Annotated in this window: 48 protein-coding genes, 1 tRNA gene and 1 pseudogene (1 of these 50 cut by a window edge); 26 read left to right on the top strand and 24 right to left on the bottom strand. The window is 44.7% G+C overall.

The window, feature by feature from the left end; translation table 11 throughout:
• Positions 1-569: the 5' portion of a DUF4118 domain-containing protein gene (locus CLOSA_RS14750; protein ID WP_157669027.1), read on the bottom strand. The gene continues 955 nt to the left of window position 1, outside the view; 569 of the gene's 1,524 nt are visible here — the first part of the coding sequence; its start codon is at positions 567-569; its stop codon lies beyond the left edge, outside the window.
• A 425-nt stretch (positions 570-994) separates the two neighbouring features.
• Here CLOSA_RS14750 and CLOSA_RS14745 point away from each other — a divergent pair, with 425 nt between their 5' ends.
• Positions 995-1,510: a ClbS/DfsB family four-helix bundle protein gene (locus tag CLOSA_RS14745; RefSeq protein ID WP_013273561.1), complete on the top strand. Its 516-nt coding sequence runs from the start codon at positions 995-997 to the stop codon at positions 1,508-1,510.
• 68 nt (positions 1,511-1,578) lie between these two features.
• Here the strand turns inward: CLOSA_RS14745 and CLOSA_RS14740 are convergent, their stop codons facing one another.
• On the bottom strand, positions 1,579-2,466 hold the full coding sequence (locus CLOSA_RS14740) for a DMT family transporter (RefSeq protein WP_013273560.1): 888 nt from the start codon (positions 2,464-2,466) through the stop codon (positions 1,579-1,581).
• A 253-nt stretch (positions 2,467-2,719) separates the two neighbouring features.
• Between CLOSA_RS14740 and recQ the strand changes: the two genes are divergently transcribed.
• The 11 genes from recQ (at position 2,720) to CLOSA_RS14685 (ending at position 17,566) form a co-directional block, all read left to right on the top strand.
• Positions 2,720-4,552 carry a DNA helicase RecQ gene (recQ, locus tag CLOSA_RS14735; RefSeq protein ID WP_013273559.1) on the top strand — a complete coding sequence of 611 codons (1,833 nt, stop codon included), beginning with the start codon at positions 2,720-2,722 and terminating at the stop codon, positions 4,550-4,552.
• A 54-nt stretch (positions 4,553-4,606) separates the two neighbouring features.
• The gene (locus tag CLOSA_RS14730) at positions 4,607-5,776 is read left to right on the top strand and encodes an exonuclease SbcCD subunit D (RefSeq protein ID WP_013273558.1); all 1,170 of its coding nucleotides are present in this window, start codon (positions 4,607-4,609) and stop codon (positions 5,774-5,776) included.
• Positions 5,773-8,922, top strand: coding sequence for an SbcC/MukB-like Walker B domain-containing protein (locus tag CLOSA_RS14725; RefSeq protein ID WP_013273557.1), 3,150 nt, complete (start codon positions 5,773-5,775; stop codon positions 8,920-8,922). The genes CLOSA_RS14730 and CLOSA_RS14725 overlap by 4 nt, the downstream gene beginning before the upstream one ends.
• 88 nt (positions 8,923-9,010) lie before the next feature.
• Positions 9,011-9,634: a hypothetical protein gene (locus CLOSA_RS14720; protein WP_013273556.1), complete on the top strand. Its 624-nt coding sequence runs from the start codon at positions 9,011-9,013 to the stop codon at positions 9,632-9,634.
• A 57-nt stretch (positions 9,635-9,691) separates the two neighbouring features.
• The gene (locus tag CLOSA_RS14715; protein ID WP_408643010.1) at positions 9,692-10,147 is read left to right on the top strand and encodes a dihydrofolate reductase; all 456 of its coding nucleotides are present in this window, start codon (positions 9,692-9,694) and stop codon (positions 10,145-10,147) included.
• A 257-nt stretch (positions 10,148-10,404) separates the two neighbouring features.
• Positions 10,405-11,295 carry a sulfide/dihydroorotate dehydrogenase-like FAD/NAD-binding protein gene (locus tag CLOSA_RS14710; protein WP_013273554.1) on the top strand — a complete coding sequence of 297 codons (891 nt, stop codon included), beginning with the start codon at positions 10,405-10,407 and terminating at the stop codon, positions 11,293-11,295.
• Complete coding sequence (gene gltA, locus CLOSA_RS14705; RefSeq protein WP_013273553.1) at positions 11,295-12,683, top strand: NADPH-dependent glutamate synthase; 1,389 nt, start codon at positions 11,295-11,297, stop codon at positions 12,681-12,683. Before CLOSA_RS14710 ends, gltA begins: the two co-directional genes overlap by 1 nt.
• Positions 12,684-12,843: 160 nt before the next feature.
• Positions 12,844-14,223, top strand: a complete 1,380-nt coding sequence (locus CLOSA_RS14700; protein ID WP_013273552.1) for an MATE family efflux transporter — start codon at positions 12,844-12,846, stop codon at positions 14,221-14,223.
• 155 nt (positions 14,224-14,378) lie between these two features.
• Positions 14,379-15,629, top strand: coding sequence for a C40 family peptidase (locus tag CLOSA_RS14695; RefSeq protein ID WP_013273551.1), 1,251 nt, complete (start codon positions 14,379-14,381; stop codon positions 15,627-15,629).
• 158 nt (positions 15,630-15,787) lie between these two features.
• Positions 15,788-16,480 (top strand): iron-sulfur cluster assembly scaffold protein, encoded by a 693-nt coding sequence (locus CLOSA_RS14690; protein ID WP_013273550.1) that lies wholly within the window; start codon positions 15,788-15,790, stop codon positions 16,478-16,480.
• 75 nt (positions 16,481-16,555) lie between these two features.
• A complete protein-coding gene (locus CLOSA_RS14685) occupies positions 16,556-17,566 on the top strand; it encodes a GGGtGRT protein (RefSeq protein WP_013273549.1) in 1,011 nt (336 codons plus the stop codon).
• 213 nt (positions 17,567-17,779) lie between these two features.
• On the opposite strand, the gene CLOSA_RS14680 is transcribed toward CLOSA_RS14685, so the two are convergent.
• A complete protein-coding gene (locus CLOSA_RS14680; RefSeq protein ID WP_013273548.1) occupies positions 17,780-18,415 on the bottom strand; it encodes a superoxide dismutase in 636 nt (211 codons plus the stop codon).
• 223 nt (positions 18,416-18,638) lie between these two features.
• Between CLOSA_RS14680 and CLOSA_RS14675 the strand changes: the two genes are divergently transcribed.
• Positions 18,639-19,946 carry an O-acetylhomoserine aminocarboxypropyltransferase/cysteine synthase family protein gene (locus tag CLOSA_RS14675; protein WP_013273547.1) on the top strand — a complete coding sequence of 436 codons (1,308 nt, stop codon included), beginning with the start codon at positions 18,639-18,641 and terminating at the stop codon, positions 19,944-19,946.
• An 85-nt stretch (positions 19,947-20,031) separates the two neighbouring features.
• The gene (locus CLOSA_RS14670; RefSeq protein WP_013273546.1) at positions 20,032-20,940 is read left to right on the top strand and encodes a LysR family transcriptional regulator; all 909 of its coding nucleotides are present in this window, start codon (positions 20,032-20,034) and stop codon (positions 20,938-20,940) included.
• Positions 20,941-20,944: 4 nt separating this feature from the next.
• Here CLOSA_RS14670 and CLOSA_RS14665 read toward each other — a convergent pair whose 3' ends face one another.
• Entirely contained in the window at positions 20,945-21,376 is a 432-nt protein-coding gene (locus tag CLOSA_RS14665) for an RrF2 family transcriptional regulator (protein WP_013273545.1), read from the bottom strand.
• 211 nt (positions 21,377-21,587) lie between these two features.
• On the opposite strand from CLOSA_RS14665, the gene CLOSA_RS14660 reads away from it, so the two are divergent.
• Both CLOSA_RS14660 and CLOSA_RS14655 read left to right on the top strand, forming a co-directional pair.
• Positions 21,588-22,742: a trans-sulfuration enzyme family protein gene (locus tag CLOSA_RS14660; protein WP_013273544.1), complete on the top strand. Its 1,155-nt coding sequence runs from the start codon at positions 21,588-21,590 to the stop codon at positions 22,740-22,742.
• Entirely contained in the window at positions 22,735-23,919 is a 1,185-nt protein-coding gene (locus tag CLOSA_RS14655; protein ID WP_013273543.1) for a MalY/PatB family protein, read from the top strand. The genes CLOSA_RS14660 and CLOSA_RS14655 overlap by 8 nt, the downstream gene beginning before the upstream one ends.
• 124 nt (positions 23,920-24,043) lie before the next feature.
• Here the strand turns inward: CLOSA_RS14655 and rbr are convergent, their stop codons facing one another.
• Positions 24,044-24,637, bottom strand: a complete 594-nt coding sequence (rbr, locus tag CLOSA_RS14650; RefSeq protein WP_013273542.1) for a rubrerythrin — start codon at positions 24,635-24,637, stop codon at positions 24,044-24,046.
• A 473-nt stretch (positions 24,638-25,110) separates the two neighbouring features.
• Here rbr and cysK point away from each other — a divergent pair, with 473 nt between their 5' ends.
• On the top strand, positions 25,111-26,043 hold the full coding sequence (gene cysK, locus CLOSA_RS14645) for a cysteine synthase A (RefSeq protein ID WP_013273541.1): 933 nt from the start codon (positions 25,111-25,113) through the stop codon (positions 26,041-26,043).
• A gap of 182 nt (positions 26,044-26,225) precedes the next feature.
• A complete protein-coding gene (locus CLOSA_RS14640) occupies positions 26,226-27,368 on the top strand; it encodes a M20/M25/M40 family metallo-hydrolase (RefSeq protein ID WP_013273540.1) in 1,143 nt (380 codons plus the stop codon).
• Between the two features lie 10 nt (positions 27,369-27,378).
• Here CLOSA_RS14640 and CLOSA_RS14635 read toward each other — a convergent pair whose 3' ends face one another.
• The 14 genes from CLOSA_RS14635 to CLOSA_RS14570 all read right to left on the bottom strand — a co-directional run bounded on the left by CLOSA_RS14635 (position 27,379) and on the right by CLOSA_RS14570 (position 37,758).
• The gene (locus CLOSA_RS14635; protein ID WP_013273539.1) at positions 27,379-28,092 is read right to left on the bottom strand and encodes an acylneuraminate cytidylyltransferase family protein; all 714 of its coding nucleotides are present in this window, start codon (positions 28,090-28,092) and stop codon (positions 27,379-27,381) included.
• Positions 28,092-29,255, bottom strand: coding sequence for a UDP-N-acetylglucosamine 2-epimerase (gene neuC, locus CLOSA_RS14630; RefSeq protein ID WP_013273538.1), 1,164 nt, complete (start codon positions 29,253-29,255; stop codon positions 28,092-28,094). Before neuC ends, CLOSA_RS14635 begins: the two co-directional genes overlap by 1 nt.
• Entirely contained in the window at positions 29,252-30,247 is a 996-nt protein-coding gene (neuB, locus tag CLOSA_RS14625; RefSeq protein ID WP_013273537.1) for an N-acetylneuraminate synthase, read from the bottom strand. Before neuB ends, neuC begins: the two co-directional genes overlap by 4 nt.
• The gene (locus CLOSA_RS14620; protein ID WP_013273536.1) at positions 30,240-30,887 is read right to left on the bottom strand and encodes an acetyltransferase; all 648 of its coding nucleotides are present in this window, start codon (positions 30,885-30,887) and stop codon (positions 30,240-30,242) included. Before CLOSA_RS14620 ends, neuB begins: the two co-directional genes overlap by 8 nt.
• Positions 30,884-31,930, bottom strand: a complete 1,047-nt coding sequence (locus tag CLOSA_RS14615) for a nucleotidyltransferase family protein (protein ID WP_013273535.1) — start codon at positions 31,928-31,930, stop codon at positions 30,884-30,886. Before CLOSA_RS14615 ends, CLOSA_RS14620 begins: the two co-directional genes overlap by 4 nt.
• Before the next feature lie 21 nt (positions 31,931-31,951).
• Positions 31,952-33,100: a LegC family aminotransferase gene (locus CLOSA_RS14610; RefSeq protein WP_013273534.1), complete on the bottom strand. Its 1,149-nt coding sequence runs from the start codon at positions 33,098-33,100 to the stop codon at positions 31,952-31,954.
• 24 nt (positions 33,101-33,124) lie between these two features.
• On the bottom strand, positions 33,125-34,105 hold the full coding sequence (locus CLOSA_RS14605) for an NAD-dependent 4,6-dehydratase LegB (RefSeq protein WP_013273533.1): 981 nt from the start codon (positions 34,103-34,105) through the stop codon (positions 33,125-33,127).
• Positions 34,106-34,115: 10 nt separating this feature from the next.
• On the bottom strand, positions 34,116-34,382 hold the full coding sequence (locus CLOSA_RS14600) for a hypothetical protein (protein ID WP_157669026.1): 267 nt from the start codon (positions 34,380-34,382) through the stop codon (positions 34,116-34,118).
• A gap of 9 nt (positions 34,383-34,391) precedes the next feature.
• Positions 34,392-34,691, bottom strand: a complete 300-nt coding sequence (locus CLOSA_RS14595; protein ID WP_013273531.1) for a hypothetical protein — start codon at positions 34,689-34,691, stop codon at positions 34,392-34,394.
• Positions 34,688-35,014, bottom strand: coding sequence for a carboxypeptidase-like regulatory domain-containing protein (locus CLOSA_RS14590; RefSeq protein ID WP_013273530.1), 327 nt, complete (start codon positions 35,012-35,014; stop codon positions 34,688-34,690). Before CLOSA_RS14590 ends, CLOSA_RS14595 begins: the two co-directional genes overlap by 4 nt.
• Positions 34,971-35,219 (bottom strand): hypothetical protein, encoded by a 249-nt coding sequence (locus CLOSA_RS14585; protein ID WP_013273529.1) that lies wholly within the window; start codon positions 35,217-35,219, stop codon positions 34,971-34,973. Before CLOSA_RS14585 ends, CLOSA_RS14590 begins: the two co-directional genes overlap by 44 nt.
• Before the next feature lie 43 nt (positions 35,220-35,262).
• A complete protein-coding gene (locus CLOSA_RS14580) occupies positions 35,263-36,978 on the bottom strand; it encodes a motility associated factor glycosyltransferase family protein (protein ID WP_013273528.1) in 1,716 nt (571 codons plus the stop codon).
• A 39-nt stretch (positions 36,979-37,017) separates the two neighbouring features.
• On the bottom strand, positions 37,018-37,308 hold the full coding sequence (locus CLOSA_RS14575; RefSeq protein ID WP_013273527.1) for a carboxypeptidase-like regulatory domain-containing protein: 291 nt from the start codon (positions 37,306-37,308) through the stop codon (positions 37,018-37,020).
• 165 nt (positions 37,309-37,473) lie between these two features.
• Positions 37,474-37,758: a hypothetical protein gene (locus tag CLOSA_RS14570; protein WP_013273526.1), complete on the bottom strand. Its 285-nt coding sequence runs from the start codon at positions 37,756-37,758 to the stop codon at positions 37,474-37,476.
• 794 nt (positions 37,759-38,552) lie between these two features.
• On the opposite strand from CLOSA_RS14570, the gene CLOSA_RS14560 reads away from it, so the two are divergent.
• Positions 38,553-39,116 (top strand): DUF3793 family protein, encoded by a 564-nt coding sequence (locus tag CLOSA_RS14560; protein WP_013273525.1) that lies wholly within the window; start codon positions 38,553-38,555, stop codon positions 39,114-39,116.
• Positions 39,117-39,276: 160 nt separating this feature from the next.
• Here the strand turns inward: CLOSA_RS14560 and CLOSA_RS14555 are convergent, their stop codons facing one another.
• The gene (locus CLOSA_RS14555) at positions 39,277-39,984 is read right to left on the bottom strand and encodes a Crp/Fnr family transcriptional regulator (protein ID WP_013273524.1); all 708 of its coding nucleotides are present in this window, start codon (positions 39,982-39,984) and stop codon (positions 39,277-39,279) included.
• 193 nt (positions 39,985-40,177) lie between these two features.
• Between CLOSA_RS14555 and CLOSA_RS14550 the strand changes: the two genes are divergently transcribed.
• Complete coding sequence (locus tag CLOSA_RS14550) at positions 40,178-41,038, top strand: DUF3100 domain-containing protein (RefSeq protein WP_013273523.1); 861 nt, start codon at positions 40,178-40,180, stop codon at positions 41,036-41,038.
• A gap of 145 nt (positions 41,039-41,183) precedes the next feature.
• Here CLOSA_RS14550 and CLOSA_RS14545 read toward each other — a convergent pair.
• A pseudogene (locus CLOSA_RS14545) lies at positions 41,184-41,690 on the bottom strand (TSUP family transporter); the annotation flags it as partial.
• 444 nt (positions 41,691-42,134) lie between these two features.
• On the opposite strand from CLOSA_RS14545, the gene CLOSA_RS14540 reads away from it, so the two are divergent.
• Positions 42,135-42,725 (top strand): 50S ribosomal protein L25, encoded by a 591-nt coding sequence (locus tag CLOSA_RS14540; RefSeq protein WP_013273521.1) that lies wholly within the window; start codon positions 42,135-42,137, stop codon positions 42,723-42,725.
• A gap of 473 nt (positions 42,726-43,198) precedes the next feature.
• On the opposite strand, the gene CLOSA_RS14535 is transcribed toward CLOSA_RS14540, so the two are convergent.
• Positions 43,199-43,270: transfer RNA gene (locus CLOSA_RS14535), tRNA-Glu, on the bottom strand.
• Positions 43,271-43,416: 146 nt separating this feature from the next.
• Between CLOSA_RS14535 and CLOSA_RS14530 the strand changes: the two genes are divergently transcribed.
• Together CLOSA_RS14530 and CLOSA_RS14525 are read left to right on the top strand one after the other, a co-directional pair.
• A complete protein-coding gene (locus CLOSA_RS14530) occupies positions 43,417-44,487 on the top strand; it encodes an acyltransferase (protein WP_013273520.1) in 1,071 nt (356 codons plus the stop codon).
• Positions 44,488-44,670, top strand: coding sequence for a DUF6472 family protein (locus CLOSA_RS14525; RefSeq protein ID WP_013273519.1), 183 nt, complete (start codon positions 44,488-44,490; stop codon positions 44,668-44,670).
• Between the two features lie 206 nt (positions 44,671-44,876).
• On the opposite strand, the gene CLOSA_RS14520 is transcribed toward CLOSA_RS14525, so the two are convergent.
• The gene (locus CLOSA_RS14520) at positions 44,877-46,337 is read right to left on the bottom strand and encodes a nicotinate phosphoribosyltransferase (RefSeq protein WP_013273518.1); all 1,461 of its coding nucleotides are present in this window, start codon (positions 46,335-46,337) and stop codon (positions 44,877-44,879) included.
• Between the two features lie 1,129 nt (positions 46,338-47,466).
• Here CLOSA_RS14520 and ileS point away from each other — a divergent pair.
• From ileS to CLOSA_RS14505, 3 genes are all read left to right on the top strand, one after another.
• Positions 47,467-50,580, top strand: a complete 3,114-nt coding sequence (ileS, locus tag CLOSA_RS14515; RefSeq protein ID WP_013273517.1) for an isoleucine--tRNA ligase — start codon at positions 47,467-47,469, stop codon at positions 50,578-50,580.
• A gap of 21 nt (positions 50,581-50,601) precedes the next feature.
• Entirely contained in the window at positions 50,602-53,067 is a 2,466-nt protein-coding gene (locus CLOSA_RS14510) for a glycogen/starch/alpha-glucan phosphorylase (protein ID WP_013273516.1), read from the top strand.
• Between the two features lie 133 nt (positions 53,068-53,200).
• A complete protein-coding gene (locus CLOSA_RS14505) occupies positions 53,201-54,121 on the top strand; it encodes a SpoIID/LytB domain-containing protein (protein WP_013273515.1) in 921 nt (306 codons plus the stop codon).
• A 263-nt stretch (positions 54,122-54,384) separates the two neighbouring features.
• Here CLOSA_RS14505 and CLOSA_RS14500 read toward each other — a convergent pair whose 3' ends face one another.
• Positions 54,385-57,507 (bottom strand): 5'-nucleotidase C-terminal domain-containing protein, encoded by a 3,123-nt coding sequence (locus CLOSA_RS14500; RefSeq protein WP_166431302.1) that lies wholly within the window; start codon positions 57,505-57,507, stop codon positions 54,385-54,387.
• Positions 57,508-57,671 lie beyond the last annotated feature (164 nt).

Below are 57,671 nucleotides of genomic sequence, written 5' to 3'. Positions count from 1 at the left end.
ACATTCCGCCGGGTTTGCTCCTTCGCATTTTTCTGTTGAATAAAGCATTGTTCCGGCTGGCCGCTTTCATCAAAGCAAAGGCATGCAGCACGGCAGTTTAAGATATCGCTGATGGTCTTTATGGTGATGGCTGCTATGTCGGAAATATCTGCCGCATCGGTCAGATGGCTTGTAAGCTGGTACAGGGCGCTGGCCTCTGCCTCTTTTTCACGTGCCTCCAGTGCATTTTGTTTTACTTTAGTAGTCAAGGCGCTGGTGATAATGGAAGTAACGGTCATGATCCCAAAGGTGACAAAATAGGTTGGATCATTGACGGAAAGGGTATAATACGGCTCGGTAAAAAAATAATTGAACGTGCAGATTGCGATAACAGTGGCAGCTATGCCGTAGATATACCCTTTTGTAAAACGTGCAGTCAGCAATACGGACAAAATATAAACAACTACAAGATTCGTTTCAGGAAAGTGCAAAAGTCGGAACAGCCAGCAAATGCCCGTAGCTGCCGCTATAAAAAAAATAACAGTAAGAACATAACTGCGATGCTCCATCCAATTCCTTTCTGCCATCATTGCCTACTCCTTTCCATGTGTGCCTGCCAACAGGCTTTTCTTCGTTTCTTGGAATCCCATGCTTCCCTTATCAGCGGTTTATGGGCAGATATATGTTTCATCACACATTCCATCCTTCCCATAACAGATTCATATAATTATAAATGGATGAACAAATAAAATCAACAGCCAAACCATACGGCCTTTACCGGCAGTTAATCAAACAAGAGAGCGGAGGATAGCAGCTGGAACCTTGCCGATTCGTGAGGATAATAGTATAATGCATTTATGAGAAAATCTGTTTTTCGTCTGCTGCTGAGTTTGAGAAAGCTGTGGTTATCTAAAAAACAGAAAAATTGAGGAAGAAGATTGATTGTACTGATTTTCATAAGCCGATACCGTATGGCGGCAGCAATAGAAGATAGGAAAAGGAAAGGAAGAGTTCTATGACGGAATATAAGGATAAGAAGGAATTGATGGATGAGATCTTAAATCGGGCGGAGCTGTTTATTGATGAATTTTCCCACATCCGGGAAATTGACAAGGATAAAACAATGGACGGCGTGGACAGGACACCGGCGCAGATGGTGGCCTATCAGTTAGGATGGCTGAACCTCCTTCTCCAATGGGAAGAGCAGGAGCAGCAGGGAATTACAGTTATCACTCCTCATCCTGATTACAAATGGAACAATTTAGGCGGATTGTATGAAAGCTTTTACCGGCAATATGAAACATACAGCTTACAGGAATTATGCGGCATGTTTCGGAAGACAGTGGAGAAAATCCTGGATTTGACGGAAGGTTACACAGATGCCCAGCTTTTTCAGGCCGGAGGCAGAAAATGGGCGGCATCGACTCCCTCTAACTGGCCGGTCTGGAAATGGATCCACATCAATACGGTTGCTCCCTTTAAATCCTTTCGAACAAAGATCAGAAAATGGAAGAAGTTAAACTGCAGCTGATGGCTGCTTTCCCGTTGGTACCCCAGCGGTCCGGTTTTTCTTCTTCCATTTCAAAAGTAATTTTTCTGTCACCGGTCTTTATATTTAGGCGGACTGAGGAAAAAGATCACCAGTCCTGACAAAATTGTTGCTATCCCCAGCCCCTGCTGAAGGGTGATCGCCTCATTTAAAATAAAATAGGCCAGGATACATGTGCCGATGGTTTCCCCTAAGATGCTCATGGATATCACGGTTGCAGGAATCCACCTTAACAGCCAGTTGAATATAAATTGTCCAAAAACAGTTGATATCAGCGCCAATCCCCCAAAGGCCAACCAGGTAGCTGCAGGGTAACCGGCAAATGAGCTGCGCTCCAGCATGGCATAGCCTCCCAGAAAAACAGAACTGCTTAAATAGCTTATAACGGAATATGAAACTGCGGATAACTCCTTTCGGATTGCCTGGCCTACAAAAAAGTAGATGCTGATAAAACCTGCCGCCAGAAATGCCAGCAGATCCCCAAACAAGGCCTGGGAGCTTATTTGAAAATCTCCCCATCCGATCATAAAGCATCCGGCAATGGCGACCATGCATCCTCCGATTGCAAGCTTATGGAATCGTTCCTTAAGAAAAAAGAATCCGATGGCAATGGAGAAAAGAGGCTGTAATGTTACAATGACCGTGGAACTTGCCACCGAAGTATGCCGCAGAGATTCAAACCACAGCATATAATGGGCGGATAAAAGCAGTCCGGACAAGATCCCCAGAGCCCATTGCTTTTTCGATAAGGACAGCAGCTGCCGCTTTTTTTCCTTGCTTGCCAGCAGAAAGGGCAAAAGGACCAGTGCGGCAAAAAATAACCGGAAAAATGCTGTTATGGCGGAAGGGGCATTTGCCAGGCGCACAAAAACAGCAGAAGTGGAAAGGGAAAAGACGCCGAAAAGCAGAGTTAAGTACAATCCGATATTTGTTTTCAAAGTGATTCTCCTATGATGTAAAATAGAATGCATGATGCATTCAAATGCATAGTAATTATAGTATGATCGTTTGGGAAAAGCCAGCTTTATTTCACATTTCCGGCAAGTTTCCGGAATCTGCCCAAAAAACAATCTGAAGATGGAGGGCTTCAAACAAAAAACGGTGCTGCAATGAAAGAATGCCGGTGGTAAAACTGGAGTATAAATGGTATAATGGAAAAAACAAAGGATAAGGAGCAGAAACAAAAGTTATATGGATAAATTTCAGGCATTAAAGCACTATTTCGGTTACGACCATTTCCGGGAAGGGCAGGAACTGCTGATTGACAGCATTTTGGCTGGCAGGGATGCCCTGGGAATCATGCCTACCGGTTCCGGAAAATCCCTGTGCTTCCAGATCCCAGCCCTTATGATGGAAGGAATCACACTGGTCATCTCCCCTTTGATCTCTCTTATGAAAGATCAGGTAACAACTCTCAATCAGGCAGGCATTCACGCCGCGTATCTTAACAGTTCTTTGACTGCAAGTCAGTATTATAAGGCCCTGTCCTATGCACGGGAAGGGCGGTATCCCATTATTTATGTAGCACCGGAACGTCTTGTGACGGATGAATTTCTGGATTTTGCACTAAACACGAATATTTCCATGGTAGCAGTGGATGAGGCTCACTGTGTATCCCAGTGGGGACAGGATTTTAGACCAAGCTATCTGAAAATTGTGGATTTTATTAACAAGCTTCCCAAACGTCCGGTTATCAGTGCATTTACGGCTACTGCTACAAAAGAAGTCCGTGAGGATGTCATTGATATTCTCATGCTTCAGGAACCTGCTGTGGTTTCTACCGGATATGACAGGCCTAATCTCTATTTGGGCGTCCAGTCTCCCAAGGATAAGTATGCCACTTTAAAGAATTATGTGGAGCGCCACCCGGATCAGTGCGGGATCATTTACTGTCTGACAAGAAAGCTGGTGGAAGAGGTATGTGACCGGCTGAATCAGGAAGGATTTTCGGCCACAAGGTATCATGCAGGGTTAAGGGATGAGGAGCGTAGGAAGAATCAGGATGATTTCATCTATGACAGAAGCCGGATCATGGTGGCAACCAATGCCTTCGGCATGGGGATTGACAAATCCAATGTGCGATTTGTCCTTCATTACAATATGCCGAAGAACCTGGAATCCTACTATCAGGAGGTAGGCCGGTGCTCCAGGGACGGGGAACCGGGAGAATGCATCCTGCTTTACAGCGGCCAGGACGTGGTGACCAACCAGATGTTTATAGACAACAACCAGGACAATCAGGAACTGGATCCCGTCACCAGCCGGATGGTTACGGAAAGGGACCGGGAACGGCTTAGGAAGATGACCTTCTACGCCTTTACCAATGAGTGTCTGAGGGATTATATCCTGCGGTATTTTGGGGAATATGGAGAGAATTATTGCGGAAACTGTTCCAACTGCTTAAGCCGCTTTGAAACGGTGGATGTGACGGATATTGCCAATAAATTGCTTGAATGCGTGAAGACCAGCAAACAGAGGTATGGGACTGCTGTCATCATTGATACGGTTCATGGAGCTAACACGGCAAAGATCAGAAACTACCGGATGAATGAAAATCCCCATTATGGGTGTCTGGCAAAGGTTCCTGCCTATAAACTGCGGCAGGTGATGAACCATCTTTTCTTAAATGACTGGATGGCTGTAACCAATGATGAATACGCCATTGTAAAGCTGACGGATAAATCCGGGGAGATACTGGAAGAAGGAGCGTCTGTGATCATGAAAATGGCCCGGGAACAGGAGCCTGCGGAAAAAGAAAAGAGGGGGAAGAAGATGAAGAAGCCCAATGCCTCTGCTATGGATTTAACAGAAGGGGAGGCGGCTTTGTTCGAGACCTTAAGGGAGTTGAGGCTGGAGATTGCCAAAGAAGAAAAGGTGCCGCCTTATATCGTATTTTCCGACAAAACCCTGGTACATATGTCCGTGAGAAAGCCGAAGACAAAGGAAGAGATGCTGACAGTTTCAGGCGTTGGGGATTATAAGTATGAAAAGTATGGGGAAAGGTTCTTGAAGGTGTTTCTGTAATTGGTTTTATATTTCATTCAAGATTTAAGATAACATAGAGTTTCAGGAGGTTATATGAAGATTTTTCATCTGTCTGATCTGCATATCGGAAAGCAGTTAAATGGTTACAGCTTAAAGGAAAACCAGGAAGCGGTCTTAAACCAGATCGTGGATTATGCAGCATCCCATCATCCGGATGCAGTGCTGATCTGCGGCGACATCTATGATAAAACAGCTCCATCGGGGGAGGCCTATACCATGTTCGGCAATTTCCTGGAAGGTCTCTCCAGAATACGGCCCCGGATTTCAGTTTTGATCATCGCCGGAAACCATGATTCGCCGGAACGCCTGTCCTATGCAGGGGCTTTCCTGGAGCAGCACTGCATCTATTTATCCACGTTTCCCCCCAGGACTCCTGAGGAATATTTAAAAAAGGTGGTGCTGCAGGATGAAAACGGCCCTGTGAATTTCTACCTCCTGCCCTTCTTAAAACCAGGGTATGTAAGGCAGCTTTTTCCGGACAACCAGCCGGAAGGGTATGAGAGTGCCCTGCAGGCTGTTCTGGAAAGGGAAACCATTCAAAGAGAAGAGCGGAATATCCTTTTATCCCATCAATTTTATGCGGCAGGCAATAAGGATCCGGAAACCTGCGAATCGGAACAGGCAGTCATCCTGGCGGGAGGTCTGGACCGGGTGGATATCTCTGTTCTTTCCGCCTTTGATTATGTGGCACTGGGCCATCTTCACGGTTCCCAAAAGGTGGGCAGGACCTGGATCCGGTACAGCGGTTCTCCCTATAAATATTCTGTTAGTGAAGAAAACCATGTAAAATCAATGACAATGGTACATCTGGGGAAAAAGGGTGAGGAACCGGAACTGGAATTTCTCCCCCTTTACGGAATCCAGGATGTGAGGCGGGAAAGGGGAAGCTTATCCGAGGTTCTTTCAAAAGCCGGGGCAAGCAGCCGACATGATTATATCAGTGTTACGATTACTGATGAAGAGGAGCCTTACCGGGTCAGGGAACGTTTGGAAGAGGTATTCGATCATTTGCTTGAGCTTCGGGTGGATAATGAACGGTCCAGGCAAAAACGGCTGGAGGAAGGAGCGGCTGTGCCGGTTCTTAGACCCATGGAGGCATTCCGGCAGTTTTACAAAACAGTCCGAGGCAAAGATATGAGCCTGGAGGAAGAGAACGCTATGGAACGGATCGTGCAGGAAGCTAAGGAGGAAGAGGGATTATGAAGCCATTGCAGTTAACCATGTCCGCCTTTGGATCCTATGGAGGAAAGGAAACCGTGGACTTTGAGAAAATCGGTCATGGCATCTTCCTTATAACCGGAGATACAGGAGCAGGTAAAACCACCATTTTTGACGGAGTGACATATGCCCTGTTCGGAGAAACCAGCGGACAGAAAAGAGAGCCTTTCATGATGCGCAGCCAGTACGCGGCAGAAGATCAGGAAACCGTTGTTTCATTAAAATTTTCCCAGGGGGGAGAAAGGTATGAAATAACCAGAAGTCCTGCCTATACAAGAATCAGCAAGCGGAAAAATAAAAACGGGGAATATACAGCCGTTCCCGTTCCGGCAAAGGCATCCCTTCTTTTGCCTGACGGATCGGAATATGCGGGCAGCCTTCGGGATATTAACTTAAAGATCCAGGAGATTGTGGGAGTGGATCAGAACCAGTTCTTCCAGATCGCCATGATCGCCCAGGGGGATTATTTAAGGCTTCTTCATGCATCATCCAAAGAACGGAAGGAGATATTTTCAAGGATTTTCAACACCGGAATCTACAGCCGCATCCAGATGAAATTAAAGGACCGGAACAGCCTGCTTTTTAACAGCCTGGAAGATAACCGGAAAATGTGCAGCCACGAGCTTGGGAATGTGGAGCTTTTGGAGGAAAGTCTTTATGGGGACTCGTGGCGGGAGCTGTTGGATTTTAAAGAAACAAGGGTGGAGGAGATACAAAGCCTGCTAGGTGCGATCCTGGAAGAAATTAAGGAGGAAGGGGAGAAGCTTTCAGAGGAAAGGGAGCTTAAGGGAAAACTTCTTAACCAGGTGGAAGGGCAGTTGAGTATGGCCCAGGAGGTAAACCGCCTTTTTGACGGCCTTGAGCAGGCAAAGGCCCGCCTGGAGCTCCTGGAAGGCAGAAAGGAACAATGGCTTATGCTGACGGAGCGCAGAAAGGAAGCGGTCCGGGCAGAAAAAGCGAATGGCCCGGAGGCCCAGTTCATTGATAAAAGGAAGGAGTATGAAGGGGCTGTAAGGAGAACCGTCCAGCTGGAAAAGGAGCTGGAGGACATAGCCATAAGCTATGCTTCCGCGGAAAAAGAAGCAAAGGAACGAAGAGAGGCTTCCGCAGAAGTGCCTGGGCTTACCCTTCTCATTGCCAGGCTGCAGGAAGCCATGCCTTTATATACCCGCTGGAAGGCCATCGAAAAGTCCTCCGCTGAAAAGAAAAGGGAGACAGAGGCGGCGGAGAGAAGGCTTCAGACCATAGAAGCAGAGCTGACCCGGTTAAAGGAACGGCTGTCTGCAAACGAAGCCAGACAGGAGCAGGCAGAGATCCTGGCGGGGAAGCTGCCGGAAGTGAGGGCTAAAAAGGCGGGACTGCTGGAACGGCAGCAGGCTTTGGAGACCCTTGAAAAGGCGGCCATGGAGGAAGCTGCGGCAGAGATAAAAAAAGAAAAATGCCAGGAAGCTGTTTTGCAGGCCCAGAGGGAGTATGAACAGGAAGAAAGCCATTACAATATTAAGTTTCAGGAATTTCTGGCAGTGCAGGCCGGAATTATGGCCAGGGATCTGGAAGAAGGGAAGGCCTGTCCCGTATGCGGCTCCACCCACCATCCCATAAAAGCGGACCTGAAAGAGGGGGCAGTCACCCAGGAAGAGGTGGAACAGGCAAAAAGGGCAAGAAACCAGGCGGAAGAAAAGCGTTCCAAAGCCACCCAGGCCGCCGTCCGGGTAGTGGAAGCCTTCCAGCTCCTAAGGGGGCTTCTGGAAGAAGAGGAAGTAAAATGGCTGGGAGCATCTTATCCTCAGGAACAGCTTAAGCTTCGCCTGTATCATGAAAAAAAGGAGATCAGTTCCCTTCTTAAAGAAGCAGAGAAGGAAGAGGAGGAGGCCTTGGCTGCGGACCATCTTTTAAAGAAGATTCTTGAGGAACGAAAAGCGGACAGAAGCAGGCGTGAGGAGCTGGAGCTTGAAAAAGAAAAGAGCAGGGAGGACTGGCAGCAGAAACAGGTAAGCATGGCGGCCCTCCTGGCAGAGACGGATCATGTAAAGAAGCGTCTGCCATATCCGGAAGAAGAAAAGGCTGCGGGAGAACTGGAGCAGTTTGAGAAACGAAAGGAAGCGCTTTTAAGGGCAGAGGAGCAGGCGGATCACCGGTTTAGGGATATCCAGGAAAAGGAAAGGGAAGGAAAAGGACGCTTAACCTCGGAAAAGGAAAACCGGGAGAGGTGCAGGCTTGCAATGGAACAGGCGCATCATGCCTTTCAGGCGGCCTTAGGGACTCTGGGATTTTCCGGAGAAGAGGAGTACCAAAGAGCAAAGCAGACACCTGAAATTATGAGGCAGTGGGAGCAGGAGACCGGGAATTATGAAAAAGAGGTGTTAAAAGCCCGCACCGTCTGCAGCCAGTATGAGGAACAGACAAAGGGGCGCGGAAGAATAGAAACAGAGCAGTGGAAAGTGCAGGCAAAGGCACTGAAGGAGGAGCAGAGACAGCTGCAGACGAAAGAGGCAAGGATCACAGCTATTGGAAGCCGGGCTTTTCAGGCGGCGGAAAATTTAAGGCGGTTGTGGAAGGAGAGAGAGCAGCTGGAAGAAACATACCGGCTGTATCATACTCTATTCCAGACTGCCAATGGGAAAATGACCGGATCTGCCAGCCTGGATTTTCAGACCTATGTCCAGAGACAGTATTTTAACCAGATGATCCATGCTGCGAACAAGCGTCTGGATGTTATGACAGACGGCCGGTTCCTGCTTCAGTGCAGGGATTTGGAGACCCTTGGAAAGCAGGGAGAGGTAGGTCTGGATCTGGACGTTTACACCATGGCAACTGATAAGGTAAGGGATGTGAAGACCCTTTCCGGCGGAGAATCCTTTATGGCCGCTCTGGCCATGGCCCTTGGTATGGCGGATATCATCCAAAGCACAGCAGGGAATGTATCTATGGATGCTCTTTTTATTGACGAGGGCTTCGGTTCCCTGGATGAGGAATCCAGGCTTAAGGCTGTCCAAATCCTTCAGGAGCTGGCCGGAGAACGGAGACTGATCGGGATCATTTCCCATGTGACAGAATTAAAGGAACAAATGGGAAAGAAGCTGCAGGTGATCAAGACGGAAAAAGGAAGCAGGATTCTGTGGGATCTTTGAGAAATAAATCAATGGATGAAACAGTTGTTTTGCTCTATAATTATATAGGACCATAAAGGCAGAATCATCAAACAGAAAGGAAGATACCATGTTAAACTGTGAAAGAGTCAGTGTTATGAACATAGAAAATGCCATCAGAGGCGCAAGAAACCCTATGAACAGCTGGGACCGGATGGACAGCAGCTATAACGAAGAAGGAGAATACATCCTTGGCCCCAACGATCTTGGCCTTGCAAAACGCTTAAGAAAGGCCGGAAGTGACCACCGCAAATACATCCGTCAGATACTGGTGTCTGTGGATATTACGGCACCTATGTATTGGTGGAAAGAATACGATACCTACAAAGTTGCTACCGTGGCCAATTCCACCAGCACCATGCATAAGATCCACAGCAAGCCTTTTGAGCTTCAGGATTTCAGCCATGACCATATGACAGAGGGAACGCTGGCCTTTATGGAAACAGTGGTGGCTGAATTGGAAAGAATCCGTCTCCGTTACGTCGGGACAAAGAAAAAGGAGGACTGGTATGATTTAATCCAGCTCCTTCCCTCCAGCTACAACCAGATGAGGACATGCACCTTAAATTACGAAACCCTGATCAACATTTACTTTGCAAGGCGGAGCCACAAACTGGAAGAGTGGCATACCTTCTGCCGGTGGATTGAAACCCTTCCCTATGCAAAAGAGCTGATCATCGGGGAAGAAGAATAAAAGGAAAGGAGGGGGTGACTTGTGAACATTATCGTTGCAGTGGATAAAAACTGGTCCATCGGCAATCAGGGCCAGCTTCTTGTTTCCATTCCTGAGGATAAAAAGCTGTTCCGGGACGAAACCATGGGAAAGGTGATCGTCATGGGACGAAAGACCCTGGAGAGCCTTCCCGGAAAACAGCCGCTCTATGGAAGGACCAACATCGTATTGACGAAGAATCCGGATTACAAAGTAAAGGGAGCGGTGGTCTGCCACAGCCTTACAGAGGCGATGGAAGAGCTTGGCAAATATCCTGAGGAGGATTGCTTTATCATAGGCGGACAAAGCGTCTATGAGCAGTTCCTTCCATATTGTAATACGGCTCATGTGACTTATATTGACTATAGGTACAGCGCTGACACCTATTTTCCCAATCTGGATCAGGATTTGTCATGGGAAATGGTGGCGGAGAGCGATGAACAGACTTATTTTGATTTATGCTATACCTTCCGCATGTACCAGAGGAAAGCTTGAAAAAAGGCGTTTTCAATCCCAGCCTTCCGATAAACAGGATATTCAGGCATATCCGCTGGGTTTATAAATATGCAGAATTTGGGAAAAAATAGCGGAAAATCCCCTGTATCCATAAAATTTCAATGATATTTTTCAATAAATGTTGTCAGTGCCCCTTAAAAATGGTAATATGATACGAGTACTATTCACCTGATCGTTGGGGAAGGCTTTCAGGAACGGTGTACAGGTATATTCACGAAGACATTAGGAGGATAAAGATGTATAAGATTTTAAAAGCAGAGATGTTAGCTGACAAGATCTATCTGATGGATGTGGAAGCCCCTCGGATTGCCAAAGCCTGCCAGCCTGGAGAATTTGTTATCGTCAAGATGGATGACAGAGGAGAAAGAATTCCGCTTACCATCTGTGATTATGATCGTGAGAAGGGGAGCATTACCATCGTATTTCAGACGGTGGGCGCCAGCACAGAAAAGATGGCTGAATTAAAGACAGGCGGCAGCTTTGCAGATGTGGTGGGTCCTTTGGGCAATGCGTCGGAATTCGTACACGAGGATATAGAAGAACTGAAGAATAAGAAATATTTATTTGTAGCCGGAGGTGTGGGAACGGCTCCTGTTTATCCTCAGGTGAAATGGATGAGAGAACACGGTATTGATGTTGATGTCATCATGGGAGCAAAGACCAAGGATCTGTTGATTCTGGAAGATGCCATGAGAGAGCAGGCCGGAAATTTATATGTGACAACAGATGACGGTTCCTATGAAAGAAAGGGCCTGGTTACGGAAGTGATCAAGGACCTGGTTCAGAATCAGGGCAAAAAATACGATGTGTGTGTAGCCATCGGACCTATGATCATGATGAAGTTTACCTGCCTTGTAACCAAGGAACTGGGCATTCCTACGGTTGTCAGCTTAAACCCGGTCATGGTAGACGGAACCGGCATGTGCGGCGCCTGCCGTGTCACAGTTGGCGGGGAAGTGAAATTTGCCTGTGTGGATGGACCGGAATTTGACGGACATCTGGTTAATTTTGACGAAGCCATGAAGCGCCAGATGATGTATAAATCAGAAGAAGGGCGCGCGGTTTTAAAAGAGCGTGAAGGCGATACGCATCACGGCGGCTGCGGATTGTGTGGAGGTAACGAGTAATGGATGTATTAAAGAAAGTACCAGTAAGAGAACAGGACCCAAAGGTAAGAGCGACAAACTTTGAAGAGGTTTGTCTTGGATATAATGAAGAAGAGGCAAAGGAAGAAGCCAGCCGCTGCATACAGTGCAAGAATCCGAAATGTGTGGCAGGCTGTCCGGTATCCATCAATATTCCAGGCTTTATTAAGGAAGTGGAAAATGGAAATCACGAGGAAGCTGCTAAGATTATTGCCCAGTCCTCCGCTCTTCCGGCAGTCTGTGGCCGTGTGTGTCCGCAGGAGAGCCAGTGCGAAGGCAAGTGCATCCGCGGAATCAAGGGAGAACCTATTTCCATCGGAAAGCTGGAGCGTTTTGTGGCAGACTGGTCCAGAGAGCACGGCTTTGTACCGGAAGCCCCGGAAAAGACCAATGGCAAGAAGGTTGCTGTCATCGGTTCCGGTCCTTCCGGACTGACCTGTGCCGGGGACCTGGCAAAATTAGGTTATGAGGTCACTATTTTTGAAGCCCTTCATGAGCCGGGCGGTGTATTGACCTACGGCATTCCGGAATTCCGGCTTCCAAAGGAAGGGGTAGTTCAGCCGGAAATCGACAACGTAAGAAAGCTTGGCGTTAAGATCGAGACCAATGTGATTGTAGGAAAGTCCGTGACCATTGATGAGCTTTTGGATGAAGAAGGCTTCCAGGCTGTGTTTATCGGCTCAGGAGCAGGTCTTCCCATGTTTATGGGAATTCCGGGAGAGAATGCCAACGGTGTATTCTCGGCCAACGAATATTTAACCAGAAGCAATTTAATGAAGGCATTCCGCAGTGATTATGATACCCCAATCGTGGCAGGAAAGAAGGTAGCCGTTGTAGGCGGCGGAAACGTTGCTATGGATGCGGCAAGGACAGCCCTTCGTCTTGGCGCAGAAGTACACGTTGTGTACCGAAGAAGCGAGGCAGAGCTTCCTGCAAGAGTGGAAGAGGTTCATCATGCAAAAGAAGAAGGAATCATTTTTAACCTTTTAACCAACCCGGTTGAGATTCTCACCGATGAAAAAGGCTGGGTAAATGGAATGAAATGTGTGAGGATGGAGCTTGGCGAACCGGATGCTTCCGGCAGAAGAAGACCTGTGGAGGTAGAGGGATCGGAATTCGTCATTGATGTGGACACTGTTATCATGTCATTGGGAACTTCACCTAACCCGCTTATTTCCAACACGACAAAGGGACTTGATATTAACAAGCGCAAATGTATCATTGCGGAGGAATCCACAGGAAAAACCAGCAAGGAAGGCGTTTATGCCGGAGGAGATGCAGTGACAGGAGCTGCAACCGTGATTCTGGCTATGGAAGCCGGACGGGCTGGAGCAAGAGGAATTCACGAATACCTGTCTGCAAACGAATAATAAAGATCGTCAAATATCTGTGGTTGATTGAGAGTATTTGACCCTTGCAGCATTTGCCGGATACAGGAATGCAAGCATTATTGTACCTGGCTCATTGCTTGCAGAATGAAAGGGCTGCCATTTTACTGGCGGCCCTTTTGAAAGGTTGTGGCTATTAATTATGAATAAGAAAATTGATTTGTTAAAAGGAAATATATTCACCTCCCTCACCGGTCTGGCCCTTCCCATTATGGCAACGGCTCTTGTCCAAATGGCCTATAACCTGACGGATATGGCCTGGATCGGTCTGGTTGGCTCCCCGGCGGTTGCAGCGGTGGGAGCAGGGGGGATGTATGTCTGGCTTTCCCAGGGCGTTGTTGCGCTGGCAAAAATGGGAGGACAGGTAAAGGTGGCCCATTCTCTGGGAAGAGGCGATAAGGAAGACGCGGCAGTCTATGCTTCCGGAGCCCTCCAGATGGGGCTTTTGTTTGCTTTTCTGTATGGAGCCGGAACATTTTTCGGAGCGGAGCCTCTGATCGGCTTTTTCGGGCTGAACGATGCTTCCATTGTACATAATGCCCAGGTATATTTAAAGATCACCTGCGGCTTGATCGTATTTTCCTTTCTGAATTCGATTATTACCGGGATCATGACAGCCATGGGAGACAGCAGGACGCCGCTGTTTGCGAACGTTATCGGCCTGGTTTTGAATATGGTTCTGGATCCTGTCCTGATCTTTGGACTGGGTCCCATAAAGGGCGCCGGAGTGGCAGGGGCTGCCATTGCCACGGTCATGGCTCAGGCAGTTGTTACCATGGTATTTATTGCAGCTATGAAAAAGGACCGGCTGCTGTTTCATAGGGTAAAGGTATTCCATAAGGTTTCCTGGGATCATAGGAAAGCCATAATAAAAATCGGATTTCCCGCTTCCGTGCAAAATCTTATCTATACCAGTATTTCCATGGTTCTGACCAGGTTTGTGACCGGATTTGGGGATACCGCCGTAGCTGTTTTACGGGTAGGCGGGCAGATCGAGTCCATATCATGGATGACGGCAGACGGATTTGCTGCTGCCATTAATTCCTTTGTGGGGCAAAACTACGGAGCCGGGCAATACGGAAGAGTGAAAAAAGGCTATTTTACAGCAGCCGGGGTCATGTTTGTCTGGGGATTGTTCTGTTCAGTCCTGTTGATTGCCTTTCCGGAGTATATCTTCGGTCTGTTCATTCACGAAGCAGAGGTCATTCCCATGGGAGTGCGTTATCTGGTGATTCTTGGCTTTTGCCAGATGTTCATGTGCATGGAGCTGACAACCATAGGGGCTCTTTCCGGCCTTGGAAAGACTCTGCTCTGCTCAGTCATCAGTGTTGTGTTTACATCCGCCAGGATCCCTTTTGCCATGGTTTTCAGCAGTACGGCGCTTGGTCTTGACGGGGTATGGTGGGCGTTTACCATCTCAAGTATCATCAAAGGAATTTTATTTTTTCTCTGCTTCCTTGTGGTGTCAGGAAAATTACCTGAGGATAAATGCCAGACTCTGATGGAAGAAGGGTTTGAATAAACTCCCTCTATTAACCGGTTGCTGCCTGTGAGAAATGAAAAGGCAGAAATTTAGTCTCGCTTATAAAAAAACAAATTTTTCTAAAATAAGACTTGAACTTTACCATGGTTTTACGGTAACATATAAGATAGAAAAAAGGGGAAAAGGGACTGACGATGAAACGAAAAATACAGATTATGTATGAAAGAAGCAGAAAAATGCTGCAAAAGCTTCTCTGCGGCCTTCTGGTAAGTGCCATGGTCTGCGGCCAGACTGTTCCCGCCTGGGCTACGTCAAAAGCGGAAAAGGAGAAACAGGAAGCCCAGAAAAAGCTGGAAGAGGCAAATAAAAAAGCTCGGGACGCAGAGAGCAAAAAGAGCGCTGCTCAGAATCAGGTATCAAAGCTGACCTCTGATCTGACCGCTCTTTTGGCTGATATTAAGGTCCTGGAAAGTGATATGGCCAACAAGGAAGCAGAGATCAAGCAGGCAGAGCTGGACTATGCAGCAGCGAAGAAAGATGAAGAAAAGCAGTATGCTTCCATGAAAAAGAGAATCCAGTACATGTATGAGAAGGGAGACACGGAATATCTGGATATTTTCCTTCAGGTGAAAAACATGTCGGATCTTCTTAATAAGGCGGAATACGTAGAAGGAATTTATACATACGACCGGAATATGCTGATCACCTTCCAGGAGACAAAACAGAAGGTGGCCGATTATAAGTCAGACTTAGAAGAGGACAAGGCTGAGATGGAGGTCATGGAGCTGGAGTACAAGGAACAGCAGTCGGCCCTTGAGACTCTGATTTCCACCAAGAAAAAGGAAGTTACCAATTTTGACAGCCAGCTTGCACAGGCCAAACAGGATGCAGCCGTTTATGCCCAGACAGTAGCCAAGAAGAATGAAGAGATCCGCAAGGCAAAGGAAGAGGAGGCCAGGAAGAAGGCAGCCGAAGAAGCCAGGAAAAAGGCGGAGGAAGAGGCCAGAAGAAAGGCAGCGGCTAACGCCAGCTCCAAACCCAAGTCATCCAATGCCAACAACAAGTACACCGGTCCTACCGCCAACAAGAGCAATGGAGGAACTGCCGAAGGCCGCGCAGTTGCAGATTACGGGCTTCAGTTTGTGGGGAACCCTTACGTTTTTGGAGGAACCAGCCTGACCAGCGGTGCTGACTGTTCCGGATTTGTACAGTCTGTTTACCGGCATTTCGGGTATTCTCTTCCAAGAAGCTCTTCGGAGCAGCGGTCGGCAGGCCGTGAGGTGTCCTATTCCGAGGCCCAGCCGGGAGACTTAATCTGCTATGCAGGCCATATCGGGATCTATATCGGCAATGGACAAATTGTTCATGCGAGTTCCCCGGCAACCGGTATCAAAGTGGGAACAGCCACCTACCGGACGATTCTTTCCGTCAGGAGAATTTTATAGAGAAAAGGAAACGCAGGGAGGGATTCGTTCCTCCCTCCTATTTTTGGAAAAACTACTTGCGGAAACCGACAATATATGAGAAAATATGATCAAGTATGATGTGATTTTATTAACAAAGTACTGTTCACAATGATTACTTATTTGAAAGGAGTATTAACATGATTTATTCACAGGAAGTAGAAGAGATGTGCACAGTGGCACAGGGCGTTCATCACGGCGCTGCTCCAATCCCAGAAGAAGCAAAATGGGTAAAATCCAGAGAAGTTAAAGATATTTCCGGTCTGACACATGGCGTTGGCTGGTGTGCTCCCCAGCAGGGTGCATGCAAGCTGACTCTTAACGTAAAAGAGGGTATTATTCAGGAAGCATTAGTAGAGACAATCGGCTGTTCCGGCATGACTCATTCCGCTGCTATGGCGGCAGAGATTTTGCCAGGGCTGACCGTTTTAGAAGCATTAAATACAGACCTTGTCTGTGACGCCATTAACACCGCTATGAGAGAATTGTTCTTACAGATCGCATACGGAAGAACCCAGAGTGCATTCTCTGAAGACGGACTTCCGGTAGGCGCAGGTCTGGAAGACTTAGGAAAGGGTCTCCGTTCACAGGTTGGTACCATGTACGGAACATTAAAGAAAGGTCCCCGTTACTTAGAGATGGCGGAAGGCTATGTTACCGGTATTGCCCTGGACGAGGAAGATCAGATTATTGGCTATCAGTTCGTAAGCCTTGGAAAGATGACTGATTTCATCAAGAAAGGCGATGATCCGAATACTGCTTGGGAAAAGGCAAAGGGACAGTACGGCCGCGTTGCTGAAGCTGCTAAGATCATTGACCCAAGACATGAATAACCGGATTGTCGCAAGACTGTGGTTTTCCGGTTATCAAAGTGAAGATATTTGGCCAATAATAAGGAGGACAAGATAATGGCATTATTTGAATCATATGAGAGAAGAATTGACAAAATCAATTCTGTATTAAACAGCTACGGCATTGCTTCTATCGAAGAAGCTGAAAAGATTACAAAAGATGCAGGTCTGGATGTGTATGAGCAGGTGAAGAAGATCCAGCCCATCTGTTTTGAAAATGCTTGCTGGGCTTACATAGTCGGTGCAGCAATTGCAATCAAGAAGGGCTGCAGAAAGGCTGCAGACGCTGCAGCAGTTATTGGAGAAGGTCTTCAGGCCTTCTGTATTCCAGGCTCCGTTGCAGACCAGCGGAAAGTAGGCCTTGGACATGGGAATTTAGGAAAGATGCTTCTGGAAGAAGAGACCGACTGTTTCTGCTTTTTAGCAGGCCATGAGTCCTTTGCGGCAGCAGAAGGCGCTATTGGTATCGCTGAGAAGGCAAACAAGGTTCGTCAGAAACCATTAAGAGTTATTTTAAACGGTTTAGGAAAGGATGCGGCTCAGATCATTTCCAGAATCAATGGATTTACATACGTAGAAACAGAGATGGATTATTATACAGGCGAAGTAAAAGAGCTTTGGAGAAAGTCCTACTCTGACGGCTTAAGAGCAAAGGTAAACTGCTACGGCGCGAACGATGTAACAGAAGGCGTTGCAGTTATGTGGAAGGAAGGCGTTGACGTTTCCATTACAGGTAACTCCACCAACCCAACCAGATTCCAGCACCCGGTAGCAGGAACCTACAAAAAGGAATGTACTGAAAAGGGCAAGAAGTACTTCTCCGTAGCTTCCGGCGGCGGTACAGGACGTACTCTTCATCCGGACAACATGGCAGCAGGCCCGGCTTCCTACGGTATGACTGATACCATGGGACGTATGCACTCGGATGCCCAGTTCGCAGGTTCTTCCTCCGTTCCGGCTCACGTGGAAATGATGGGTCTGATCGGTATGGGAAATAACCCTATGGTAGGCGCTACCGTAGCTGTAGCTGTTTCGATTGAAGAGGCTGCTAACGCAGGTAAATTCTAAGAATAGCCTAGATTATACAGGAAATTTTACGATAGAAAAGAGAAAGAGGAGTCGCTTGGCCGGTTCCTCTTTTTTGATTATTAAAATAGGACCGGGCGGAACCCGTATAACCGGCTTTTAAAAACCTTCAAACAGATCAGTTTCATCGGTTTGAAGGTTTTTAAGAACAGTAATAATGTGATGTTTAGAATGAGATAATCCGGACCGTCCATCTTAGGACTCAACGTTCATGCATGCCTTGTAACGTTCGTCTGCCGCCTCCCAGCTTACCACATGGAACCAGTCCTCTATGTATGCAGCCCGGTCATTGAACCGCTTCAAAAAATAGGCATGCTCCCAGACATCGATGCCGGCAATGACACAAAAGCCGTCTGTAACAGGGGAGTTCTGGTTAGCGGTTGTTACAAACCTCAGTCTGCCGTTGGAATCCAGCACCAGCCATGCATATCCGGAACCGAATACAGACAACGCATATTTTTTGAATTCATCAAAGAACTGTTCCACCGATCCAAAGTCCTGCTGGATGGCTGGATACAATTCATCAGCCTGTGATCTGGTCATGGAGTTGGTCATTCCGGAGAAATAAATGATGTGGTTATAAACCCCGCCGGCATTATTGATAATGCCCTGACGCACCTCTGCAGGAAGAGATTCCGGATCTGAAATCAATTCCTCTAAAGATAAGCTTTGCAGCTGTGGATAATCCTTCAGGATTATGTTTAGATTCACCACATACCGCTGCTGCAGCCTGTCGTGGTGCAGATACATGGTCTGTGTATCAATGTAGGGTTCAAGTGCATCGTATGCATACGGCAGAGGCGGGTTTACAAAGGGATAATGTTCATTCATGGATAATGTCCTCGCTATTAATTTATACAAGTATATTCAAAACTCAATGATATATGATGGATAAGCAGGAGCTTGGTGCAGAAAACCAGGATGGTTTTGCTATAGGTTTTGCCTATAACCAGGTCATAATAATATCTATTAACACTTAGCCGTAAAACAAGGTATAATACCAACTAAGATAAGACGAAGAAAATAATCCAATAACATTCAGGAGGAAATTCATATGGCTAAGAAGACAAGAACAGAAAGGAATTTAAGATTTGAAACATTACAATTACATGTGGGGCAGGAACAGGCAGATCCGGTAACCGATGCAAGAGCAGTCCCGATTTACCAGACCTCTTCCTATGTATTCCATAACAGTGACCACGCAGCGGCAAGGTTCAATCTTTCGGATGCAGGTAATATTTATGGAAGGCTGACAAACCCTACCCAGGATGTTTTTGAGCGCAGGATCGCTGCTTTGGAAGGTGGAGCGGCAGCCCTTGCGGTTGCATCCGGGGCGGCTGCAGTTACATATTCCATTGAAAACATTGCAAGAAACGGGGATCATATCGTAGCGGCCAAGAATATTTATGGCGGCACCTATAACCTGCTGGAGCATACTCTTCCGGAATACGGCATAGAGACTACCTTTGTGGATCCCTTTGATTACGAAGCCTTTGACAAGGCCATTCAGGACAATACAAAGCTGGTATTCATTGAAACTCTGGGCAATCCCAATTCTGACGTGGTAGATATTGAAAAGCTGGCAGGCATCGCCCATGCACATAAAATTCCGTTAATTGTGGACAATACCTTTGCGACTCCTTATCTGGTCAGACCCATTGAATTTGGGGCGGATGTTGTGGTTCATTCCGCCACAAAATTTATCGGGGGCCATGGAACCTCAATCGGAGGCGTCATTGTTGACAGCGGAAAATTTGATTGGGAAGCTTCCGGTAAATTCTCCACCCTTACAGAGCCAAATCCAAGCTATCATGGAATCAGTTTTACCAAGGCAGTAGGAGCGGCTGCTTATGTGACCAAGATCCGTGCCATCCTGCTTCGTGATACGGGAGCCGCATTATCTCCCTTCCACGCGTTTTTCTTCCTGCAGGGCTTAGAAACCTTATCCCTCCGGGTGGAGCGGCACGTGGAAAATGCGCAGAAGGTGGTTCAGTATTTAAAGAACCATCCCCAGGTGGAGAAGGTGCACCATCCCTCTGTTTCAGAAGAGACGGAGCAGCGAGAATTATACGCCAAATATTTCCCAAATGGCGGGGGCTCTATATTTACTTTTGAAATCAAGGGAGATGCCAGAAAGGCAAAGGATTTTATCGACCAGTTGGAATTGTTTTCTCTGTTGGCCAATGTTGCAGATGTAAAATCCCTGGTTATCCATCCAGCCTCCACGACTCATTCCCAGATGACGGAAGAAGAACTGGAGCAATCAGGAATAAAGCCCAACACCATCCGGTTATCCATAGGAACCGAACATGCGGCTGATATGATAGAAGATTTAGAGGAAGCATTTCAGGCAGTTCAGTAACACTTAAGCTTAACAGGATTTAAAACAGGCTGCCATAGCTTCTATGGCAGCTCTTTGAGCGCCAGGTATGAGGAAAGGAGAGATCATGACATTACAGCAACTGCGTTATGCCATATGCATTTCAAATCGAAAATCCATGAACAAGGCAGCTGCTGAGCTGTTTATCACCCAGCCCAGCTTATCAAGCACCATCCGGGATCTGGAAGAAGAAATCGGAATGAAGCTTTTTTTGCGCTCCAACCGGGGAATCGTGATCACGCCGGAAGGAGAGGAATTTCTCGGCTATGCCAGACAGATGCTGGAGCAATACCGCCAGTTGGAGGAACGGTTCGTAAAGCGGGAAAAATTTAAGAAGAAATTCAGTGTATCCATGCAGCATTATACCTTTGCAGTCCAGGCCTTTATTCATATGGCAAAGGAATTTGGGATGGATGATTATGAATTTGCTGTCCATGAAACCAAAACCTATGAAGTGATTGAAAATGTGAGAAACCAGAAAAGCGAATTGGGAATTCTGTATTTAAATGATTTTAACCAGAAAGCCTTAGAAAAGATCCTCTATGATAAGGAACTGGAATTTGTGGACTTATTCCAGTGCGGGATCTACGTATTTTTGTGGAAGGGCAATCCCCTGGCAGAAAAGGAACTGATTGAATTTGATGATTTAAAGATATATCCCTGCCTGTCCTTTGAACAGGGAAACAACAATTCCTTTTACCTGGCGGAGGAAGTGTTCAGCACTTATGAATATAAGCAGATCATAAAAGCGGATGACAGGGCCACCCTATTAAACCTTATGGTGGGATTAAACGGCTATACCCTTTGCTCCGGGATCATTTGTGAAGATTTAAACGGAAATGAATACAGGGCAATTCCTCTTAATACCCATGACAAGATGAGGATCGGCTATATAAAAAAGAAGAAAATGCCCTTAAGTATTCTGGGTGAAAAATATATTACGGAGCTGAAAAAATACGAAAAACAGGTGCTCTGACCAGTTAAATATAGTATTCAGGAGAATCCGGGCGCCTGTCAAGAATGTCCTGTAAGGTAATGCCGTTTAAATAATCAGCAATGACTTCAGACAGTCCCTGCCAGATGGGAAGAGTCAGACAATCCTCCTGTCTGGCACATATGCTGGGATCATTGTCCATGCAGCTGACAGGATTCAAGCTCCCCTCTGAACTGAGCAATATATCTCCAATGGTTATCTGGGAAGGATGTCTTGCCAGTTTGTACCCTCCCATGTGACCCCGGTAGGTAGTGAGAAGGTTGCTGCGGTTTAGGAATGGAACAATTTGTTCCAGATATTTTTTTGAAATATTCTGCCTTTTGGAAATGTCCTTTAAAGCAATGAACTCATCGTTATAATGCTCGGCTAAATCAATCATCATCCGTAGGGAATAACGGCCTCGTGTAGATATTTTCATAGGATACCACCTTATAAACAATATAGTATGTCAATACCTATTTTACCATGGGTTGAATAGGTATTCAACCCAGGAAAAAAGTTCTTTATTCAATAGGAATAAGCTATAACAGACTATTGTTTTTAAGTAATAACGGTTGACACCATACGATTGGTATACTTATGGAAAGAATAAAAGCATGATTCCATGCATGGGAAAGAGGGGAATAATTATGGAATACGGAATTTCTACAAAGTGTTTATACGGCAATGGGGAAGGAAGTTCTACGGACAAGTCCGGGGCCATCAGCTTTCCTATTTACCAGACAGCTACCTTTGCTCACAAAGGAATCGGGGAAAGCACCGGTTATGATTACAGCCGTCTGCAGAATCCTACCAGGGAGCAGTTGGAAAAGGTGGTATCCTCCCTTGAACACGGAATGGATGCTCTTGCATTTTCCAGCGGAATGGCAGCGATCACGGCTATGATGGAATTGTTTCAGCCGGGAGATCATATCATTACGGACTGTGATTTATATGGGGGAAGCATCCGCCTTTTCGATAATATCAGCAAAAAGAACGGGATTTTGTTCAGCTCTGTGGACTGTTCCGCCGGGGATTTAAGGGAATTTGAAAAGCTGGTGGGAGAGAACACGAAAGCCATCTTTATTGAGACACCCACCAATCCCATGATGAATGTCATAGACATTGAAAAACTGGCAGAAATAGCGAAGAAGAACCATCTGCTATTGATCGTTGACAATACGTTTTTATCTCCCTATTTCCAGAACCCCTTAACACTTGGGGCTGATCTTGTGGTTCACAGCGGAACCAAATACTTAGGCGGTCATAACGATACCATGGCAGGCTTTCTGGTCACTTCTTCAGCAGAGATAGCCGGGAGGCTGAGATTTATCATAAAGACAGTGGGTTCCGGTCTGGCTCCATTTGACAGCTGGCTCCTGTTAAGAGGAATCAAAACCCTTGCTATCCGCATGGAACGGGGAGAGGTAAATGCCAGAAGGATGGTTGAATGGCTGCGTCGGGAAAAGAAGGTGACAAAGGTGTATTATCCTGGAATCCCAGACCATCCCGGCCATGAGGTCTGCAAAAAGCAGGCAAGGGGATTTGGATGCATGGTCACCTTTGAAGTGGAGACAAAAGAACTGGCCCACCGGATCCTAAAGGATGTAAAGCTCATTCACTTTGCGGAAAGCCTGGGCGGTGTGGAAACCCTGGTCACTTATCCCATTACCCAGACCCATGCCGATGTACCCAGGGAGATTCTGGCCGCCAACGGTGTCACTGACAGAATTTTAAGGCTGTCCGTGGGAATTGAAGATACAGAAGATTTGATAGAGGAATTGGAGCGGATATTTTATGTGTAAGGAAACCATTGATTTTGACAAGATAATTGACCGTAACAATACAAACAGCATTAAGTATGATTTTGCCCTGCAGAGTGGAAAGCCGGAAAACCTCCTTCCCCTGTGGGTGGCGGATATGGATTTTAAGGTATGCGGAAAAATCCTGGAAGCTCTTCATGAGAGAGTGGAGCATGGGATTTTCGGCTACAGTGAGGTCCAGGATGACTATTTTGAAGCAGTTCAGGACTGGATGAAAAAAAGACATAACTGGAATGTAGAAAGCAGTTGGCTGGTCAAAACACCTGGGGTGGTATTTGCCTTAGCTATGGCAGTCCAGGCGTTTACAGATCCCGGGGAAGGGATCATGATCCAGAAGCCAGTGTATTATCCCTTCAGCGAAGTCATTGAAGAGAATGACAGAATCCTTGTGGACAATCCCCTGTATCTTGGAGAAGACGGCAGGTACCATATGGATTTTGAAGACCTTGAAAGAAAAGCAGAGCAATTCCAGGTTAAATTATTTTTATTATGCAATCCCCATAATCCGGTAGGGAGGGTCTGGACCAGGGAAGAACTGGAACGGTTAGGAGAGATCTGCATTCGAAGAAACATCATAGTGGTCAGTGACGAAATTCACCAGGATTTTGTCTTTGAGGGAAAACACCAGGTTTTTGCAGACTTAAGCGAAGAACTGAGAAAAAGGACCATTACCTGCACCTCGCCCAGTAAGACCTTTAACCTGGCGGGCCTGCAGATTTCCAATATCTTTATTGCCGATCAGAAGCTAAGGCGGAGATTTCGCAGACAGATGGGAGCGGCCGGATACAGCCAGCTTAACACCCTGGGCCTGACCGCATGTGAAGCGGCGTACCGCTATGGAGGAGATTGGCATAATCAGCTTATGGAATACTTAAGAGCAAACATTTCCTATGTACGGGATTTTTTAAAGGAAAAAATACCCGGGATCAGGCTCATAGAACCGGAAGGGACCTATCTGGTATGGCTGGATTTCAGAGAGCTGGATCTTACGGAGGAGGAAAGAGAAGACCTGATCATAAAGAAGGCTGGGCTTTGGCTGGACAGCGGTGCCATGTTCGGTTCTGCAGGAGAAGGATTCGAAAGGATCAATCCCGCATGTCCCCGGTCTCTGCTGAAGCAGGCGATGGAAAGCCTGGAGCGGGCCGTAAAAGAGCTGTAACGGATTTGTGGGAATTTCTTTCATCCTTTGTCATTTAAGCCGGATCTATTAAAAAACGCAAAAACCTGCATAAACATTATGTTTTGCAGGCTTTTTTGCGTTTTTCCTTATTGTTAGATCCTTTTTATTTTCCAAAGGGTGAGTCATCCCGGCGGACAAAGAATCCCTGGTTATGACTGCAGACCGGACAGACTTGCGGAGCCTTGTTGCCCTTGTGGACGTGGCCGCAGTTTAAGCAGATATATTCTGTAGGTGTTTCGTTTTCAAACAGCTTGTTATTCTGAACCAGCTGTGCGTATTGGGCAAACCGCTGGCTGTGTATCTGTTCAATCTCGGCAATCATATAAAAGGAATTCGCGATATGGGAAAAACCCTCCTCCTTTGCGATGTCACCGAAGGATTTGTAAATCGTATCATGCTCGGCCGCTTCATGCTTGGCGGAAAGCTGCAGAAGCTCCAGTATGTTATTGGAATTGTCAATAGGATAATCGGCACTTATGGAGATTTCCTGTCCGTGGAATTCTCTTAAATGGTTATAAAATATTTCTGCGTGCTCCTTTTCCTGGCTTCCGGTATAATGGAAAAGCCAGTATAAAACCTGAAGATTCTGGTTTTTAGACTGGGATGCGGCAAATTCGTAACGCCGCCAGGCCTGGCATTCTCCAGCAAAGGCTTTTAAAAGATTTTCTTTTGTCATGCTGTCTTTCAGTGTAACCATTGTACATCCTCCTAATTTTGTTTTCCATTAGTATTGCCAGATTTATCCTGTTATATCAGAAAAAACTAGAATAAATCGAACAAAAGGCAGCCAGGTAGCTTTGGAATGCAGTTGCCGGGGAAGGAAAGAATTTAAAATATTGCAAAAAGGTATTGACACATTTCTGCTGATGGATTAATATAATTATAACATATAAACCTATTAAACATATATGCAATGAAAAGAGATGATCCTATGAAAATAAATAAGGGAATAAATCATTATGAATTTTTAAATAATGGATGTTGTTGTCAGACAGTCTGTATGAAAATGGATACAGTTTTGTTGTAATGCTTATTATGATACCTGGCAGCTTAGTATAGGAGAAGCTTTCCTATTACAAGTGGAACAAAAGAGCAGGTGCCGTAATTGGCGGCTGCTATTTTTATATCAATCAAACTAATAAATATCATATAAAAACGGAGGTAAAGAATATGGGTACAATGAAAGAAAGTGCAGTGGAGCTTATTGGTGGAACCCCGATCCTTAAATTAAACCGATACAGTGCAAAGGAAGGGATCGAAGGCGCTACACTTTTGGCTAAGCTGGAATACTTAAATCCGGCAGGTTCCGTAAAAGACAGGATTGCCCTTGCTATGATCCGGGATGCAGAGGAAAAAGGAGTTTTAAAACCCGGGGCGACCATCATTGAACCAACATCAGGTAACACGGGAATCGGTCTGGCTGCAGTAGCGGCAGCCAAAGGCTACAGAACCATTCTGACACTTCCTGACACCATGAGTGTGGAACGGAGAAACTTATTAAAAGCCTACGGCGCAGAGCTGGAGCTGACGGAAGGTGCAAAGGGCATGAAGGGTGCCATTGAGAAAGCAGAGGAGCTGAAAGCCAGCATACCTGGTTCCATCATCCTGGGACAGTTTGTAAACCCGGCAAATCCTAAAGTACACAAGGAAACTACCGGCCCGGAGATCTGGGAACAGACAGACGGGGCTGTGGATATTTTTGTTGCCGGCGTCGGTACAGGCGGAACCATCACAGGTGTGGGAGAATATTTAAAAGAAAAGAAACCGGAGGTCAAAATCGTAGCCGTGGAACCGGCAAGCAGCCCGGTGCTTTCCGGAGGCAAGCCAGGTCCTCACAAGATCCAGGGAATCGGTGCAGGCTTTGTCCCGGAAGTGCTGGATACGGGAATTTACGATGAAATTATTACAGTTGAAAACGAGGACGCATTTAAGGAAGGAAAGGCATTTGCAGTATCAGAAGGTATTCTGGTAGGAATCTCCTCAGGAGCTGCACTGAAGGCTGCAAAGCTTCTGGCAGAGAGACCGGAAAACAAGGGAAAGACCATTGTGGTCCTGTTGCCGGACTCCGGTGACCGATATCTGTCCACCCCCTTATTCTCGTGAAGGTAATGAGCCAGAGTCTAGCATGCCTGTCCTTGGCGTTGCTCTCGGAGACAGATCCCCGGACCTTTTTAAAGCCATCGGATTAATGTCGTCATCCACAGCAGAGAAAATAGTGCATACGGCTGGGAGTTCGTGTATAATTAGGATAAAAACAAACTCATAGGAAAAGAGCAGGTGACCGTATGATTCATAGAAGCAGGCTTGTTGGCCAATTTAAAAAAATGGTGGAATTTGATTCAGAAACCTATCAGGAACGGGAAATTGCAGACTATCTGACAGGAGAATTAAAGCAGCTTGGATTTGAAGTGTGGGAGGATGATGCCGGTTACCGGCTGAAAGAAAAGTTGCCGGAATATGGAACCGGGGCGCCTACGGGAAATCTTTACGGCTTTCTAAAGGGAACCTTAAATTCCGCACCAATATTGCTTTCGGCCCATATGGATACGGTAAAGCCTGGTAAGGTAAAGAGAGCGGTGGAGGATGAGCAGGGAAGGATCACTTCGGAAGGTAATACTGTCCTTGGAGCCGATGACCTTTCCGGGATCGCCGCCATATTGGAGGCTGTCCGGGCGGCAAAGGAAAACAGCCTGCCCCATCCCGATATTGAAGTCCTGTTTCCTGTAGCGGAAGAGAATTACGGAAAAGGAAGCCAGCTTATTGACTATTCCAGGATAAAATCAAAACAGGCCTATGTATTCGACTTAAGCGGGGAGACCGGCCTGGCGGCAACAGCAGCGCCCACCCTTCTTTCCTTTGAAATCAAGGTAAAGGGGAAAAATGCCCATGCAGGCTTTTGCCCCCAGCTTGGGATCAATGCCATTGAGCTCACAGCCCATGCTGTTTCCCGGCTTAAGCAAGGGTGGGTGGATGAAGATACCACCGTGAACATCGGAAAAATAGCCGGCGGAAAGCAGACCAACATTGTATCCGGCGAGTGCGTTGTGTTAGGTGAGATCCGGAGTTTAAAGAATCACAGGGCGCTGGAGGAATGGGATAAGCTGAAAGCCGTATTTGAACAAACGGCGGCAGAATTCGGGGGAAGCCTGGAAACCGCTGTGGAAAAGCAGATCGAAGCCTATGAAATAGGCGGAAGCGAAGAGGTGGTGGAACGGTTTAAGCGGGTATGCTTATCCCTGGGCTTAAAAGGCTCCACTCAGTATACCCTGGGCGGCAGCGATAACAACCACTTCGTCCGCAACGGGATCCGGGGGATCGTGGTGGCCTGCGGAATGAATGAAGTTCATACGCCAAATGAATTTACAACCGTGGAAGAACTTGAAAAAAGTGCACTTCTTGCTTTGGGCCTGATCACCGATAAAAATTGACGGACCATTTTTAAGCCCTGGTTGAGGAATATTTGTCAAGCAAAAGCAGTTCCGCTATTTTTAGCTGAAAATCATTGTCAATATCAACCGAATCAAAGGCACTCATAAAGTAAGGCAGGGTTCTTCCCTCATAAAAGCTTTTATGATTGATATAATAACTGGTCAGAGCCAGATAAATAGCCCCGTTGATGCGGTATTCGGGCTGGATATCCTGTCTTCTGACCTGTTTTTTATTTAGGAATGGGACCCTCACGGTCCCCTCATCCGTAAGCTGGACGGTTAAGTAAGAGGTGGGATCTGACTTGCAGACGCTGATAACGGAATCGGCCTTATGCTTTATCAGGAGATCAGCGCTTTCTATTATGTGAATCTCATTTCTGAGAGGTGAGGTAGGCTGCAAAAGCATGAAGCAGTCAAAGGTTTTTCCTATGCACATCATTTCATCTAAGGCGTGGAGAATGACATCATTTGAGGAAGCCTGGTCAGATGCCAGCTTCTCAGGGCGCAGAAAGGGAACACTGGCTCCGAAACCTTCTGCGATCCTTGCGTATCTGACTGAGTCTGTGGAAACCAGGATCTCATCGAATATTCCGGAGTTCTTGCAGGCTTCTATTGTATATGCCATAAGCGGCTTACGGTTGATTTCTTTGATATTTTTATCCTTAACTCCCTTGGAACCGCTTCGGGCAGGTATGATCGCTAAAAAAGTCTTATTTTTATACATTACAGCCTCCATTCCACATCATAAAAATTTTTTTCCAGTTGAATTCCCTTATCAAATTCCTGCTTTATCACTGAAAGAATCTGTTTGCTGGTATCCTGGCCCAGGTAGGGGTTTGGGCCATCTTCCTGATGAATAGAATAGTTCAGCGCTTTTTGAACAGCCGCAGCAATCTCATTTACAGAAGAACCGCAGCTTATGACAGAGGAAGGTTTTATCCGTCCCTCCTGCCGGGTTCCGATGTTTACGGAGGGGATTTTAAGGAAGGGCGCCTCCATGATCCCGCTGGAGGAGTTTCCGATCACGGCCTGGCAGCACTTCATCAGGCTTAAATAGCACCGGACTCCCAGGGAAGGGAATACTGCGGATTTATCCGGATGTTCCTTTACATAAGCATCGATCATTTGATTGATGCTGTTTCCCCCAGTATCGGAATTGCTTCTTGTAAAGACCGTAAACAGGTCTGGAAATTGGAAAAGGGCTTCTTCCAATGGCTGAAACTGGGCCGTGGCGCTGTCATGATCCAGAGTGGCTGGATGAAAGGTAATCAGGGCTAATGGCGGGTCCAGTGGAATTTGCAATGCTGTCTCTAATTCCTGTCTGGTCAGCAGCTTAATGGTCTTTATGTTTTCGATCCCAAGGGCACCTACCCAATGGACCCTATCAGGAGCTTCCCCTAACTGAATGACCCGTCTCCTGTATTCTTTTGTGCTGGTGAAGTGAAGATGGCTCATCTTGGTGATGGCATGCCTCATACAGTCATCGTATGCCCCCTTTGTGATTTCTCCTCCGTGAATATGGGCTATGGGAATTTTGCAGATAACAGCAGCGGTTGCAGCGGTAAAGGTTTCATACCGGTCTCCAAGAAGCAGGACCATATCCGGTTTTAACCGATGGTAGGCTTCGGATATGCTGATCATTTCCAGGCCCATGGATTTGCAGATGCCAAGGGATGTGTCAGATGCCAGGTTCATCTCAATTTTCTCATCGATAGTTATGCCGCTGTTTTCAATATCCTCCCATCCATTCCCGTATCTTGTATCCAGATGGCTTCCGGTAGCAATTACCTGCAACATAAAATCAGGATCTAGTACGGCCCGTTCCATTACCGGCTTTAATAATCCGTATTCTGCCCTGTTTCCGGTTACTGCGCACAATTTGATCATAGGACAATCCTTTCATCCTTTTGATAGTTTCTATCCGCGGTCTTTCCCAACAGGCTGTGGAGCTCCATGGGAGAGATCCCATACCCGCAGCGTTTGGCACACAGGTTATGAAGGGTAAAGGCTTCTCCCTTTCTGATCTCCCTGGCGGCTACCAGATATTTCCTTACATAATCTCTGTTCTTTAGCTCCGCCAGTGTTGGCCTTTTTACTCCGTCTCCAAGAGCCTGTTCAATGTTCCGGATGCTGTCTGCCATATGCTTGAATTCATCCGGCTCCAGACTGGCTTTGTGATCCGGACCGGGCATGGTTTTATCCAGGGTCATATGCTTTTCTATAACGCAGGCACCAAGGGCTGCAGCGGCAATGGGGACTTCAATCCCCGGAGTATGGTCGGAATATCCAACCTGTTTGTGAAATCTGTCTTTTAAGGTGGCCATGGCATTCAGATTCACATCCTCCATCATGGTGGGGTAAGCGCTGGAACAATGGAGCAGTATGATTTCCTTTCCGCTTTCTTCCAGAATTTCTAACGCTTCCCCGATTTCAGCCTCCGTGGACATTCCGGTTGACAACAGGACCTGCTTTTTTAAGGAGGCTGTTTTTTTTAAATATCCATAGTTTGTAATCTCTCCGGAGGGAATTTTTATAGGATCAACGCCAAGGCGGTCAAGGAACAGAATGCTTTCCTCATCAAAGGGAGAGGAGAGGAATTTTATATGCCGTAAGGCACAGTAATGATACAGCTCTTCAAATGCCTGCCAGGATAATTCCAGATTTTTTAACATTTCATACTGGGACATGGCCCCGCCGGTATTTTTTATCTGATATTCCGCCTTTCCTGAAGCAGGGACCACAAGAAGATCCGTCTTAAAGGTCTGGAACTTGATGGCATCTGCACCTGTAACGCTTGCAGCATCAATCAATTGTTTGGCTATTGTTATGTCGCCGTTGTGGTTTACCCCTGCTTCGGCGATTATCATGATTTTACTCACGGAAACCTACCTCCTTTGCCGGACTTCCATAGGCCAGCGTTTTTGATGATATGTTTTTGATTACCAGGCTTCCTGCACCGATCATAGTATCACTTCCAATCGTAACGCCCTGCAGGATGGTGGAATGGGCGCCAATATGGGCATTGGCTTTGACCTGGACATTTCCGCATAAGACGCTTCCGGGGGCAATGTGAACAAAGTCTTCGATCCGGCAGCCATGTTCCAGAATGGCTCCCGTATTGATGATGGTACCATTTCCTAAGGTAACGCCGGTATTGATAAGGACCCCTTTGCCGATGAAATTGCCTTCCCCCATGATAAGAGTTTGAGAAAGGACGGAGCTTTTATCAATAATGTTGGGGAATTCGTAGCCGATGTCCTTGCATAGCCGGTACAGCTTCCGCCTAGGGCCGGGATTTCCCACACTACCGACAGCGATTACCGCATGACGGATCCCGCGGGTAAAACAGGCCGTCAGATCTTCATCCCTTCCAATTACCTTTACGCCCTGCACCTCTGAGCCTACCTTTTTGAAGGAATCTATAATACCTGCAATACCGTATTTATCCTGTCCCCGGATCGTATCTATGATGCTTTCCCCATGGCCGCCTCCGCCGATGAGGATCAGATCCTCTTTCATAATTTCATTCTCTCCGCCATTTTTTTCATTTCACTGAATTCCCCCATGTCAAGCCAGGCGCTGTCCATGACCGGATAGGCGCCTACCTGTTCCCCATGTTTCAAGCATTTACGGATCAGGTCTGTCATATCAAAATACTGGTCCGAAGGAATGTATTTTAATATTTCTTCCTCCAGCACGTAAAGCCCGGTGCTTACCAGAAGCTCATATCTGGGTTTTTCCATTAAGGCGTCAATGCTTCCGTTTTCCCCCAGGTTGACAACCCCGTAAGGGATCTCATAGCTTTTCATGGCTGTGACTAGAGTGATTTTGTTTTTATGAGCCTTGTGGTGCATGAGGAGCTTGGTGTAATTGACATCTACCAAAATGTCGCAGTTGCTTACAAGAAAGCTTCCCGTTAACACTTTTTTTGCCAGTTGTAAGGAACCGGCTGTTCCCAGGGGTTCATCCTCTTCGATCAGGTGGAGATGATAACCATGATCATCATTAAAATAGGCTTTTATCAGCTCTTTTTTATAATTGATGGTGAGATAAAATTCATGGAACCCGTACTCCATCATCTGATTCATGATCCGCTCCACAATGGGAGTGTCCCCAATGGGGATCAGGGGTTTTGGAATGATTTTTGTGTATGGGTATAGCCGGGAGCCTTTGCCTCCCGCCATGATCACTACCGGTGTGGCAGTCGGTTTGGGACATTCCGGATCATGACTGCTTAGCTCATTCCAAAACAGAATATCAGTAACCTGGTTGTTGTCATTTACCAGGGGCAGTCCTTCGATTTGCTTTTCTCTCATGATCTCCAGGGCCAGATGGCTTTTTTCCTTTTTTATAACAATCGGAGAGGTGTTCATGATCAGGCGGACAGGCATGGAAATATCTTTGTTTTTTAATATCCACCGCCTGATATCCCCATCTGTGAGAACACCGGCCAGCTTATGATCTTCCTCAACTACAAGTATTTTTTTCGCAGTCTGGTCCAGTTGTCTGATCGCCTCCCGAATGGAACAATCCGGTGTGATGATAAATTTACCAACTTCCATTCCTATCCATCCTTCCGTCTGCTAGATGCAGTCTAATGCTTCTATAATATAATCCATATCCTTTCTTAAAAGTCCGGTGCTGCAGGGGATATTAATGATCCGGCTCCAGTAGAAAGGGGCCTTTTCTATGAAATAGGTCTGGCAGCCCTCATACATCTTCTGGGTATGAATAAGCTGCCAGATGGGCCTTGTTTCAATGGCTTTATCTCTAAGCTGTTTCATAACGTCATTCCGGTCCAATGCGCTGTTTTTCAAAAACAGGGAATAAAACCACCGGTTATTCCGTGCTTTTCGGTTAAAGGGAACCAGTTCAAAGTTTTCCATAGATTGTATGGCATTGTTGTAGTATTCAAAATTTTTTTCCTTGATCCGGATAAATTCTTCCAGACACTCCAGCTGGGCTACGCCCATGGCAGCCTGTAAGTTTGTCATACGGTAATTATAGCCCACTTCCTTATGGGTATAGAAGACGGGATCATCCTTTGCCTGGGAAGCAAGGTACCTGGCCTTTTCTAAGGTGCTTCCCTCCTTTGCCGTCAGCATCCCTCCACCCCCTGTGGTGATGATCTTGTTGCCGTTAAAGGAATAGGCACCGAAATCCCCTATGGTCCCGGCAAACTTTCCCTGGTATTTTCCCTGATTGTAACAGGTTCCCAGTGCTTCCGCCGCATCTTCGATCAAATGGAATCCGTATTCTTCCGACATTGCTTTCAGCCGTTCCATATCTGCCATATTGCCGAAAATATGGACAATGACAACCGCCTGAATGAGCCGGCCGGTTCGCTTGTTTACCGGACCGGAAAGGGTCTTGGTACATTCTCTTTTTAAAAAGTCCTCCAGCTTGTCACAGTCCATGTTCATGGAATCGTCACAATCCATAAAAACGGGGACAGCGCCTATGTAGGACACCGGATTGACGGAAGCTATAAAGGTAAGGGTGGGAACAATTACTTCCTGCCCGGGTTTTACACCGGATAAGAGCAGGGCTAAATGGATTGCGGCAGTTCCGCTTTGAACGGCCGCCCCGCCGGCTGTCCCTAAATAAGAAGCCAGGTCCTTCTCAAACCTAGCCACATAGCTTCCTGCGGTTGATATCCAGCCGCTGTCCAGTGCATCTAAGATATATTGTTTTTCGTTCCCCATTAGGTTGGGAACAGATAAAGGTATCATATTGGTCCTCCCACCGAATTGTTACTAAAGGTTATAGATTCCTGCCTTATATTTATCCAGGTTTTTCTCCATCCAGCGGATGGTTTTTTCTAAGCCAAGGGAAAGGCTGTATTCCTGATTCCAGCCGGTTAGCTCTTTCAGCTTTTTATTAGAACCTAAAAGCCGGTTTACCTCGCTCTTTTCAGGGCGCAGCCTTTGCGGCTCACAGATGATTCTGGCCTGAGGGTTGATTTGGCTGATCAGCTCTCCGGCAAGGCCGCCGATGGAAATTTCTTTCTGGCTGGCAATGTTGATTTCTTCCCCCAGGGTGTTCTCTGACTTTTCTATTTCTATAAATCCGTTTACAGTATCCTTTACATAATTAAAATCCCTGGTAGGTGTCAGGCTGCCAAGGCGTATCTCCATGGTGCCTGATAACAGCTGGCTGATGATGGAGGGTATGACAGCCCTTGCAGACTGTCTCGGTCCGTAAGTATTAAAGGGCCGGACTATGGTGACCGGAAGAGAAAAGCTTCTGTAAAAGGCTTCTGCCAGACGGTCGGCACCGATCTTTGTAGCCGAATAAGGCGATTGTCCCTGGAAGGGATGGGTTTCGTCTATGGGGACGTATCTGGCAGTGCCGTAAACCTCGGAAGTTGAAGTGACCAGCACCCTGTCCGTGCCAAGGCTTCTTGCTGCCTGGAGAACGTTTAAGGTACCCTTGATATTGGTGTCCACATAGGAATCAGGAGAGTGGTAGCTGAAAGGGATGGCGATGAGTGCGGCCAGATGAAAAACGGATTCCATCCCAGTCATGGCGTTTCTTACGCCGTTTGGATCCCGGATGTCCCCTGCCTGTATTTCTATTTCCTTCTTTATCGCATCAGGAAGGGTGTCCAGCCATCCCCAGGTATTAAAGGAATTATAAAAAGTAAAGGCCCTTACTTCATACCCGCGTTCCACAAGTGTTTCCGTCAAGTGACTGCCTATAAACCCATCTGCTCCTGTAACCAGAACTTTCTTCATATTTCCTCCCTTACCTGTGACGGTTATCAAAAATCTTTATTTTATAACTGCTCAACCGATCTGAGATAGAAAAGCAGAATTCTCCTTGTCCGTTGGTGAGTGCATGCTCCAAATAAGTCCCCGCCGTTCCTTGTTCCTCAGCTCCTTCCTCAGAGCAGGGAACCAGCTTTTCTAATAGTACAACAGCTCCCTTAACCGGACAGGAATCTTTATAGCGGACCTTTCCTTTTATTAATATCCCTTCCATATGACATTCATGATTCATCTGTTCCATCATGTGCCCCCTTTAACCGGATACCAGCGGCTCGTAAATATCCAGCTGATAATCGGCATACTTGTCTTTTTCCACGGTTATGGCAAATTCACCGGACTGGTTGGTGATCACATAGCCTTTGCTCACTCTTTGATTTTCCTGGGTAATTTTTATGACACGGACAACAGCACCCTCCATGGCCTTCTGGCGCGAATTATAAATCGTTCCTGTCAGTAAAACCTCATCAGATTTCTCCATTATTATGGTGGTTCTCAAAATGTCACGGTTTTTCAAATGCCTTGGTGTTAAAATGATCTCAGTATATCCGCTCAATGGGGGGCCTCCTTCCCATAAGTGATAAGGGGGGCGTAGACAGATAGCTCATATTTCCTGTCCGCCTTTGCTTTAATGGAAAATAAATAATACCCGTTCTCATCCGTCACAGTGTAGCCAAGAAGTCTTCTGGTATTGTCCCTGCAGCTGATCTGGGTAATCCGGACCGCAGCACCTGCACAGGGGTTCTGGTCCTGACCGTACACGGTTCCATTGATGATCTGGAAGTTCTGCTTATCCAACTGGATGCGAAAATGATATTCCGGGCGGGACTGGAGTTTAGCTCCGTTTATTATGAAAGAGGACTTTTTGAAGCAGTTCATAGAATCGGTTATTCCTCCCCCCGTCTTTTTGAACCTGGGGCATGCTGCGGGTGTATACGGTCACATTGATTTCCTGTTTGCCCCTGGTATCCTCCGCATTGATAATGTTTCCCGCCTGTTCCTTCCCGTTAATAATCATTTTATTGATTTCTACTTCCTTATACTGAGTATCATTGATTTCTCTATTTTTGATTTCATCTTCCATGGTCCTATCCCCTTTTCTCCATTTTTTACTAAACTATATGCGGTCAATAGAATTCTGTTACGGTCTCCAGAATGATTTGGTTAACATTTTCCAGCATTTCTTTCATTTGTTCAAAATATATATGGAAGGACTTTGCCTGATGCTGCAGATCAGAGGTCAGCTCATTATAATCCTCTGCAGGCATATGAAAGGTTTTTTCCTTCATTTCAAACACAAATTCACTGAAATATCCTCCCAGGTATTTGGTATTTGTATGATTTTCAAAATCGCTTACAACCTTAAGGATGTACAGGATCCGTTGTAAGTCAATGTCTGTTTCCTCCACCTCTATGAGAGATTTGGTCTGGTTTTCAGAACGTATGATTTCACATAATTCCAGGCACTGGCTTGCTTTAACTCTGTATTCTTCGATGAATTGAAGAAGAGAGTCAATGGTCTTTTTGCCATCCATATGGATCTCCCGGCTTGGGATAAAATTTCTCTTTTGCCTTACGGTTGGTTCATCCTCAAATACTTCAGCCAGCTCCTTATGTGGCGCACCTTCTATTTCCGCACCGTAGGAACAATTAATAAACCGGATTCGTTTCTGATCCTTATAAAGGGAGATGTAGTGTTCCAGTCTTCGCCGGTAATGATCCAGGGTAACGGTGGTACCCACCGGGTTTCCGTACACATCCTTTACCACAACCGTGGTTTGGTAAGGCAGGTTTTTATCATAATCAAAAACAGCACTGTCGGCATGGTGCTTTTGGTAGGTATGGGCAAAATCCTGGCCCAGGAATATGATGGGAGAGCAGCCAATTAAATTTGCAATGTCAATACAGGCATGGGCCACAGATCCACCGCAGAATACCCCCTGGTAATTCTCAAAGCCTTCCACGGTCTGAGAGAACAAGAGGGAAATGAAGATTTTCTCTCCTTTATAGTTTTTTACTAAATACCTGTTGCTGTATTCATAAAAAGCAAGGGGGGCTTCCAGATCCAGACAGCTCTTCATCATATCAAAGTTTGCATCCACCGGATCCACGGACACGATCATATCAGGTAAAATCCCGTTTTTCGTCAGAGCTTCCACGGTTCTGCTGCCGGTAATGATAAAATACCGGTCAAGCTTATCCTTATGGCTGAGCATATCCCTGATGTTTGAATCCAGGGAGGGGCCTCCGGATACCACAAGAGCGGGCACATTGAGATTGGAAAGCCTGCAGCGGTGAATGGGAGTACACCGGTTTAAAGCATTCATATTGGCAATCATATTCTGGATGAAAATTTTCTTAAAGCGTTTTGCAAGATCCACCTGGGATGCAGCATTGATCATGGTCCAATCCAAAAGCTCAATCAAACGTTCGTATTCTTCCTTATAAATGCTGGAATAATTGCCAAATGCGTAAAAATAAATATGATTGATATTTTTAAAATGTATGGTATTTTCAAAAATTTGTTTCACCTGATTTTCTTCAAAGGGAACAAGAGTGATATTATCCTCTAATTTAGTTCCTGATTTTTTACAGATTTCAGGGTTGGGTTCGAAAATGATCACCCGGTTTCTTTCACACAGCAATTCCTTCATAAATGGAAGGTATGATCCTGTATCCAACCCAAATATAAAAATCAGAGAATCAAATGTCAGACCTTCCAGGGTATCCAGTAATTTTTTAATCTCATTTCCATAATCAAACCGGTCAGCCAAAAAACACAGCTTTTTATCTTTTTTAATCCCATAGACGCAATATCCATCTGACGTTTTATATATTTTCATGATATCCTCCCTGTTTTTTGCTCTTTCTTTTGCTGCCGTTTATATAGGTGAATAAGCAATTAATTTGTATTGCTTCCCGCTGATCCTGGGAAGTGATATTCCGTAGGAACCATCATGAAGGGTAAATGTCACACCTAAACTTTTTTCATCCGGTGGTACCAGGGAATCATCTACTAGTCGTATTTCAACGGCAGCATTTGGCAGAGGCTTTCCTGTGGGACTGTAAACAGTTCCTGTGATTAATAAATACGTATGATTTGATAAATTAAAATCCGCTGTTACGATTCCGGAGCAAATGATCTGACAGCCGGTTAAAATGACTTTTGGCAAACGTTCTTTCCCTCCTTTGTGATCAATGAAGTTTTTATAGGAAAGGCGCCTCAAAGGTTTCTTTCCAAATCCCATACATGCCAGATATTTTCATATTAGCCTGAGCTCGTTCGTATTTGGTGAGCGTGATGTAGGATTATGGCCTTTGAGGCGCCTGTTTAAAAGTTAGTGAGCATAGAACTTAAATATCAGCTTTACTCCGGCTCTGCAGGTAATGCCGTATATGGCATTTGCATCAGTAAATGTTTCCCGGCTTGGAGCAGCAGTCGTGGGTTTCGTACTTTCCCAAACTGCCACAGCACCGCTTCGAAGAATGGTATTGCTGAAGATAGCAGAACCTCTTAATAAAAGTAATCCCCAGCTTGTAGTCGAAAGATTAGCAGGTACCAGCACTCCTGAAATTGCAGAAGCGGATGAAACAGTTTTAGCTATTGGCTTATAGTTAGCCATAAGGTTGCCCCCCTTTTAACAATGATAGAAATACGTATTTCTCTTATATAGTATGTCCGTAAAAGGAGATGGTGACTGTCCGGATTCTAGAGGCATTTCCATAGCAGCACCATAGCTGACCGGCAGTTTTTAACATGACGAATGCATAAGACCAAAAAGGGACATATCCAAACCGCTATACCCGGGCATATGCCGCCAGTTTTCTTGCGGTTCAAAGCGACAGGGGAATCGATACCGTAAGCGGAGCTTCTACTTCGGGAGGTAATTTTCAGAAAATGGCTTCCCTTCTCCTGGAAAAAGCCAGAAAAGGAGATACTTCGCTTGGCATTGTTGAAGCTGAAAAGTAGATGATCAGGAGGAGTCTTCTGCATTCATTATATGGATCAAACGGCCATTCCGGGAAAGGCGAACAGCCCCATCAATAATCTGATGGGGCTGCTTCTCTTTTTTATATATGAAATTCCTTGGTATGGGAATATAAAACCGGTGATCCCGGTCCTGATTATTAGGTTGAGCCGGCAAAGAAGCCTTTCAGGGCAACTCTGCCGACTTAGTAAAAACATGTATGTAAGCGCTCTGACCGCTTTCTCTTGATTTCTTATGTTTATAATATTATCATACAGGATAAATGTGAAGGAAATTTGACCAGGTTATAAAGAAAGTATGAAAGAAATAAAGAAATTCTGACAAAAATTGGAAAAGTATCCAAGCCGATGCTGCTTATAATATTCATAACAGGATGATTCCTGCGAAGGCAAGTTCCATGAAACAGGAACGCAGGCGGAGGTGCGGATATGCTGCTTGAAAAAAATTTAATTGAATATTGTTCTCCCACACTGGCCTCCTTAAAAACGGCAAGCTTGTTTAATCATCCCTTTTCCTCGGAAAAGGAACTGGAAGACCAGTTGGCAGGCTTAAACAGCCAGCTGGAGGGGAAAGGAATATCCCTGCTGGTGTTGTGCAGGCGCAGGAATAAGGCGCTTATCTATGTCTGCCGGAAATCCCGTCTTCAGGCGGATTTAAGCAGGCCGGAAGTGGGTAGGTTCCTAAAAGCCTACGGCTATGAGCAAATGGAAGTGGAGGCTGCGCTTAACAGACTAAAAGAACGGCTGAACCAGGAAGGAGATTTTCCCCATGAGATCGGGGTTTTTCTCGGTTACCCCCTGGAAGATGTGGTGGGGTTTATCCAAAATGGAGGAAAGAACAGCAAATGCACCGGCTACTGGAAGGTATACGCCGATGAGCGGGAGGCCGCCCGGGTGTTTGCCAGATTCCGGAAATGCCGGACAGTGTATGCCCGCCTTTGGCAGGCTGGAAGGACTGTCTGGCAGCTTACGGTGTCCTCCTCTGACAAATAAAGAGAAAAAAGGCGAAAAACCCTGGTTTTCCTTCAGAAAAATCCAGGGTTTTTCGCCTTATGACGACATATGCTGACAGGCTATGACAAACATTGCCTTTCTATTAACCAAGGGAAGAACCAAAGGCGGAAGTTCCTTACATAAAATATCACGGACTGCATTATTTATCCTTGGATGCATTCAGCCATGTGACAGCAGCCTCATACTGTTCCCTGGAAAATGAAATCTTGCCTTTGCAGACATCAAAGAATCCTTCCTGCTTCAGCTGATAAATGGTACGGTTGAGAGTTTTTACATTGACCCCGATCTCTTCCTGGAGAAGCTGGCGTGTGCGGTTGATGATCAGGTTTTTCGAGGATTTATGATTGTCCATGCCATTCTGCCTTCCGAAACGCACTATATAGTCTAACAGGAGATAGGCTGGAGGGTAAAACAGCTTTGCACCGTTGGTGTAAGAGGAACGGTACAGTTTGAATGCAGTGTGTTTGGAGGCCAGGCGCAGGATATTGATATCCTCCGAAAGCCAGCGCTCTGCATCCTTCCGGCTGATATAGGCAACCACATTATCCGTCACAGCTTCAATGGTCACGGAGGTGCGCTCCATACAGGCGAGTATGGTGACTTCTCCGATAAAATCTATGGCCTGGTTACCCTCGATCATATAAACATTTCCGTTTTCAAATTCGTTGATGACCCGATTTTCACCTGCCGCTACGATTCCAAAATAATTCAGCTCCATATCCTTCTGGTGTATGATGGAACCTGGGGCATGGGTCCGGACCGTGCAGCGGCTTCGTATATCCTGGGGCATATTTTTTGTATATTCCCATAAAGCGGGAACCCGGTCTTCCAGCTCAGTCAGTGTCATTCACATATCCCCTCAATTCTTTTGATTTGCATCCAGTATACCATCATCTAAAAGATAAAATCAATCAGGATTTTTTGTGGGAAGTGCTCATTTGTCCTTTTTTCAAGACGATGTTTTGTATAAAATACTCAACACAAGGAGATTGTAACAGCCGGCATAGGAGAAAGTTGCAGGCTGGAAAGGAGGGGCTCTTATGAGCGGCAACAAAAAAGAAACTTATGTGTATGGTTCCCTGAAGGAACGGTTTACGGTGGAGTGGAAGATATTTGCCCTGGCATTCGTCTTTATCCTTATTGCGGATAATATAGGGCAGATTAAGATCCCCGTTGGAAAAGGAATGTTTATTCTGTTTCCGATTTTTTATGCAATTATTTTAGGCGTGTTAAGCGGGCCTCAAGTGCTTAAGATCGCAGACAGCAAGCATGTGAAGGCGGCCTCCAGGCTGGTTGTGGTGGGCATCTGTCCGTTTATTGCCAAGCTGGGGATCACGGCAGGAGCCAACATTGACACTATTTTACAGTCCGGCCCGGTGCTTCTGTTCCATGGATTCGGCAACTTGTTAGGGCCTTTGCTGGCGCTGCCGGTTGCTATTCTTCTGGGAATGAAGAGAGAGGCCATAGGATCCTGTCATTCTATTAACAGGGAATACCACATGGCACTGATCAATAATATTTACGGCCCTGATTCCGCTGAGGCCAGGGGGAGCCTTTCCATCTATATCGTAGGCGGTATGGTGGGGACAATATATTTCGGGCTTATGGCTTCTGTGGTAGGTATGACAGGCCTGTTCCATCCCCAGGCATTGGGACTGGCCTCCGGTGTGGGCGCGGGCATCATGATGGCAAGCTCCAGCGCCAGCTTATGCGCTATTTATCCTGAATGGGCTGATACCATTTCTGCTATGGCCAGTGTGGGAGAAACCATAGCTGGAATTACCGGAATGTATATCACCATGTTGATTGCTATTCCCATGACGGACAGGCTTTATAGGTTCTTAGAGCCGAAGCTGGGGAAAATCACCCTTAAGAATAAGGAGAAAAAGGAGACGGTATGAGATACATAGAATGGCTTATCTTATTTGTAATTGCTGCCTGCGGCACAGGGCTTGCCAATTTTATCGGGTACGGAGCAGGATTTGGCACATCCCTTCCGGGCTTAACAGTACTTATTGTGATTTTTATTAAGATATCACATACCCCTTATGAGAAGAACAGCTTCCATAAGGCAATCAATATGGAAAAGACAGCGATCCCTTTCTTTAAAAAATTCTGGTTTATCCTGACCGCATTTCTGCTTCCAAAGGAAACTCCCACACCGTGAAATACCAGTGCTGCTGCCATCACCGGCAAAAGGGATTTCATATCGCATTGCATCATGTATCCAATACAGGCAGGAATTCCTATAAACACCGAATTAAACAGGGCAACACCCACTGCAGTTCTGATACCGATCCCCAGGACCACCAACAGAGGCATGACCAGGACAGGCCCTCCTGCCCCGGAAAGAGCGCAGATCATACCTGTCACAAACCCAAGAACCATAGTCGCAGCCAGGTGGTCTGATATGACATATCCTTTGTTTCCTTCCTCTTCCGTCTGGTCTTTCCTGAGAAGAATGGAAATTCCTGATAAAAGAACCACCATAAAAAGAAGAATTTTCACCGTGGATTCCGGTATGATTAAGTTCAGCCTTACGCCAAGAACCGCTCTGCAGGCAGTATACGCATTAGATTGAATTTTTGCCATTCCGGTTAACCGAGATCCTTTGGGTAATCCGTTCTAGAACTTGAGTTTCTCCAACTGCACCTTTATAATCTTTTAATCTTTTCATTAGGATAAATTTCTGTTATACCAATCGAAAACTTGACAATTATCAGATTTATACTATACTATTAATTATATGTTATTTTAAATTCTATGTGATTTTTTAAATAATAAATAAAATAAATTTGTATTAAAGAAATAAATTCAAAATAATTCTATGATAACTTATTTAAAAAACATTTTCTTTGGGAAGTATATTTTCTTTTGACAATTTATAGTTTGTTATGTTAAATCACAATGAAATTTAGGTAACAGGTTTTCATCATTGAATCATAAGATTTTAGATGATTGCCATCATATTATTATTAATCAAGGAGGCTTATAACTATGGAAAATACTGGAGTTATGAACGTTGAGTTAAGAAAAAGTACCAGAAAGGGTGACAATAATCAGTTAAAAAGAGAAGGATATTTACTGGGAAACATAGCTGGTAAAGGTGTTGATTCAATCTCAATAGCTGTTAAGAAAGATGTATTTAGAAGATCAATGAAAGAGTTTGGCCGGAATGGCGTTTTTAAACTGGTTGTTCCTGATGGCCAGAGTTATACCGTAATGGCAAAAGAAATACACATTGAACCTGTTAAGAACGAAATCTCTCATTTGGATTTTCAAATGGTATCTTTTTCGGAAAAAATCAAACAAGAAGTGGCTATAAAATTTACCGGAGCAGAACTTCTTGAGTCAAAAAGATTATTGATTAACAGTACCATAGATTCAATTTTACTGGAGGGCTTACCTCAGGATATTCCAGATGAAATAGAAATTGATGTTTCTAATATGGAGGCTGGTGAAAGTATTCAATTTAGTGATATTAAACTTCCGGAAGGACTTACCTCAACGATTGATCCGGAACAAAAAATGATAACCGTTGTTGGCTCTAAGATACGTGGAGCAGTTGAAGGTGAAGAAGAAAGCTAAGAGGAAGAACGGTATTCACTTTTCGTATGAAAATATTATGAGCCTGATGATAAAGGTGAAAAAAGAAAGCTCTAATTTAGATATTAGATGCTTTCTTTTTTTATATCGTTTTGTTCCGTTAATCCCAAAGGCAAAAGACATATAAATAAAAATAATAAGTGAGCCTGGTAGCAATATAGGAAAAGAAAACTTCTTATTCACAAGAAATGGGACATATCTAAATGAAGAGCAAATCAACCAGTCATTATGGAGAGTCTGTGAAGCCTCTGGAATCGAAAAGAAATCGTCTCATAAGATAAGAAAGACGTTTGCAACACTAAGTTACATCCATAATCCACTTCCAAAAAGATAACTTTAGAAATGATAGGAGATTCTTTTTCATTCCGCAATTTGTAGTCAGGTGTATTAATATAATAAAAAGAAAAACACCGCATAATCCCAGTAAATACAAGGAAAATACAGTGCTTCAATTATGACCTATCCGGGAATCGAACCCGGGTTTCCGCCGTGAGAGGGCGGCGTCTTGACCGCTTGACCAATAGGCCGTTGTGTGTGCTGTCTCTGACAGCTTCATTATAATACCATAGGAATTTCCATTTGTCTACACTTTTTTTAATGAAATAAAAAATTTGTCAAAATCCGATTTTGTATGCTATACTTTTCTAAGTCCATAGGAATCGGGAGGAAAGATATGGGGCTTACGAAAAGAGAAGTGAAATATGAATATTTAAGGACCCTTGCGGTCTTTGCCATCATCATGGTTCATGCCATTCCCGCAGAAACCATAAATTTCAGGCAGTGGCTGTTTTCAGCAGCCCTTTCACCGGTGCTTCTGGCATTTGTAGGGATTTATTTTATGTTAAGCGGCCTCTTCCTTTTAAACTCAGGGACAGAGGATATCCATGGTTTTTACCGCAGCCGGTTTCTGACGATTTTTATTCCCTTTGCATATTACAGCGGGATCTATTATTGGTATTTTGAAATTTATTTAAGAGAGGATTCTCTTAAGTGGCAGGAGCATCTGGCGGCTTTTGGAAAAGGGCTATTAACAGGAAACATTCCCATGACCCCTCATCTGTGGTTCATGTACGTGATCATGGCGCTGTATCTTTGTGCGCCGTTTCTGGCCAGGATGATGAAGTCTATCAACGACAGGGATTTAAAAATCCTTCTGGTCCTTATGGTGGTCATCCAGGGGATCTGCACCTATCTTCCGGCCTTTGGCCTGGAGGTGGGAGAGAGCCTTCAATATATGATTTTTAAGGGCTGGCTTATTTATTTTGTCCTGGGATATGCATTAAAGCGGCTGTATGGAAGCAGCAGGTATCTCCCCTTTGGGCTCATGGGCATGGCCGGTTTTATTATCACCATGGTACAAAAATTATTCATCCCATCCTTTACACCGGGGATCCACGATTTAGCTCCCACAATGATGGCAATGGCTGCGGCTATTTTTCTGTTTTTTGAACATTTCGGAGATAGAAAGGCCCCTGCTCTTGTTAAGGCTGCCGGTTTTATCAGCCGGTACAGCTATTCCGTCTATCTGATCCATTATCTGGTTTTGGGACAGATTGCCGGAAAACTGGTGGATAAGACTTTCATAAGGCATTATTTCGTGCCGAGAATCCTTTGCGAGACCATTCTTACATTTCTTATTTCCCTGGCAGCCGCATGGATCATTGATGGTACCATAGGGAAGCTGCTGAAAAAATCAGTGGGCCGGGTTTGTTATAGGAAGATAAACATAAAAGGAGGGCGTTAAATGGAGCGGAAAGTAAGCTGTGAATATTGTATACACTATGATTACAATGAAGAATACGAATGCTATGAATGTGAGATTGATCTGGATGAGGATGAGATGATACGTTTTTTAAGCAACTCCTTCCAGAGCTGTCCTCATTTTAAATATGGGGATGAATACTCCGTAGTCAAAAAGCAGATGTAAAGAGAAATGATGAAAAGACTCTGAAAAAGGGAGGAGCCGGTATCCCTCGAAGGAATACCGGCAATTATGAAAAAAATTTTTATCTCAAAGTATGTTGGCAACATCTTTTTCTGATGTTTTCAGTATATCGGTTAAATATGAAGAAAATTTGACCAGGCTGTAAAAAGATTATGACCAGAATGTGAACAATGGACAGCCCTGTCCGGTCAGTCTCTGAAATGATAGCTGTCCAGCAGCTGATTTTTCATATGCCAAAGCTCATTGGATAAGTCAACGTGAACCTCGTGCGGATTTACCAGACGGCGGGACTCATCCCAAAGGGTATCAAGCTCCTTTTTGCAGTAGATCTGGATGTCCATGACCGCCGGGCTCTTGTAGATACATTTCCCACCTTTGAATATCTGAACCAGAAGATCCCTCATGGTATAGCTGTTAGGCGCCAGATGGGTCTTTTTCCATGTCTCAATGGGGTCGAATAGAAGCATGGAATGATTCTCCTTGAAGATCTCCCCATCCAGGCAGATTAAGTCAGCAATGATTTTACCGGTTTCCCTGCTGTAAATACGCTTGATGATCTTGTTGCCCGGATTGGTGATCTTTTCTGCATTTTCAGATAGCTTGATTTTAGGGACGAACTGACCGGTCTTTTTATCCATAACGGCCGCCAGCTTGTAGACTCCGCCAAAGGAAGGGCAGTCCTTGGAGGTGATTAAATTGGTTCCAACGCCCCAGGAATTTATGGTAGCTCCCTGGATCTTTAAGCTGTTGATCAAAGTCTCATCAAGGTCATTGGAGGCAGAGATCACAGCGTCTGAAAAACCGGCCTCGTCAAGCATTTTCTTGGCCTTTTTAGAGAGGTATGCCAGGTCTCCGCTGTCCAGACGGATCCCATAAGTGGTCAGTGGGATTCCTGCTTTCCGCATTTCCTTAAATACCTGAATGGCATTGGGAACGCCGGATTTTAATGTATCATAGGTATCCACCAGAAGGATGCAGGCAGTGGGATAAAGCTTTGCATAGCTGCGGAAAGCGCTTAATTCGTCAGGAAAACTCATGATCCAGCTGTGGGCATGAGTCCCTCTCACCGGAACATGAAACATTTTTCCGGCCAGCACGTTGGAGGTGCCGATACAGCCGGCGATCATGGCGGCTCTGGCACCGTAAATTCCCGCATCAGGTCCCTGGGCACGGCGCAGGCCGAATTCCATAACCCCGTCTCCGGCTGCAGCGAATACGACTCTGGCTGTTTTGGTGGCAATCAGGCTCTGGTGGTTGATGATGTTGAGCAAAGCGGTTTCGATCAGCTGGGCTTCCATTATCGGTGCAATGACTTTTACCAAGGGTTCTCGAGGGAATACGACCGTACCCTCAGGAATGGCGTAGATATCGCCGGAAAATTTAAAATGATGAAGATATTCCAGAAAGTCTTCTTCAAACAGGCCGGTGGACCGTAAATAATCCACATCCTCCTGGCTGAAATGAAGTTCATTTACGTATTCAATGACCTGTTCCAAGCCTGCGCAGATCGCGTACCCGTTGCCGCCCGGATTGCTGCGGTAGAAAACATCGAATATAACGGTCTCGTTGGCGTTTTTTTCTTTAAAATATCCCTGCATCATGGTTAATTCATAGAGGTCTGTTAATAAAGTTAAGTTGCGCTGGCTCATAGCTGTTCTCCTTTTTCTTTTACTAAACCTTTTCGCACATTATACCATAAGTTTACAAAAAAACAATGGAATTGACAAAAAAGTAACAATGTTAATGAAGCTGAAAAAATCAAATAAATAATTTTAAATAATCGAATAATCTAAATAATTTAATACAATTAGAAAGTTAATAATTAATTTGCAAAATTTATAAAAAAAGTCTTGCAAAACAAAGAGGGATGGTATATAATAAAGCCATAAACAAAAGAAAAAAATATCGAATCCGATATCCAAATTTATTTCGGAGGATGTCAGGGAAAAGGAGGTTGATTCCACCGAAAACATAAGTTTCGTCTGAACCGTTAATTTATAAGTTCAGACAAAAGGCAAAGCCGTTTAACCTTAGCAGAAAACCGAAAAGGGCGATGGATCCATACGAAAGCATGGATAAAGCCGGAATAAAAATCTACCAATCTCTTATATGCCTATCATTCGTTATAACTGCAGAGAAATATTCATCGGATGGTTAATTTTGATTCGACCGGGTTGAATTTTTTATTTGGTAGCTGGATAACAATATAGTAGAATGGAACAACGATGCAGAGATTCGGACTGTAGATGGTTTTAGGCGAAAGGTAACGGGAAAAATTCATATAGAGCATCCGGAGAACAAGAAGTAAGAAACGGAACTAGAGAGGTAATTAAGAACCAATGGATGAAAGCATGTAGAACGGGTATCGGATTGAAAATGATTCGGTACCCGTTCACCTTTGTGCCCTTTTGGCTTTGGTATGAAAATCAAATTAGCCTTGACATTTCTTTTCTGAATCCCTATAATTAGAAAATACAGAATAAATAGTAGGACCATATCATAATAAGAAGAAAAACTTTGATGGAGACAGTAGAACCATGAGAAATCCAAAGAGAGCCGGGGATGGTGGAAGCCTGGCGAAAGTAGCATGGGTTCGAATATCACTCCGGAGTTTCCGGCTGAAAGCGTTGGCAGTAGGTCAGGACGTAGTTTCCGCGTTAAGGGAAAGCATATGCTGGTATGCGGTAATAGGTGGTTTAACGGAGATATAGTGAGGCTTTCGTCCTGATTACGGGATGAGGGCTTTTTTTATATATGTAGAAATGGAGGTCGCTAAAGATGTACAAGAAAGTCCCTACAGACTTGAATTTTGTAGCACGAGAAAAAGAGGTTGAAACGTTCTGGGAAGATCATCAGATTTTTAAAAAGAGCATGGAAAACCGCAGGGAGGCAGAAACCTATACGTTTTATGACGGTCCGCCCACGGCCAATGGGAAACCCCATATCGGGCACGTACTGACCAGGGTCATCAAGGATATGATCCCAAGATACCGTACCATGAAGGGTTATGACGTTCCCCGTAAAGCAGGCTGGGATACCCACGGACTTCCGGTGGAGCTGGAAGTGGAAAAAATGCTGGGCCTTGACGGAAAGGAACAGATCGAGGAATATGGCCTGGAGCCATTTATCAAGTATTGCAAGGAAAGTGTTTGGAAATACAAAGGCATGTGGGAGGATTTTTCAAAAACCGTCGGCTTTTGGGCTGATATGGATGACCCATATGTGACCTATGAAAATAATTTTATTGAATCCGAGTGGTGGGCATTAAAGCAGATCTGGGAAAGAGGTCTTTTGTACAAAGGGTTTAAAATCGTTCCCTACTGTCCCCGCTGCGGAACTCCTTTATCCAGCCATGAGGTCGCTCAGGGATATAAGGATGTAAAAGAACATTCCGCCATTGTCCGGTTCAAGGTAAAGGGAGAGGAAGCCTATATACTGGCTTGGACCACAACTCCCTGGACCCTTCCCTCCAACGTGGGCCTTTGTGTGAATCCGGATGAGACCTATGTGAAGGTACAAAATGGAGACCATACCTATTATCTGGCAGAGGCTCTCTGCGAAAAGGTTCTGGAAGGGGAGTACACGGTTTTAGAACGATATCAGGGAAAGGATTTAGAGTATAAAGAATACGAGCCTTTATTTGATTTTGTTAAACCAAATAAGAAAGCACATTATGTGACATGTGACCATTATGTCACCCTGACTGACGGTACCGGCGTAGTACACATTGCCCCGGCCTTTGGTGAGGATGACTCCAAGGTGGGAAGAAAATATGATCTTCCCTTTGTGCAGCTGGTCAATGCGGCTGGCGAGATGACAGAGGAAACCAAATGGGCAGGCGTCTTCTGCAAAAAAGCGGATCCAATGATTTTAAAGGATTTAAAGGAAAGGGGTCTTTTATTCTCTGCGCCTTTATTTGAACACAGTTATCCCCACTGCTGGAGATGCGATACTCCGCTGATCTATTATGCAAGAGAGTCCTGGTTCATTAAGATGACGGACGTAAAGGAAGACTTGATCCGTAACAACAATACCATCAACTGGATCCCCGAAAGCATTGGAAAAGGACGTTTCGGCGACTGGCTGGAAAATGTCCAGGACTGGGGCATCAGCAGAAACCGTTACTGGGGTACACCCCTGAATGTGTGGGAATGCCAGTGCGGTCATCAGCACTCCATAGGAAGCATTGATGAATTAAAGGCAATGTCACCCAACTGCCCGGAAGACATTGAGCTTCACCGTCCCTATATTGACACAGTGACAATTACTTGTGAAAAGTGCGGGAAGCAGATGAAAAGGGTGCCGGAGGTGATCGACTGCTGGTTTGATTCCGGTTCCATGCCGTTTGCCCAGCACCATTATCCTTTTGAAAACAAAGAACTGTTTGAGAAACAGTTCCCGGCTGACTTTATTTCAGAGGCCGTGGACCAGACAAGAGGCTGGTTTTATTCTCTCCTTGCAATTTCCACCCTGATTTTCAACAAGGCCCCTTATAAAAATGTAATCGTTCTGGGGCATGTCCAGGATGAGAACGGGCAGAAGATGAGTAAATCAAAGGGAAATGCCGTAGATCCCTTTGATGCACTGGAAACCTACGGAGCCGATGCCATCCGCTGGTATTTCTACGTAAACAGTGCCCCTTGGCTTCCAAACCGTTTCCATGGGAAAGCGGTCATGGAAGGCCAGCGCAAATTTATGGGCACCCTTTGGAATACCTATGCATTCTTTGTGCTCTACGCGAATATTGATGAATTTGACCCTACAAAATACAGCCTGGAATACGAAAAACTTCCCGTCATGGACAAATGGCTTTTATCCAAGCTGAATACTCTGGTAGGAGAAGTGGATGCATGCCTGAACGGCTATCAGATTCCGGAGGCAGCAAGAGCCCTTCAGGAATTTGTCGATGATATGAGCAACTGGTATGTCCGCAGAAGCAGGGAACGCTTCTGGGCAAAGGGGATGGAGCAGGATAAGATCAATGCCTATATGACCCTTTACACGGCCCTTATTACCGTAAGCAAGACAGCGGCTCCCCTCATCCCCTTTATGACTGAGGAGATCTATCAGAACATGGTATGCAGTGTGGACCAGTCAGCGCCGGAGAGCATCCATTTGTGTGATTATCCTGCTGCAAACCAGGCCTATATTGACAGGCAGCTGGAAACGGATATGGATGAAGTGCTGAAAATCGTCGTCATGGGCAGGGCCGCCAGAAATACGGCGAATGTAAAGAACCGCCAGCCTATTGGCCAGATGTTTGTAAAAGCACCTCACGCCCTCCCTGTATTTTACCAGGAGATCATTGAGGAAGAGCTGAATGTGAAAAAGGTAGTATTTACTGATGATATAAGGGATTTCACCTCCTATAGCTTTAAGCCCCAGTTAAAAACCGTCGGACCGAAATACGGCAAGCAGCTGGGAGATATTAAAAAGGCACTTTCAGAGATCAACGGCAATGAAGCCATGGACACCTTAAATGAAACTGGCGCCCTCACCTTCCTATTCGGCGATACCGAAGTCGTACTCACCAGGGATGACCTTCTTATTGATACGGCTCAGACGGAGGGTTATGTATCTGAGGGAGACAATGCCATCACCGTTGTTTTAGATACCAATCTCACACCCGAGCTTTTGGCAGAGGGCTTTGTGCGCGAGCTGATCAGCAAGATCCAGACCATGCGTAAGGAAGCAGGTTTTGAGGTAACGGATCATATTGCAGTATACAGCAAGGGCAATGATAAAATTGCCGGTATATTAAAGATCCATGAGGAAGAAGTGAAACGTGAGGTACTTGCGGAAGACATTATCCTTGAAACGCTGGCCGGTTATGTAAAAGAATGGAACATTAACGGCGAAAATGTAACATTGGGTGTGGAGAAGTTTCAGTAATCGGTTAGGAGGCTTGGTAGAATGAGTATGGGATTTGATAAGGAGACCTTTAAGAAAAGTGTTCTGTTTAATATGAAGAATGTGTTCCGGAAGACGGTTGATGAAGCCACTCCGGAACAGATGTACCAGGCAGTAGCCTATGCGGTAAAGGATGTTATCATAGACGAATGGATCGCAACCCATAAGGAGTACGAGAAGCAGGATGTAAAGACCCTGTATTATCTTTCCATGGAATTCCTCATGGGCCGTGCCCTTGGCAATAACATTATAAGCATTATGGCTCAGCCGGAAGTAAAGGAAATCCTTGAAGAACTGGGCTTTGACTTAAACGTCATCGAGGACCAGGAGCCGGACCCGGCTCTTGGAAACGGGGGGCTGGGCCGTCTTGCGGCCTGCTTCCTGGATTCCCTGGCAACCCTTGGCTATCCGGCTTATGGATGCGGAATCCGTTACCGCTACGGCATGTTCAAACAGAAAATTGAAGGCGGATATCAGTTAGAAGTGCCTGACGACTGGCTGAAGAACGGTTATCCCTTTGAGCTTCGCCGTGCAGAATATGCCACAGAGGTTAAATTCGGCGGATATGTGAATACGGTATGGGAAAATGGAAAGGAACGGTTTGTTCAGGAAGGATACCAGTCCGTCCTTGCTGTTCCCTACGATATGCCCATCGTGGGATATGGAAACAATGTGGTGAATACCTTAAGGATCTGGGATGCCCAGGCAATCAATACCTTCAGCCTGGATTCCTTTGACAGAGGAGACTACCAGAAGGCTGTGGAACAGGAAAACCTGGCTAAAACCATTGTAGAGGTCCTTTATCCCAATGACAACCACTATGCAGGAAAAGAGCTCCGTTTGAAACAGCAGTACTTCTTTATTTCCGCAAGCGTACAGAGAGCGGTTATGAAGTACATGGAAAAGCATGACGACATACATAAATTCTACGAAAAAACAGTATTCCAGCTAAATGACACTCATCCAACCGTAGCAGTCCCGGAGCTTATGCGAATCCTACTTGATGATTACGGCTTAAGCTGGGATGAAGCATGGGAGATCACCACCAAAACCTGTGCCTATACGAACCATACCATTATGTCAGAGGCATTGGAAAAGTGGCCGATTGAGCTGTTTTCCAGGCTGCTTCCCAGAATCTACCAGATTGTGGAAGAAATTAACCGGAGATTTCAGCAAAAAATCACGGAAATGTACCCGGGCAACCAGGATAAGCTGCGCAAAATGTCCATCGTTTACGATGGTCAGGTCCGCATGGCCAATCTGGCAATTTTAGGAGGCTTTTCCGTAAACGGCGTTGCCAGGCTTCACACAGAGATTTTAAAAAATCAGGAATTAAAAGATTTCTATCAGATGATGCCGGAAAAATTCAACAACAAGACCAATGGCATCACCCAGAGACGATTCCTTCTTCATGGAAATCCGCTATTAGCCCAATGGGTTACGAAAAAGATCGGCAGCGACTGGATCACCAATCTGCCCCATATACACCGTCTGGCAATTTATGCAGAAGATCCCAGGTGCAGACAGGAATTTATGGACATTAAATACCAGAATAAGGTACGTCTGGCAGACTATGTGAAAGAGCATAACGGCATTGAGCTGGATCCCAGATCCATGTTTGATGTGCAGGTAAAGCGTCTCCATGAATATAAGCGGCAGTTAATGAACATCCTGCACGTGATGTATTTGTACAATCAACTGAAGGATAACCCTAACCTTGACATGGTGCCCAGAACCTTTTTGTTTGGTGCAAAGGCAGCGGCAGGATATAAGCGTGCAAAGCTGACCATTAAACTGATCAATGCGGTGGCTGATGTTATTAATAATGACAGAAGCATAGGAGGCAAGATTAAGGTGGTTTTCATTGAGGATTACAAGGTATCCAATGCGGAAATCATTTTTGCAGCGGCAGATGTCAGCGAACAGATATCCACGGCCAGCAAGGAGGCCTCTGGTACGGGAAATATGAAATTTATGTTAAACGGCGCTCTGACCCTGGGAACCATGGATGGAGCCAATGTGGAAATTGTAGAGGAAGTGGGAGCAGAGAATGCCTTTATCTTTGGCATGTCTTCCGATGAGGTGATCCGTTACGAAAACGAGGGCGGGTATAATCCGATGGAAATCTTCAACAACAACTTTGAGATCCGCAGGGTACTGATGCAGCTTATTAACGGCTATTATTCTCCCCAGGATCCGGAGCTGTTCCGGGATATTTATAACTCCTTATTAAATACCAAGAGCAGTGACCGGGCGGATACTTACTTTATATTAAGGGATTTACCATCTTATGCAGAAGCCCAGCGCCGGGTGGATCAGGCGTACCGGGATGAAGCATGGTGGGCAAAAGCAGCTATTTTAAATGTGGCCTCCAGCGGCAAATTTACCTCAGACCGTACCATTGAGGAATATGTAAAGGACATCTGGCACCTGGAAAAGGTGAAGGTGGAGCTGGAGGAAGAGGCATAGATTTGTAAAAACGTTCCGGAAGTGATTCCGGGACGTTTTTTTGCATATATTGAACAAGGGTTTTCTGGAATAAGGGTTTCAGTCAGGGAAGCAAACCCGTGAGCAGCAAAAAAAGTAAGGACGGTGATTCAGAATGATAAAAAAGACGGTTATGGCGTGTATTCTTGCACTGTTGTTTCCATATATAATCACTCTTGCATGGACGGGAAAAATAGAGGAGAGGAAAGAGATCCCTATCATCTCCAGCGGAAAGAAGATCATCCTGGACCGGAAAAATGGGGAATCTTATATGGATGTGGAAGAATACCTGCCTGGCGTGGTGGCAAAGCAGATGCCGGCCGACTATGGGAAAGAGGCATTGAGGGCCCAGGCAATCATTGCAAGGACATACATATACGGAAAAATGAACGGGCAGAATGAAGTGAAGGAATCAGAGCTTCACATGGAGTATCTGGAGGAGCGTCAGATGGAAAAACTGTGGGGAAGCGAAGCCTTTGTGGCCAGCTATCAGGCGGTAGAGGAAGCGGTCCGGTCCACGTCTAAAATGGTCATGATGTATGACGGTAAGCTGATTGATCCCTTGTTCCATCGGGCCAGTACTGGTAAGACCAGAACCGGGGATGAAAACCATTCCTATTTACAGCCGGTTGCCTGCCCCAGGGATGTAGAAGTGGAAGGCTTTCTTACCGTAATATCTTACAAAAAGGAGGATTTTGCGGAAAAGATCAATCAGATCTCCGGGGACGTGCCTGTAAAGGCGGATCAGGTTCCAGGAAGCATTCAGATCATTCTGCGGGATGAGGGCGGTTATGTGGGCCAGATCCAGATAGGCACAAGGGTCTATACGGGAGAAGAGATCCAGCGTGCCCTTGGACTTCCATCCTCAGCTTATGGATTTGAGGAATATGAAGGGGGAATCCGGGTGATCTGCCAGGGGATCGGGCACGGATACGGCATGAGCCAGTATGGGGCCAAATGCGAAGCAGAGGAAGGATGGACGGCGGAACAAATTCTCCCTAATTTTTATAAAAATATTGTTTTAATTTCTGAATAACTACAAATCATTTTTGAGAGAGTTAAAAGGAGTTTTACTTGACGACCTCAAAAACAGTTTTATACTCAGTTATTTTCCATACATAGGAGTAACAGTTTTATACTCAGTTATTTTCCATACATAGGAGTTTTATTGGATTGGTGGCATCCTTCTGTTCCTTTCACTTCCAGATACAAACACGTCTTCGTATTTAGAAATGCCATTACTGTAGAATCTGATTTAGGTCCACCCCTTAAAATGGATGGACCTGATTAATTATCTCTTTATAAGTTGGAAAAATTAGTAAAAGTTATTCTATTATCAATTTGGACATTAATTTTAGACGGTATATTATCACTTATTATATCGCATATATTATCACCAGATAATTGTCTTGCATTTATAATATTAAAATTATAATTATCACCTCCATAATATAAATAATCAATGATTCGTACTTTATAAAGTATATTTGGTTTTAATTCATAATTATTTAGATCGCTTAACTTAATTACTCTTTGACCGATTGGCTTGGAAAAATCATATTTGACTTTTAAACCGGATATCTGAAGTCCATATTTCTTTATTTCGTCTAAATGATTAAAACTTGCTGCAAACTCCAATGCAATTTTTATTGAATCTTTTGTTATTTCTCCCTCCATCACATAATTGTTGAATGGCACTAAATAATAAATATTCGCTTTGCATACATTTCCCGTAGGAATATTATCCCTGAGACCTCCATTATTATAAAATGCAAAATCTATCGTTTGATGGTCATAAGTTCTTATCAAATCAGTTACAAAATCACCAGCAGTCGACTCCAATGCAGGCGAATGTTTTGGTATCAATAATTCTGTAATACAATTTGACAAATATGGGGAATAGTATTTAGATACTTCGGGCTTTTGTCTTCCATTTGACACAATCCTTTTAACTTCTGCATCACTTTGAGATGATGGATCATAATATTTGTTTTTAAATAGATAGCCGTTATGATCAAAAATAGATTTGTTCTTTTTATCGTATAATATCCTTAAATGAATAAAAGATTTACCATTCTCCTCTGAAATAAAGGCACGCTTTACAGAACTTAAAGGAGTTATAATCATTTCATTATGAGAATGACCGCCTAAAACAAAATCTACATTTTCCAGTTCGGTAAGTGTTGTGATCAAATCACCTACTAACTTATCCTTTGTCCCCTCGTGTATAACGGCAATTACGATGTTTGCACCATTTGTTTTTGCAAGCTTAGCACAATTATTTACGTTAATGGCTATTTTATCTACTTTATAATCATTTTTTACTTGGGGCATTAGTTCTATTAGCCGTTGGGTAATGGCGCCTATGATAGCAATTTTTATGCCATCTTTTTCAACTATTTTATAAGGAACTATATTCTGAATTGTTTCCCCGCTTTTTGTTAATAAGTTTGCACACAGATAGTATTGTTCCCCTGCCCTTTTATTTATAATATTAGTAAGTCCCCAGTCAAATTCATGATTTCCTAATGCAGTTGCTTCCATTTTTATGGAATTCATTGCTTGCATAACGATCTCACCATAGTTATAAAGAGACAAAGGAGTTCCCGTATATAAATCCCCAACTCCAAGAACCAGGCTACGATTAGGATTTTCGGAATAGATTTTTTTAATACTCGCAGCCATTACAGCTGTTACAGGTTTATCATCCGTTGATTCAAGCCGACCATGTAAGTCTGATATACCTATAATATCAATAGGTGTAATAGTTGAGGGTGGAATAACCGGATCATCTGGTAATTGACTATACATAATAACCGAAACAATAACTTCTGCAACTAAAGCAAAAATTAAAATTGTAAAAAGAGCAAATCGTTTCTTACCAATGATATTCGTATAATTTTCATCAGTAATAAATGATAATAAAAATTTTGCTGCAAGCGGATTTAGATAAGAGGTGAAAATAATAACATCACTTATATAACCTTTAAATGCGTTTCCTCCGATTGTTTCTGTGATCGGAAGTATAATTGACATATTGTCAGACAAAATCATAGAGAGGTCATGAACACTATCTATTTCGCCATCGATATAAAATACCAACTTTTTGGTAGGATGGTTATAGGTAATGATGATATGATACCATGTATCGATTGATAAGCTTTTTTTCGATTGAAAAATGGCCTTTTTAACTTTGTCTTTATCGCAGTAGTTAAAATTAAGCGTTAGATGACCGTTGTTCATATCAATTAGCAAATCACCTATGATCGTTCCGATAGTTTTAGACATACTCCGGCTTATATTTATCCAGCAGCTGATAGCATAATCGGTGACATAATAATATTGCGGCATAATTATGCGAATAAAAGATTGATCTGCTGTAAAATCTGCCGCATTTCCGTTCTGCAATCTACCAGGCGTATATTTTACATAGGGGGAGCTTTTTGTTTCCATTTTTGTTGCACTGTAATCAATACAATCATTTTTTAGAGGAAAATATGCAAATATGTTATCCTTTAGATGATCCAATTCGTTATTTAGGGTATATTCATCGACATTTTCAACTACATTAAATGGACGCTCCACGGTTTCTAAAGTGGTACAATATAATACTGTATTAATGTCTTTAAAACAGTAAATTCTATTTTGAAATACGGTCATATCAAAAGAAAAAGAATACTGAAAATTTTCACTTATTATTTCTTCCGAATCCCAGTTAATACCGTCTTTACTGGTGATGTAAAAAAGTTTACTGATATTATCAGTGTATTTTTCATAAAATAAATATAAAATATTGTTAAAAATAATGGCCTTTTTTATTTGTGCTGAGCTTTCCTTAATTTGTCTCTCTGCCCAATTGGTACCATCCGTACTATAACAGCAGCTAAAACCTGTTTGATTAGAGTAGAAACAATACATTGTATTATTAAATATTAATGATGTTGTTGGCGAGGTCAGGTTGCTTTTGATAATTCTTGGAACTTCCCAATTTAAACCATCTGAGCTTGAAGTATACCACAGCTCATTTTCTGATAAATATTTATTGAAAAACAAATATAACCTGCCATTGAAAACTGATGCGGCTAGTTTCCATATTATTTCTACCTGCTCTATTTTTTTATCCTGACTCCAGTTAATTCCATCTGGACTGATGGTATACCAAAGACTTGATATGCCATAAACGTCTCCTGGGTGAAAAAAATACAATTTATCGTTAAAGACAATTGATGTGGATGTTAAGTCAGTATAAGTTCCTAAAGCTGACTTTGTCCAATGAATTCCATCTTTGCTGTAAAAGTATTTCAAATTACCCATATATCTGCAAAAACAATATAATGTATCTTTAAATAAAATAGAGGATGACATTTTTGAAGAATTATCTATCTCATAATTATCAATCCATTTTAGGATGTTTGAGTCCATGGTTATCATTCCTTTCCTTTGATTTATTATTATCATTTATAATCTCTCAAATTGACCAAAATATGTAATATATCATAAGATATTTTCGTGCATCGTATATAAGACCTGACTGGAGTGCACCCATTTATTTGTGATAAATGCCTTGAGATGCTCAAATCCATTCC

The sequence above is a fragment of the [Clostridium] saccharolyticum WM1 genome (assembly GCF_000144625.1).
Classification (GTDB): Bacteria; Bacillota; Clostridia; order Lachnospirales; family Lachnospiraceae; genus Lacrimispora; species Lacrimispora saccharolytica.
This window is presented reverse-complemented; position numbering and strand designations above follow the sequence as displayed.

Coding starts and splice junctions, on each gene's coding strand:
- CLOSA_RS14745 (WP_013273561.1), top strand. CDS start 995: ATGACGGAATATAAGGATAAGAAGGAATTGATGGATGAGATCTTAAAT.
- recQ (WP_013273559.1), top strand. CDS start 2,720: ATGGATAAATTTCAGGCATTAAAGCACTATTTCGGTTACGACCATTTC.
- CLOSA_RS14730 (WP_013273558.1), top strand. CDS start 4,607: ATGAAGATTTTTCATCTGTCTGATCTGCATATCGGAAAGCAGTTAAAT.
- CLOSA_RS14725 (WP_013273557.1), top strand. CDS start 5,773: ATGAAGCCATTGCAGTTAACCATGTCCGCCTTTGGATCCTATGGAGGA.
- CLOSA_RS14720 (WP_013273556.1), top strand. CDS start 9,011: ATGTTAAACTGTGAAAGAGTCAGTGTTATGAACATAGAAAATGCCATC.
- CLOSA_RS14710 (WP_013273554.1), top strand. CDS start 10,405: ATGTATAAGATTTTAAAAGCAGAGATGTTAGCTGACAAGATCTATCTG.
- gltA (WP_013273553.1), top strand. CDS start 11,295: ATGGATGTATTAAAGAAAGTACCAGTAAGAGAACAGGACCCAAAGGTA.
- CLOSA_RS14700 (WP_013273552.1), top strand. CDS start 12,844: ATGAATAAGAAAATTGATTTGTTAAAAGGAAATATATTCACCTCCCTC.
- CLOSA_RS14695 (WP_013273551.1), top strand. CDS start 14,379: ATGAAACGAAAAATACAGATTATGTATGAAAGAAGCAGAAAAATGCTG.
- CLOSA_RS14690 (WP_013273550.1), top strand. CDS start 15,788: ATGATTTATTCACAGGAAGTAGAAGAGATGTGCACAGTGGCACAGGGC.
- CLOSA_RS14685 (WP_013273549.1), top strand. CDS start 16,556: ATGGCATTATTTGAATCATATGAGAGAAGAATTGACAAAATCAATTCT.
- CLOSA_RS14680 (WP_013273548.1), bottom strand. CDS start 18,415: ATGAATGAACATTATCCCTTTGTAAACCCGCCTCTGCCGTATGCATAC.
- CLOSA_RS14675 (WP_013273547.1), top strand. CDS start 18,639: ATGGCTAAGAAGACAAGAACAGAAAGGAATTTAAGATTTGAAACATTA.
- CLOSA_RS14670 (WP_013273546.1), top strand. CDS start 20,032: ATGACATTACAGCAACTGCGTTATGCCATATGCATTTCAAATCGAAAA.
- CLOSA_RS14665 (WP_013273545.1), bottom strand. CDS start 21,376: ATGAAAATATCTACACGAGGCCGTTATTCCCTACGGATGATGATTGAT.
- CLOSA_RS14660 (WP_013273544.1), top strand. CDS start 21,588: ATGGAATACGGAATTTCTACAAAGTGTTTATACGGCAATGGGGAAGGA.
- CLOSA_RS14655 (WP_013273543.1), top strand. CDS start 22,735: ATGTGTAAGGAAACCATTGATTTTGACAAGATAATTGACCGTAACAAT.
- rbr (WP_013273542.1), bottom strand. CDS start 24,637: ATGGTTACACTGAAAGACAGCATGACAAAAGAAAATCTTTTAAAAGCC.
- cysK (WP_013273541.1), top strand. CDS start 25,111: ATGGGTACAATGAAAGAAAGTGCAGTGGAGCTTATTGGTGGAACCCCG.
- CLOSA_RS14640 (WP_013273540.1), top strand. CDS start 26,226: ATGATTCATAGAAGCAGGCTTGTTGGCCAATTTAAAAAAATGGTGGAA.
- CLOSA_RS14635 (WP_013273539.1), bottom strand. CDS start 28,092: ATGTATAAAAATAAGACTTTTTTAGCGATCATACCTGCCCGAAGCGGT.
- neuC (WP_013273538.1), bottom strand. CDS start 29,255: ATGATCAAATTGTGCGCAGTAACCGGAAACAGGGCAGAATACGGATTA.
- CLOSA_RS14620 (WP_013273536.1), bottom strand. CDS start 30,887: ATGAAAGAGGATCTGATCCTCATCGGCGGAGGCGGCCATGGGGAAAGC.
- CLOSA_RS14615 (WP_013273535.1), bottom strand. CDS start 31,930: ATGGAAGTTGGTAAATTTATCATCACACCGGATTGTTCCATTCGGGAG.
- CLOSA_RS14610 (WP_013273534.1), bottom strand. CDS start 33,100: ATGATACCTTTATCTGTTCCCAACCTAATGGGGAACGAAAAACAATAT.
- CLOSA_RS14605 (WP_013273533.1), bottom strand. CDS start 34,105: ATGAAGAAAGTTCTGGTTACAGGAGCAGATGGGTTTATAGGCAGTCAC.
- CLOSA_RS14600 (WP_157669026.1), bottom strand. CDS start 34,382: ATGATGGAACAGATGAATCATGAATGTCATATGGAAGGGATATTAATA.
- CLOSA_RS14590 (WP_013273530.1), bottom strand. CDS start 35,014: ATGAACTGCTTCAAAAAGTCCTCTTTCATAATAAACGGAGCTAAACTC.
- CLOSA_RS14585 (WP_013273529.1), bottom strand. CDS start 35,219: ATGGAAGATGAAATCAAAAATAGAGAAATCAATGATACTCAGTATAAG.
- CLOSA_RS14580 (WP_013273528.1), bottom strand. CDS start 36,978: ATGAAAATATATAAAACGTCAGATGGATATTGCGTCTATGGGATTAAA.
- CLOSA_RS14570 (WP_013273526.1), bottom strand. CDS start 37,758: ATGGCTAACTATAAGCCAATAGCTAAAACTGTTTCATCCGCTTCTGCA.
- CLOSA_RS14560 (WP_013273525.1), top strand. CDS start 38,553: ATGCTGCTTGAAAAAAATTTAATTGAATATTGTTCTCCCACACTGGCC.
- CLOSA_RS14555 (WP_013273524.1), bottom strand. CDS start 39,984: ATGACACTGACTGAGCTGGAAGACCGGGTTCCCGCTTTATGGGAATAT.
- CLOSA_RS14550 (WP_013273523.1), top strand. CDS start 40,178: ATGAGCGGCAACAAAAAAGAAACTTATGTGTATGGTTCCCTGAAGGAA.
- CLOSA_RS14540 (WP_013273521.1), top strand. CDS start 42,135: ATGGAAAATACTGGAGTTATGAACGTTGAGTTAAGAAAAAGTACCAGA.
- CLOSA_RS14530 (WP_013273520.1), top strand. CDS start 43,417: ATGGGGCTTACGAAAAGAGAAGTGAAATATGAATATTTAAGGACCCTT.
- CLOSA_RS14525 (WP_013273519.1), top strand. CDS start 44,488: ATGGAGCGGAAAGTAAGCTGTGAATATTGTATACACTATGATTACAAT.
- CLOSA_RS14520 (WP_013273518.1), bottom strand. CDS start 46,337: ATGAGCCAGCGCAACTTAACTTTATTAACAGACCTCTATGAATTAACC.
- ileS (WP_013273517.1), top strand. CDS start 47,467: ATGTACAAGAAAGTCCCTACAGACTTGAATTTTGTAGCACGAGAAAAA.
- CLOSA_RS14510 (WP_013273516.1), top strand. CDS start 50,602: ATGAGTATGGGATTTGATAAGGAGACCTTTAAGAAAAGTGTTCTGTTT.
- CLOSA_RS14505 (WP_013273515.1), top strand. CDS start 53,201: ATGATAAAAAAGACGGTTATGGCGTGTATTCTTGCACTGTTGTTTCCA.
- CLOSA_RS14500 (WP_166431302.1), bottom strand. CDS start 57,507: ATGGACTCAAACATCCTAAAATGGATTGATAATTATGAGATAGATAAT.